We start from the raw sequence: 56,831 nt of genomic DNA, 5'->3' as shown, positions 1-56,831 counted from the left end.
AGCAATCTTCGGGTTAAGCCGTTCAGTCGCAATTGCATTCTCGATGTACTCGGCAACACCCTGGGAAGTCGGAACGACTGCCTGAACCTGAGTCGAGAAGACGTTCAGGCTGTAGTCCTTCGGGCTTAGCGAGACCGCAGAAACAGCGTGAGTACTGAGCTTGAGGGGAACAGTGCCCTCATTCACTGTCTGGACAATATCCGTGATGGTAGTCGTGCCTTCGATGAAAGGCTTGGCCGGAATCGCCTTAGGGACTCGGATGCGAATGGTGTCACCAAACCCACCCTCGAATTCCTTCTCAACATCACGAAATACAGTACGGCCGAGAACCAGAGAGGCCCCCAAGGAAGCGGCGGCAACAGATGCCACCTTGTCAGTCACTGCAAAGTTGTTAGCCATTTTCAATCTCCGTTCCTAGTGATCAAAGGTTCAGGCAGCGTTAGTGACGCGGGCCTGGGTAACGAGCTGGCGGATTACACCGTGTTCCGGCTGAGTGAAGCCACCGGGGCACAGAGCGGCAATCTCACGCTCGTTCTCACCCACATAGGCCAGAAGTACCGAGATAGGCATACGGACCGTCTGAGCCCACTTCACAAGGTGTTCGTGAGTAGGGGCGTGCTGGCCCGACTCCCACCGGCCAACCGTCTGGCGGTCAACACCCACCAGGTTGCCAACATCTTCCTGAGTCAGGCCGAGGTTCCGGCGCCGCCGCGCAAGGTCAAAGTTTGGAATCACTTGAATCACTTCACTTTCAGCTGATTGGGATGAATCAATCCCATCAATGGGCAATAAAAAGGGGTCCGTTGCTCCCAGGCGGACCAAGCCTGCTGTGACTCTTGCTTAGGGCCGGTGGTCACAGATACCGGCACCTCTCCGTATGCCAGTGAGAGGTAGGAATGAAAGGGGGTTGTTGCATCAGCTCATAAAGCGGCGGCCACATTCAAGACGCCGTGACCAAAGTCAAGACGTCCATCCCCCTCGCGAAGCTATGGGGTGGATGTTGAAGACTGGTCATCGGTGGATGGAATAAGAAGTCGCTGTCATCAGCACGCCCGAGCGTAAGGAATCCACCGTTAAGCACCGGAGTGCAGCGCAGGAGGTGTAGGTGGATTCATGTAGTGAGGTTGCTAAGGTGCTGATGTCCATATCGAGCACGGAGCCGTAGGCGGAGTGTCAAGGGTAGGTAGTGAAACAGGAGGACAGATCCGCCCGGAGATGAACGTCAGTGAATCTCAGGATCTAGTTCCGACTGGAGTGGTATGAGTGAAACCCAGATGGCCTCAAAGCCATCTGGGATCTAGATATCTACTTGTCCGCCCAAAGCGGACATTAGTGAAGCCCCTGGGTCATCTGCTCTCCCAGGGGCCTGTCTCTTCAACTCTTCTCAGTAAGTAACGTCCTTCAGGGTTATAGACCCTTCAGGGTTATAAAGACCTCAGGGTTATGGGAGAAGCGTACTTCCACCCAGGTGTCTACCCCCTCCGACGAGACTCGATCTCTTCCGACTTGTGCCACACGTCGTCGAAAGTGTGGGAGTGGTCGTGATCTGGAATCGTGAGCCAGTAGAGATCAGGGTTTCCCTCTCCTCGGTTTGTGGAGTACTGGAACAGCCAGCCGAGTTCGCACAGGTTCTTAAGGTCAGTGCTGAGTGCCCTTACGCTGCCCTTTTTGGCTGCGGCTGCATACACAGACTGCCGGTGCCCGTTGCTCTTCTTTCCAGGCTTGCCAGTAGTCCAGTCGTTGAGCCGGGCCACCGCAAACGCGGTCGGCAGGAGATGACTCTTCAGTTCGGGGTCCATGCAGAAGAGAATGGCGGTTTCCCACTCTGACTTCTGGGCGGCACGCGGAAGCTTGCGAGTCATCTTCTCCTGCATTTTCTCAGCCTTCTTGGGCTCGGGTTCCGGCGCATGCTTCACGGGCGGGGAGGCAGGCTTCTGAGGCCTTTCCTCGGTGAAGGCAAATGGGTCCACTGGGGTGAGGGTGGGGCGCACCCTGTTGACTGGCGCAGTCTGCCGGTTAGGGCAAGGGTTTTCGTTCGAGCACTGCACTCCGAACGGGTCAGCGAACCCACAGGGCCCCGTGTGCATGTAGGGATAGGTCTCGCTAATCCTCATATGTTTCTCCATTCGGGCATTAGAAAAGGGGCCCGGCTGATGAGCCAGACCCCTGGTGCGGGATAGTGGATATAGAAAGACCCGCCTCAATCAGGTGAGGCGGGTCTCTCGCTTGTTGTGGTGCCCGACTAATGTCAGGCAGTGAGTGCCTTGATGGCATCCGCCAGAGCATCCACGCGCTTCTTCAGCTCTGCGTTCTCACTCTCAAGGGCTTCTATCCGCTGCTCCAAGTCTTGATCGGAATAGATCGCATACTGCATAGCCTGCGCAATTTCGCTGGAAACTTGCCCGCGAGTGATGGGGCCGGTCGGGTCCGGGTCAGAGGAGTATCCGACATGTTTCACATGCTCGATATCACTGTCATCGCTGATCTTCTCGATAAAGTCATCGATCATGTAAAGTCCCCTCAGTTTTTAGGCAGGCTAAAGCGTCTCCGAATTGCGATTGGTGCCGGTCGGCCACTAGGCCCGACTCCCTGGTGAGACAGGGGGGTGCCGCAAAAGGTTGTACGAGATGGCAGTGACCTGAGTCACGGCCCACTAGTTGACTAGTCAGGGGGAGGGGGTAGCCCCCTGGCCATGCGGGCGCCACCAAGGATCTCCCGTTGCCAGCAAGACCCCTGGTTGTCGACTCACGTGCTCCGTTGGGGCATTCAGGCCTCTGGTGGGGTATCGGTAGCGGCCTCTGGTCGTTAGCCCCTTCGGGCTGTCCTCCGTTCGAGCCCTGAGAACCCTGGTCACCAGACCGTTAGGGCGCCTTTGGGGCCAATGAGAGCAGAGGCTCCCGTCCGCCAGCTTGGCATGAGCCGAGATAGCCGCTCAGGGCCTCTTAGAAGGGAAGTGCAGAGCTGATGAGAGTCGATGTCTACACAGTGCATAGCGACGGCACCAGGACCCTCGTTAAAGTTGTCAATTACGACGATGAGTCAGAAAAGGATCTGCGAGAGTCTCTCGACCCTAATTGCCGACTGTTCCACGATACATTCCATCGCAACAATGACGATTGCGCGAAGGCTGGCTGCGCATTTTGATCGCGTTGCGAAACGTCTGAGGGCGCGGAGGGGAGGGGGAGGGGGAGGGGCCCGCCCCGACGCGTTATTTTGATCGGGACGTCATAGCAAGCGGAAAGCAGTACGGGTCTCCGTGGAATTAAAAGCCACCAGAATGCAGCATTGATAGGTGTGTGACCATTATCACGTACCCTTGGGGTTGCTGGGTAAGAGGCACTTCAGAGCCCAATCAGATTGAATCCTGTCACCCTTATTTTCACTGCGGACATGAGGAAGCCCCCGCCAGAAGACAGGGGCTCCCCCATTCAATTCAATTGAAACTGAGCAGAGGGGGACGGCTTAGAGGCCGTCGTACTCCATGTGCTTCTCGTACTTCAGTTCCCGTTCCTGCTCAAGCATCTGGGAAAACTCTCCCAGGCTCTCCAGGAAGGCTTGATGAATGGTCGTCTCGTACTCTTCTCCATCGGCAGGCTCAACACCGTTCAGGACACCACTGGCCCGGTCCGTGAGGTCTTTCGGCGTCATCAGGACAAAAGATGAACCTCCCTTGGGAGTGCCGATCGGGTACAGCCGGAAACCTGACTTCCGGAGGAACGGCCCCTTCTCGCTCCAGTCCCTGAACCGTGCCCACCTCTGCCGGTAGGTCTGCCCCGTCCCCCTCTCCTCCCAATGCCCTGGCACGAATGGCTCCTCCTGGAGCTTGGCCAGGTTCTCCGAATGCCGGTCCAGCGTGTTGGTCAGAGCCGTGACAGCAGTGGCTGACGTTGCCTGTCCGATCGCCTGCGACAGGTTATCGATGGCTGCGGTCAACTCCGCGATCTGCTGCCGGTTGTCTCGTCCGGGAACATAGGAACGCTCCATAACTTCCTCGTCCCCCAGCTTGGACAGGAATGCACTCTCCGACTGCTCGTACAGGAATTGCTGAGTCCAGGACACAGAGAACGGGCACGCTGCCCCATTGCTCCACGATGAGCACCGGAAATACTCGTGCTTCCTAATTTCCCCAGTCTTGAGTTTCGTCGGGGAGCTGTTCTCATACATCTTGAGCCCGCAAGGGCAGATTAGAACTCCAGTCATTGGGGAGCTATTGGACTTGATTCCGGCCCTGTGTTTCCCCAAGTTCCTAACAGTGACCTGGAGCTTGTCATACTCCTGATCGGTCAGAATAGGATCTGCCCACCTTACGGGGAGTCCATCTCTCAGTAGTGGTTGCCCCTTATGCATGGCAACACCCTTCAGGATGGGCTTCTTCAGCATCTTTCCCAGGGTTGAGGTAGACCACTTGGTGCCCTTGATGTTGGTCTTTACCCCGGCCTTCTTTTCCTGAGCGTTGATACTTCGCTGATAATCCTGGGAAGTCAGGATTCCCCGCTGATTCCAGTCATCACAAACTCGACTCATGTTCCAGCCTTGCTCTGCGATCCGTTGGTATGCCTCACGAATAAGAGGGCCAGTAACAGGGTCAACGATGAGCTTGTAACGCTGCTTCCCCTTGTACTCAGCCAACACCGGACGGTATCCGAACGGCCAAGTACCACCACCCCAAAGGGACTCGTCACGGTAGTACTGGGTCTGATTCCGTCGCTTCCTTACGATGGCTTCCCGGTACTCCTGTGCCTGAGTTGCCTTGATGTAGGCAATCATTCGGCCGGTCGGAGTGTGGATATCTAGTCCGGGGTCATCAAGGCAGATGATTTCCTTGTTTCCCCCGTGGCAGCGTTCCGCGAATCGGTCCCAGTGGTGCTGGTCCCTGGTGATCCGGTCCAGGGACGTGACCATGATTGCGTCCCAGTCGTGCCAGTGAGGCTCCTTCATCCACCGGCCCAGCTTCGGCCGATCACCCAGGTTGACCGCACCGGAGACTGTGGAGTCCTCTACCTCACCGGCGACCGCGTACCGGCCCTCCGTGGCTGCTGCGTCCAGTTCCTCGCCCTGCCGGGCAAGAGCAGAGCTGTCCTCGGTGTCCCTACTGATGCGGCGTACCTTGAGCACTCGCATACCGGGCTGGAGTCGTGCACTGGACATGTGCCTACCTTCTTCCTCTGGGCCCTGGCAGCATATTGGGTGATCTTGTCTTCCCAGGGCTGGGAGGCGAACCACGCCGTGCTCGCGCGCCTCGCGGAACACCGGGTCGCCTGGCGGCAGCCGTGAGCACAGGGCCCACGGCCCCCTTGCGCGGCAAGGGAGAATGGAAGACGGCCCCACGGCCGGAAACCGTACGAGGAGGAGAACCATGGCGGAGCCCGAGCGGCCCCGGACCGAGCAGCGTCTGCGACCCGCGCCCCTGCTCTTCGAGCCCGCGGAAGCCGTCGCCGACCCGGAGCACTTCTTCGACCTGGAGTCGATGGAGGACCCTCGGGAGCTCCTGGCTCGCGCCACCGAGCTGACCCACGCCTTCCGTGCCGCGACGGACCGTTCGGTCGAGTTCCAGGCGATCGCCGCGGCCCAGCTCGCCGACCCCCGGCGCTTCGACCGCCTGACGCCCGCCGCGATCGCCGAGCGTGCGCAGTGGACCGAGGACTACGCGAAGAAGATGGTCGAGTTCGGCCGGGACCTCCTGCGCGGGACCGGCGGAGGTGGCGGCGGCCCCCAAGCGTGAGGGCTGAGAGCCGAGGGGGCTGAGAGCTGAGGAGCCTGAGGGCCCGGCGGCTCTCAAAAGATCACGGGCATATGCCAAGGAGGGCAAGGTACTCCCCCGCAGCAACCGCTGTCCCCATTTCTGACAACTCCAGGAAATGGAACGCTCACTACCGGTAGATGTCATTGCCATGAGCAGCACGCGTCTTCACCCGGATTCCGCCCCCGCCCGCGTCCAGGACATCTCCGACGTCACGACCGAGGGAGCCGCTTGGCTCGCCTCCGCGGAAACGTATCCGCGCAGCGCGCTCGCCCACTGGCGCAGCCGCCCCACCGCCCCCGCGGTCCTCCCCTGCGGCACCGTCTTCGACGTGGTGAGCGTCCCCGCGGTCTTCGGCCGCCGGATGCTGGACCGGTTATGGGACGAGGGCCCAGGCTCGGGCCCCGTCGCCGCGCACCGCGGCCGCATGCTGCTCTTCGCCGCCCCCGGGACCGCCCAGCGGCTGCCCTCGCTCCTGGAGTGGGAGGAGTGGGGCCGGGCCGTGCCCGGCATCCTCTGCCACGGCATGGGGGACGCCGTGACAGTGCCGCCGATCACACAGGAATCCCGGGCGGAGGCGCCTTCCGGTCGGCTCGAAGGGCACCTCGAATCGCGCTGGCTGGTGGCGCCCGACGCCCGCCACCCGTGGCTTCCCGGGCCCGAGGTCGTGCTCTGGGCCTGCGTCCGCGCGGCGCGTGCCGCGGCGGGCTCGGCGGTCCGTATATCGATTTTTCCTGGCGGCGATCAGGGTGCTAAGGTCTACGACGTCAGCAGGCGCCGCTAGCTCAGTTGGTTAGAGCAGCTGACTCTTAATCAGCGGGTCCGGGGTTCGAGTCCCTGGCGGCGCACAGACGGAAAGAAGCCCCTCGCGAAAGCGGGGGGCTTCTTTCATGCCCCTGCGCCGGCCCCCGTGAGGCCCCGTGCGGCCACCCCGTCAGCCCACCGACACGTTCACCGTCCACGCCCCGGACACCGTGCGCCCCTCCACCTCGACGCGCACATCCTCGTCCGGCACCGTGAAGCTCTCCCCCGCCCCCACCGGCGCGTCCGCGAGCGGCGGATACACCGAGTCGGTCCAGCACGCCTCCGACTCCGGGTGGGCGTCGAGCACCTCGACCGGACCGCCGCCGGACGGCGCCTCATTGCGTACGCGGTAGACGAGCACTCCCTCGCTGCAGGTGCCGCGGTCGTTGCCCGCCGCGTCGCGCGCCTCGAAGGCGATCACGCTGCCGCGGCCCGTGCGGACGACCGCCAGCTTGGTGCCGCCGATGCCCCCGCGCACGGGCCGCGTCGACAGCGACTCCAGGGTCAGCCGCCGCCCCCCGCCCTCGACACACGCCACCTGCCGCTGATCCAGCCAGCCGAGCTTCCACTTGTGCCAGCCGAAGAGGTCCGGTGAGAGCCCGAACTGGCTGCCCATGACGTCCCAGTCGCCGACGTGCGTGTCCCAGTCGCCTTCGCCGTCCGTCGGCCGGTGGTAGAGGTCGGGCAGGTCGAAGACGTGGCCGGTCTCGTGGGCGAGGACGTTGCGGTCCGGCGGATGCCGCTCGAAGACCGTGACGATGCGCCTGATGTCCGCGCCGTCGGCCCGCATCGGCCGGTCGAAGTTGACCACCTTCGTCGCGTCCGAGTCGACGCCGGGCGCGTCCGGGTCGGCGACGAAGTAGACGACGTCGTACCGGGAGAAGTCGACGCGCGGATCGGCCGCGGCGACCGCGTCCCGCAGATAGGCGCTGCGCCGGGAGGGACTCCAGTCGCGCTGTATGGCGTACGAGGTGGAGTCGTCCGGCATCTGGACCCACTCGCGCCGCGCGTGCGGACGCAGGGCGAACTTGCCGTAAGAGGCGCGGTCGAAGAACTGGCTGGTGGCGGGGAAGTAGTCGGCCGCCAGATCCTCGGGGGCGATCCGGGGCGGGGAGTCGGGGAAGGAGAGGAAGACCATGACCGCGTCGAGGGCCTGGTCGGGGCGCGTATAAGCGTCGTTCCAGGTGTCCAGGCCCTCCGAGTGATGCGCCGGTGTGCGCTGCAGCGCGCAGGGGGCCGCCGAGGGCTGGGCGGTCGCGGGGCCCGCCACGAGCCCGGTGGCGGCAAGTGCGGTCAGGGACGTAAGGGCGGCGGCCGTGCTGCGCAACCGGGGTCTCTCCCCTCCACGGGTGAGTCCCCAGGGGGGTAGCTGACGCGGCACGTCCACCTCCGGCTGCGGGTTACGGGGCATCCCACCCACCCTGTGCGGCTTTTCTCTGGTACGCCCTGTTTGTCTGAGCCAACCGGGTGACGCGCCGCTCCCGGGATGCTCACGGACCGTCACAAGTTGTCGCCGGGCTGCTGGAGGCGTAAAGGAAGCAGTACACGGGCGAGCAGAAACGATCTGTCACCGGGTGGGTGCCACATCCGCACCGGGCATGCACCTGTCCTATGCCTCGCGCGGCCGCCACGCGGCACCGCTCTGTGGCTGGATGCGCCCTCGGGCCAGCCCCTATGATCGGCACACTTTCCTGCGCGGGCCCGGCCTCGCCGAACAACTGCACTGCGGGAGCAAGTGGTGAACGGAACGTCTGAAGGCCAAGCGCCCACAGCGGTCACAGCACCCGACCTCGCCTGGGCACCCATTACGGAGCGTCACTATCCAGAGCAGCGGCCCGACCACCGAGCCGCTTTCGCCGCCGCTCCGCTCGCCCTCGGCGTCGTGGACGGCGACGGTCTCGTCGTCGATGCCAACGACGCGCTCGCCGAGCTGCTCGGCGCGGCCCCGGACGAGCTCGCGGGGCGTCTCGCCGCCGATCTGGTGGACCTGGCGTCGGACGCACGCACCTGGCACGCGTACCGCGAGGTGCTCCGCGGCCGCCAGGCGAAGCTGCGCTGTACCCGGCGACTGAAACACCCCGACGGGCACTCGCTGTGGGTCCAGGTCACGGTCTCGCCGATGCCCGGCGGGCGTACGGTGCTGCTCGCCGCCACGGACATCAGCGCGCGCCGTGAACTCCAGGCCCGGCTGCGGCATCTGCAGATGCACGACCCGGTGACCCGGCTGCCCAACCGCAGCCTGTTCTTCGAACGTCTCGCCGCCGCGCTCGAAGCGGGTGCGTACGACGACACGGGCACCGGCCGGATCGGGCTCTGCTACCTGGACCTCGACGGGTTCAAGGCGGTCAACGACACCCTCGGCCACCGGGTCGGCGACCGGCTGCTCGCGGCCGTCGCCGAGCGGCTCACGCGGTGCGCCGACGAGGCGGGCCACGGCAGGACGGCGGCGCCGCTGGTCGCGCGGCTCGGCGGCGACGAGTTCGCGCTGCTTGTGGAGGACTCGACGGGCACGGATCAGCTGGCCGACCTCGCCGAGACGGCGCTCAAGGCGCTGCAGGACCCCTTCGACCTGGCGGGCCAGCGGCTCTCCGTGTCCGCGTCGATCGGCGTCGTGGAGCGGCGTGCCGCGGGGACCACGACGACCTGCCTGATGCAGGCGGCCGACACGACGCTCTACTGGGCGAAGTCGGACGGCAAGGCCCGCTGGACGCTCTTCGACCCCGAGCGCAACGCCCACCGCATGACCCGCCAGACACTGTCGAGTTCACTGCGGCCGGCCGTGGAACGCGGTGAGTTCCTTCTCGACTACCAGCCGTTGGTGCGGCTTGAGGACGGCGGGCTGCGCGGGGTCGAGGCCCTGGTGCGATGGCAGCATCCGCGCTTCGGGCTCCTTACGCCGAATCGGTTCATCGGATTGGCGGAGGAGGACGGTTCGATCGTGCAGCTCGGCCGCTGGGTGCTGCGGACGGCGTGCCGCCAGGCCCGGCAGTGGCAGCTTGACCACCCGGGTCGGCCGCCGGTCTTCGTGAGCGTCAATGTCGCGGTGCGGCAGGTGTGGGACTCGGATCTGGTGGCCGATGTCGCGCAGATCCTCGCCGAGACCGGCCTTGACCCCGAGCTGCTCCAGTTGGAGCTCACCGAGTCGGCGGTGATGGGCTCGGCGGGCAGGCCGCTGCAGGCCCTGCAGTCGCTCAGTGACATGGGGGTGCGGATCGCCATCGACGACTTCGGCACGGGGTACTCGAACCTGGCGTACCTGAGCCGGCTGCCGGTGTCCGTCCTCAAACTGGACGGCTCCTTCGTACGCGGCTTCCAGTACGACGCCGAGGCGGGCGAGGCGCACATCAACCCCGCGGACGAGGTCATCGTCGAGGCCCTCGTACAACTCGCGCACCGGCTCGGCCTGACCGTCACCGCGGAGTGCGTGGAGACCACGTCCCAGGCGGCGCGGCTGCGGCGGATCGGGTGCGACACCGGGCAGGGGTGGCTGTACTCCCGCCCGGTGGCGCCGGATCGTATCTCCGCCTTGCTGGCCGCGGGTTGACCGCTCCTCGGCGGTTACGCGGCGGGCAGCCCGTAAGCGTCCGCGATCAGCTCGTAAGAGCGCAGACGCACCTCGCCGCTGTGGGCGTTGGCCGTGATCATCAGCTCGTCGGCTCCGGTGCGCTTGGCGAGGCCGTCGAGGCCGGTGCGGACCTCGTCGGCGGTGCCGTGGATGACGTTGGAGTTCCAGCTGTTGACGAAGTCCCGCTCCATCTCGTTGAACTCGTACGCCTCGGCCTCCTCGGGGGTCGGGACGAGCCCCGGCTTCCCGGTCCGCAGCCGGACCATGTTCAAAGCGGCGGCGAGGACCTGCCGACGGGCTTCCTTCTCGTCATCGGTCGCCAGCGCGGACACACCGATGAGGGCGTAAGGGGCGTCGAGAACGGCGGACGGCTTGAACGACTCCCGGTAGAGGTCGAGCGCCGGGATCGTGTTCTGCGCGGAGAAGTGGTGCGCGAAGGCGAAGGGCAGGCCGAGCACCCCCGCGAGGCGGGCGCTGAACCCGGAGGAACCGAGCAGCCACAGGGGCGGGCGGTGCGGGGACTGGACGCCGCCGGGTGAGGTGGCCTGGACGGGGCCGGGTACGGCGTGGATACGGCCGTACGGGTGCCCGTCGGGGAAGTCGTCGTCGAGGAAGCGGGTCAGCTCGGCGAGCTGCTGCGGGAAGTCGTCGGCGCCTTCGTTGAGGCGGTCAGTCCTGCGCAGGGCGGCGGCGGTCGCGCCGTCCGTGCCCGGGGCGCGGCCCAGGCCCAGGTCGATCCGGCCCGGGGCCATGGCCTCCAGGGTGCCGAACTGCTCCGCGATGACGAGGGGGGCGTGGTTGGGCAGCATGACGCCGCCCGAGCCCAGGCGGATTCGCTCGGTGTGGGCGGCGAGGTGGGCGAGGATGACCGCCGGGGAGGAGGAGGCCACTCCCGGCATGGAGTGGTGCTCGGCCACCCAGTAGCGGTGGTATCCGCGTCCCTCCGCCAGCTTGGCGATCTCCACGCTCTTGCGCAGGGCGTCGGTGGCGGTGCGGCCCGCCCCCACGGTCACCAGGTCCAGTACGGAGAGCGGGACCGGCGCGCTGCCGTGCCGCTCGCCGCGGATGTCGTCGCTCGGGTCCACTGTCACGGGGGTCCAGCCTCCTGCTGCGCGTGCTTGTGCGGTAAGTACTGCTCCCCGCTCCAACAGGAGGGTGGCTCCGCTTTATTCCCGTGGGGTGAGCGGGCTCCCCGGCGGCGTCCCCTGAACGAACAAGCTCTCCCACCCACCCACCCGCCCGTTTACCCCGCATCCGATCCTGGACGAACAAGCTCTCCCGCCCACCCGCCCGATTGCCCCGCAGTCGACCCTGGACGAACAAGCCTTCCCGGCCACCCGCCCGATTGCCCCGCAGTCGGCAACGAGACGCGAGGGGACGTGTCGGTTTGTCTGCCCGGAGCACGGTTCGCAGGACTCCCCCGCCGAAGTAGCCGCACGGCCACCGGACGATAGCGAGGACGGACATACCGGCGCGGCCCCGCCCACAGACGGACCAACCCCGCACCGGCACCGCAGGGCCCCGCCCCCTACCCGCGAACCTGCACCACCGGCTCCTTGGTGAACAACGCACCCAGCGACGGAGCGTTCACCCGACGAGAGGCCAGCCGCAGCGCCTCCCAGACCGTCACCTGGTTCGCCGTAAGGACCGGTTTGCCGAGCTCCTGCTCCAGGTCATGGACGTACGCCGCCGTATGCAGCGCCGTGTCGGGGAGGAGCAGCGCCTCAGCGTCCGGGTGGTCGCCCGCGCGCGCCATGGCCTTGACCTCCTCCCAGCCCCACGTGCCGACCTCCGCCGCCGTGATGATGCCGTTGCCCTGCGTCGACACGACCTCCACGCCGGACGCCTTCAGGAACGAGGCGAAGAGTGCCGCCACGTCCTCCGGATACGTCGCCGCGACAGCGACCCTCCCCGCCCCCACCTCACGTGCGGCGTGGGCGAACGCGAAGGACGTGCTGGACGCCGGCAGGCCCGCGGCGCGGGCCAGGGCGCGGACCTGGTCGTGCGCACCCTCCCAGCCGAAGACGAAGCTCGCGCTGGTGCACGCCCACACCACGGCCTCCGCGCCGGACAGGCGCAGCTCCTCGACACCGGCGGCGAGCCGTTTCGGCGAGCCCATCTCCAGGAGCGCGTCGACCCGGTGCGCGTCCTCGCCGATGTCGGTGTGGACGACCTGCAGCCGGACATCACTCCCCAGCATCTGCTCCATGCGGGGGTAGTCGTCCTCAGCCGAGTGACCCGGATAGAGGAAACCAAGTGCGGTCACTTCCAGCCTCCTTCAAGGCAGCGTTGGTGGTCCTTCGGGCAGACCCTGGGGCGGATCGAGCGGTACCACACCCGGCAGGTCGCCGGGCCCGGAGACCGGACCCGCGCCCGGCCTGACACTCGGATTGATCAGCGCCTGGTAGGGCCCTACCGCATGGGTACCCAGACGACGCAGGGCGGACCACATCGTCACCTGGTTCGCGGAGATCACCGGCATCCGCAGCTCGGCCTCCAGCTGCGGGATGACGTCGTACGTCGCGAGGTTGGTGCAGCTGATGAAGAGCGTGTCGGCCCCGCCGAGCACCGCCCGCCGCGCCATGTCCGCCACGTCCTTGTACGGCACTTTCCAGATGTGCCTGGTCAGGCCCAGATAGGCGCGGCCGGTGACGGACACGCCGGATTCCGCCAGATAGTGCTCCAGGGACTGCGTCACCGACCAGGTGTAGGGCGTGACGAGCGCGATGCGCCGCGCGCCCAGGTCCTCCAGCGCTTCGAGCAGCGCGCCCGAGGTGGTGACGGAGGAGACCGCGCCCTCGCGGGTCATGGCCTCGCACATCGCGCGCTCGCCGGCGATGCCGCCGACGAAGCTGCCCGAAGTGCAGGCGTACGCGAGGACTTCGGGTTCGGCGGCGCTCAGCGCCCGCACCGCCTCGCCGAGGGTTTCGTGCTCGCTGACGAGTCGCGCCAGGTCAAGGCTTACCTCGACAGGCACGTACGGAGTGCGGGTCAGATGGAGGGAGACCTCGTCCGGAACCCAGCGCCAGAGTTCCCGGTCGAGGGCGAAGTCGAAAGGGGCGACGACACCTACACCGCGCTGAGGGTGTGGTCCGCCGAGGAAGGAGACGTCCATGAGCAGGCCCCAAGTTCGTGCGTACGTGCAAATGGAGGGACCGGCCGGGGGCCGGGAGATGCGGAACCGGCGACGCGCCGGGACGTCGGGACGGGGCAGAAAGCGCGAAGGAAGCGCTACAGAGAGTGCTATGAACTCATACGGAGAGTACTCAGTCATGGGGTGCTTGTGATAGAGCACCTCTGTTGACGAAGGTAGTTTCAGGTGCGAGCGTGGTCAATCCGCGCATCTCAGACGGTCCTGGCCGACCCGTACTCGTCGGCTCTGACCGACGCATACTCAGGGAAGCGGAGTCTCATTGCGAAACGGTTTCTCCCCGATGTCCGAATCAACGTCAGAAGAAGCGTCTGATCCGATGTCCGACACAACCGTTCTGGTCCTTGACGCCCCGTCCCCCGCCCCGCCGCCCCGCCTCGGCAGCCTCACCGGACGCGCCCGGATCCTGCACGCGGACGCCGACACCCTGGCGGCCCAACTCCCCCGCGCCGACGTGCTCCTGGTGTGGGACTTCCTCTCGGACGCCGTACGGCTCGCCTGGCCGGGCGAGGGCCCGCGTCCGCGCTGGGTGCACACCGCGAGTGCCGGCGTCGACCGCCTCATGTGCCCGGAGCTCGTCGCGTCCGACACACTGGTCACCAACGCCCGCGGCGTCTTCGACCAGCCGATCGCCGAGTACGTGGCCGCGCTCGTCCTCGCCATGGCCAAGGATCTGCCGCGCACGCTTCAGCTCCAGGGCGAGCGGTCCTGGAAGCACCGCGAGACCCAGCGTGTCGCGCGTACGCGCGCGTGTGTCGTGGGTTCGGGGCCGATCGGACACGCCATCGTCCGCATGCTGAAAGGCCTTGGGATCATCACCGCCCTGGTGGGACGCAGCGCTCGCAACGGCGTGCACGGCCCCGACGAGCTCGACCGGCTGATGGCGCGCGCCGACTGGGTGGTGTGCGCGGCGCCGCTCACGGACGACACGCGCGGCATGTTCGACCAGCGGCGCTTCGGGATGATGCAGCCGTCGGCGCGCTTCATCAACATCGGGCGCGGCGCGCTCGTCGTGGAGGACGATCTCGCGGCCGCCCTGTCGAAGCGGTGGATCGCGGGCGCGGCGCTCGACGTCTTCGAGCACGAGCCGCTGCCCGCGGACAGCCCCCTGTGGACGGCGCCGGGGCTCCTCGTGTCCCCGCACATGAGCGGCGACACGGTGGGCTGGCGAGATGAACTGGGGGCGCAATTCGTTGAGTTGTACGAGGAGTGGGCGGCCGGGCGGCCTCTTGCCAACGTGGTCGACAAGAAACGTGGGTATGTACCCGGGAGTTGATCACGGGGGTTGATCACTCCCGAGCCACTCCCACCCCTTGAGGCGAGCCACTTCCCTCCCCCCTGAGGAGCGTGCATGACCGAGCTCACGGATCTCACCGCGGTACAACTCGTCGAGGCCTATCGCAAGGGCGAATTCAGTCCGGTCGACGCGACACGCGCGGCGCTGCGCCGGGCCGAGGAAGTGCAGCCCGCGGTGAACGCCTTCGTGCGCATGACTCCCGAAGAGGCCCTCGCGCAGGCCGAGTCGAGCGCCGGGCGGTGGCGGAGGGGTGAGCCGTGCGGCCTGCTGGACGGGGTGCCGGTCTCGGTCAAGGACATCCTGCTGCAGCGCGGCGGCCCGACGCTGCGGGGCTCGAAGACCGTTCGTACGGACAGGAGTTGGGACGAGGACGCGCCCTCGGTGGCGCGGCTTCGTGAGCACGGCGCGGTGTTCATCGGCAAGACGACGACGCCCGAGTTCGGCTGGAAGGGCGTCACGGACAGCCCGCAGAGCGGGATCACGCGCAACCCGTACGACACCTCGCGCACCGCGGGCGGCTCCAGCGGCGGCAGCGCGGCGGCCGTGGCGCTCGGCGCGGCCCCGGTGTCGCTGGGCACGGACGGCGGCGGCTCGGTGCGGATCCCGGGCGCCTTCTGCGGGATCTTCGCGCTGAAGCCGACGTACGGGCGGGTGCCGCTGTACCCCGCGTCCGCGTTCGGCACGCTGGCGCACGTCGGGCCCATGACGCGGGACGCGGCGGACGCGGCGCTCCTGATGGACGTCATCAGCGGCCCCGACGCGCGCGACTGGTCACAGCTCGGCCCGGTGGCGGGCAGCTTCCGCGCGGGTATCGAAGGCGGCGTACGCGGTCTGCGCATCGCGTACTCGCCCTCGCTCGGCGGTCAGGTCGCGGTGCGGCCCGCGGTCGCCGCCGCGGTGCGGCGGGCGGTGGAGTCCCTCGCGGCGCAGGGCGCGTACGTCGAGGAGACAGACCCCGACTTCACGGACCCGGTGGAGGCTTTCCACACCCTGTGGTTCAGCGGTGCCGCACGGGTGACCCAGCATCTGCCGTCCCGTCTGCGGGAGTTGCTCGATCCGGGGCTGCGCGAGATCTGTGCGCAGGGCGCCCGGTACAGCGCGCTCGACTACCTTGCCGCGGTTGACGTACGCATGGAGCTCGGCCGTCGCATGGGGCTCTTCCACCAGACGTACGACCTCCTGGTCACACCGACGTTGCCGATCACCGCGTTCGAGGCGGGGGCGGAGGTACCGAAAGGTTCCGGCCATCGCCGGTGGACCGGATGGACCCCGTTCACCTACCCCTTCAACATGACGCAGCAGCCGGCCGCGACCGTCCCCTGCGGGGTGGACGGGGAGGGGCTGCCCGTCGGGGTGCAGATCGTGGGGGCGCGGCATGCCGACGCGCTCGTCCTGCGGGCCGCGCACACGCTGTACGAAGCGGGCGGCGCGGGAATCGCGCCGCCCGCCACTGACTGAATCCGGGTCGGGCCCTGCCCTAGGCTCTGCGGAAATTCAGCGTCTCGCCCTGTGCGCCCGCGCGCCACAGGTCGTTGCAGGCCTCGGCCATCCGGTCGAGGCCGTCGACCACTTGGCCCCAGACGATGCCGGGGACCCAGCCGACGTCGCCGTTGAGCAGCAGGTTGTTGCGCTCGTAGAAGAGGGCGAGGTCCACGACCGTGGCGCCCGCCTTGACGTCCGCGGCCGGTTCGTACCCATAGGCCTGTGTGCCCAGTTGCGTCCCGTTGAAGGAGAAATAGCAGAGGTCGCCGGGGATGGGGGTGACTGTCGGGTTCTCCAGGGGCGGCTCGCGGTCCGCGAAAGCCGGGAAGAGGGCGTAGATCTCATTGCGGGCGTACTTCGCGTGATAGACGTCCTCGCTGAGCGGAAGCGCCTCCCACACCGCCGCGCAGGTCACCGGGGCCCGGTCGTCGAGCAGCTTTGCCGTGCACTGAACTCCCCGCTTGGCGAGGGAGACTTCGATGAATCGGTCTGCCATGTGTCCCATGCTCCTCCCTGGGTCAAGACCACAACGATTGCATCAGGGGCTGAAATTGGCCCGCATATTCCGCGTCGAGTCGGGTAGCCGCGCGCCCATGGCTCCACCACTTTGGAACGACCCAGAGAGCAATGAGACAGAGAGCGCCCGGGCCCACGGCACGGGACCGAGTGCGGTGCCCCGGAACTCCGGGGTCCGCCGACGATCACTCCTGTTCGGCGCGACCGCCATAGGCGCGGTGGGCGCGCTCGGCGCCGCGGGCTGCAGCAAGGTCCCCACGGGGGACACGCTGGCGCGCCTGAAGACGCAGGGGACCGTGCGGCTCGGGATCGCGGGTGAGGCGCCGTACGGGTACGTCGACGAGGACGGGGCCTTCACGGGCGAGGCGGTGGAGCTTGCGAAAGTGATCTTCAAGCGCCTGGGTGTCGACAGCGTGCAGCCCGTGGCGACCGAGTTCGGCTCGCTCATCCCTGGCCTGAACACGCAGCAGTTCGACGTGGTCTCGGCCGGGATGTACATCAACAAGGAACGCTGTCAGCAGGTCATCTTCTCGGACCCCGAGTACCAGATGCTGGACTCCTTCATCGTCCCCAAGGGCAACCCTAAGAAGATCCACAACTACCAGGACGCCTTCAAGATCAAGGCGAAGATGGGCACGGGTCCCGCCTACGCGGAGATCGACTACGGGATCGCCGCGGGCTACAAGCGGGGCGACATCTCCATCTTCCCGGACCCGGTCGCGGGCATGAACGCCGTCGAGGCCGGCCGCATCGACTTCTTCGCCGGTACCGCGCTGACCAGCCGTGGCGTGGTGCGCAAGAGCACGAAGGCGGAGGCGACCGAGGCCTTCGCGCCCGTCGTCGACGGAGAGAAGCAGATCGACGGCGGCGGCTTCACCTTCCGGCCCACCGACACGGAACTGCGCGACGCCTTCAACGTAGAGATCCACAAGATGAAGAAGAGCGGCGAGCTCTTCCGCATCCTGAAGCGGTTCGGCTTCACCAAGGACGAGATGACCACGCTGACCGCAGAGGAGCTGTGCAAATGACAGCGGGACTGTGGGAACACTGGGTTCTGCCCGGTATCTGGATCACCATCCAGCTGACGATCTACAGCGCGGCCCTCGCGGCCGTCGTCGCCTTCGGCATCGGCATGGCCCGTACCCACCGGCTGCGCACGGTGCGCTTCCTGGCCGGTCTCTACACCGAGATCTTCCGCGGCACCTCTTCCCTGGTGCTGATGTTCTGGATCTTCTTCGTCCTGCCGCAGCTGGTGGGCTGGGCGCTGGTCCCGATGTGGGCGGCCGTGCTGGCGCTCGGACTCTCCTACGGTGCGTACGGCGCCGAGATCGTGCGTGGCTCGCTCAACTCGGTGACACCGGCACAGCGCGAGGCGGGGGTCGCGTTGAGCTTCAGCCCGTGGCAGCGGATGCGGCTGATCCTGCTGCCGCAGGCCATCCCGGAGATGATCCCGCCGTTCTCGAACCTGCTGATCGAGCTGCTGAAGGGCACCGCCCTGGTCTCGCTGCTCGGCATCGGCGACGTGTCCTTCGCCGCGAACCTGGTGCGCCTGGCGACCACGGAGAGCGCGGAGATCTACACGATCACCTTGGTCATCTACTTCGTGATCGCGTTCCTGCTGACCCGCGGGATGCGCTCTCTGGAGCGTAAGACCAAGGCGGGGATCGGCCAGCGGCCCGAGCCGCGGGACGGCCTGATGAGCAAGCTCAACTTCCGCCAGCAGCTGGCGACTTCACAGATTCCGAAGAGCTCAGGGGGCGGTGGCGCGTGAACAACGGAACTGACAAGTGGGACTGGGGTGCGGTCTCCGACTTCATGCCGCACTTCTGGGACGGTGTCCTCACCACCCTTCAGGTCCTCGCACTCGGCTCGCTGATCTCGTTCTCGCTCGGCCTGGTGTGGGCGCTCCTGTTCCGCGCGCCCAGCCGCTTCGTGCGGTGGCCGGTCGGCATCGTCACCGAGTTCATCCGCAACACCCCGCTGCTCGTGCAGCTGTTCTTCTTCTTCTTCGTGCTGCCGGAGTGGGACATCCAGTTCTCCGCGCTGACGACCGGCACCATCGCGATCGGCCTGCACTACTCGACGTACACCGCGCAGGTCTACCGCGCGGGCATCGAGGCCGTACCCGTCGGGCAGTGGGAGGCGGCCAGGGCGCTGAGCCTGCCGTATCGCCACACGTGGACCGCGGTGATCCTGCCGCAGGCCATCCGCCGCGTGGTCCCGGCGCTCGGCAACTACGTCATCGCGATGCTGAAGGACACCCCGCTGCTGGCCAGCATCGGCGTGCTGGAACTGCTGCAGCGCTCGCGTCTGCAGGCCGCGGAGACCTTCCAGTACACCGAGGCCCTGACCGTCGTCGGTGTGGCCTTCATCGTCATCGCCTACCCGTCCTCCCTCCTCCTCCGAGCTCTGGAGCGTCGTCTTGTCGTCTGAAACCACCCCCAAGGAAACGGCCAACCCGGCGGTCGACGGCAGCGAGCTGATCCGCTTCGACAAGGTCACCAAGAGGTTCGGTTCGAACACCGTCCTGGACGAGCTCGACTTCTCGGTGGACTCGGGCAAGCACGTCACGCTGATCGGCCCCTCCGGATCGGGCAAGACCACGATCCTGCGGCTGCTCATGACCCTGATGAAGCCCGAGGAGGGCACCATCAAGGTCGGCGGGCGCTACCTCACGCACGAGGAGAAGAACGGCAAGCTGGTGCCGGCGGGCGAGAAGTACACCCGCGAGGTCCGCAAGAACATCGGGATGGTCTTCCAGCAGTTCAACCTCTTCCCGAACATGAAGGTCCTGCGGAACATCACCGAGGCGCCGGTCCAGGTGCTCGGCCTGTCCAAGGACGAGGCCGAGGAGCGTGCCCGCGGTCTGCTCGAACTGGTGGGGCTCACCGAGCACATCGACAAGTACCCGAACCAGCTCTCCGGCGGCCAGCAGCAGCGCGTGGCCATCGCGCGCGCCCTCGCGATGCGTCCGCAGGTGCTGCTCCTGGACGAGGTCACGTCCGCGCTCGACCCCGAGCTGGTGGCGGGCGTCCTCGACGTCCTGCGGGACATCGCGCACACCACGGACATCACGATGCTCTGCGTGACCCACGAGATGAACTTCGCCCGTGACATCTCGGACCAGGTCCTGATGTTCGACTCCGGCCGCGTCATCGAATCCGGGACGCCGGAGAAGATCTTCACCGAGCCCGAGCACCAGCGGACCCGGGAGTTCCTCAGCGCGGTCCTGTGACCGCGCTCCGTAATCACGCAGGCTATGGCCTTGGGTGGTGACGCTGGCATATGCCAGGGTGGCGCGTTCCTGCTGACAGAGCCGGAACGCGCCACCAATTCGGCAACTGCCGCTCCCTGACGCCCCTTTGGCGGCTATCGTGGGACGGAGCCCAGCTGTCCGGAACCGTTGCACGCAGGGGGAAGCCGTGGCGCTGAAGCACGAGCCGACCACGCCGCAGCACTCGGTGCAGAGCGCGCTGCGGGTGCTCGAGATCGTCGCCCGGCACAACGCCGGCGTCACCGACGCCGAACTCGCCCGGCAGACCAAGATCCCCACGCCCCAGCTCGCCGCCCTGCTGCGGATGCTGCGCCGTGAGGCATACGTCAAACAGGTGGCCGACGGTGCGTACGTCACCGGTGAATCCCTCGCCCGCCTCGGCTCGGCCCACCGCCGCGAGCAGGCCCTGCGGGAGAAGCTCAAGGTCACGCTCGACGAACTGCGCGACTCGATCGGCGCGGCCGTCTACATCAGCCGGTACGAGGACGGCGAAATCAAGATCACCGACTTCGCGGACGGTCCCCGCGCGCCCAAGGTCAACGAATGGGTGGACTTCCGCTCCTCCGCGCACGCCAGCGCGATCGGCAAGAGCCTGCTGACCCAGCTCGACCTGAACGGCCGCAGGGACCACCTCTCCCGTCACAAGATGGCCCGGCTCACCTCACGGACGATCACGAACGAGCGGGTTCTCCTCAGCCGCCTCGCCGCCCAGCCCGCCACGGTCCCGGTCCTCGACCTCCAGGAGTACGCGGTCGGCACGGTCTGCGCCGCGGTCCCGATCACCGCGGGCTCCGCGGTCGGCTGCCTGGCGCTCTCCCTCCCGGTGGAGCACGCGCACCGGCTCCGGGAAGCGGCTCGGACGCTCAACCGCGGGGCGGCGCCGGTGCTGCTCTCCCTGGCGATCCAAGGCCCGCCGGGGGTCGCGCGCGGGCGGTCCTGAGCACTCTCCAGGACCAGGTATTATTTTTGAGTCAGCAGGCGCCGCTAGCTCAGTTGGTTAGAGCAGCTGACTCTTAATCAGCGGGTCCGGGGTTCGAGTCCCTGGCGGCGCACAGACAGGGAGAAGCCCCTCGCGGAAGCGAGGGGCTTCTCGCGTTTCACGGGACACCCCGCGTATATCCCCCGCACCGGTGAGGACAGCGCCGCCGGGGCGCCGCGATACTGGCACGGCCTCCTGCCCCGAGGAGCCCGCGATGTCACATCCCTTCCTCGCACTGTCCCGGCTGCGCACCGCCCTCCCCTACGTCGTGGACACCGCGCTCGCCGCCCTGGTGCTCTTCGCCGTCTCGCTCCAGTTCCTCTTCCCGGACGAGGGCGGCGACCCGCTCAGCGCGGCCGGGTTCGCGCTCGGTGCGGGCACGGCGGTGCCGCTGATCTGGCGGCGCCGCGCGCCCATGGTCTGCGCGAGCGTGATCTCCTTCTTCACGCCCGCCATGGCGCTCTACCACCGGCCGCCGCCCGACGTCTGCGTCGGCGGCATGGTCGCCCTTTACACCGTGGCCGCCCTGAGCACACCGCTGCAACGGCGCGTCATGCTCGCCGGGTGGCTGACGGGGGCGGCCGTCACGATGACCTTCAAGGAACACGCCGAGCCCTACGAGTACCCCTTCCACCTGCTCACCCTCATCAGCGCGTACGCCCTCGGGTCCTTGGCCCGCGTCCAGCGCGCGTACGCCGTGGCCCTGGAGGAGCGTGCCCGGCGCCTGGAGCGGGAGCGCGCCACCGAGACGGCGCGGGCGGTCAGCCAGGAGCGGTCCCGGATCGCCCGCGACATGCACGACATCCTCGCCCACGCGGTGAGCCTGATGGTGGTCCAGGCCGAGGCGGGGCCCGTGGTGGTCCGCAGCGACCCGGACCGCGCGGTGGGAGCGTTCGACGCGATCGCGGGGGCGGGACGCGACGCGATGGTGCAGCTGCGGCGGATTTTGGGCGTGCTGAGAGAGACGTCGGCCCCGGCCGGCGGACGCGTCCCGCAGCCGACGCTCGCGGCGCTTCCGGCCTTGGCCGAGCTGGTCGAACGCACCGGTCTGCGCGTCTCGTTGGTGCGGAACGGACACCCTCGGCCACTGGCACCCGACGTCGAGGTGGCCGCGTACCGCATCGTCCAGGAGGCGCTGACCAACTGCGTGAAGCACGCCGGAGCGAGTGCCGTGGTCATTGAACTCACCTGGTCCGTGGATGAGTTGAGCCTGTGCGTTCAGGACGACGGAGCCGGGATGCCGGCCTCGCAAGGCGCGGGGCACGGCCTCGTCGGCATCCGGGAACGCGCCACCGCCTGCGGTGGCACGGCGGAGGCCGGGGACGGTCCCGATGGTGGTTTCCGTATCGCCGTACGGCTGCCCACGGCATCCTTGGGGGATGAGCATCCGGGTGGCGGTCGCCGACGATCAGGAGCTGGTACGCAGCGGCTTCACCATGATCCTTGAAGCGCAGCCCGACATCGAGGTGGTGGCGGAGGCGGGTGACGGCGCCGAGGCGGTGGCCGCGGTGCTCCGGCACACCCCTGACGTCATCCTCCTGGACATCCGCATGCCGGGGATGGACGGCATCGAGGCGGCCCGCCAGGTGTGCGCGCAGTCCAGCTGCCGGGTCGTCATGCTCACCACGTTCGACCTCGACGAGTACGTGTACGAGGCGCTTTACGCGGGAGCGAGCGGCTTCCTGCTCAAGGACGTCCGCAGGGACGACCTGGTGCACGCGGTGCGCGTCGTGGCGGCCGGGGACTCCCTGCTCGCGCCCTCGGTGACACGGCGCCTGGTGGCGGACGTGGTCCGGCGCCGCCGCACGGACGCCGACGCCCCCGCCATGTCGCCCTCCGAACGCCTCGCGGTGCTCACCGCCCGCGAGGAGGAGACGCTGCGGCTCCTCGCCCGGGGGCTCTCCAACGCGGAGATAGCGGCGTCGTTCGTGGTCAGCGAGCACACGGTGAAGACCCATGTCAGCAACGTCCTGTCGAAGCTGGCGCTGCGGGACCGGGTGCAGGCGGTGATCTGCGCGTACGAGACAGGTCTGGTGGTTCCGGGAAGCTAGGGCCCTGGCCCCGCCGCTGCACCGCCATCGACATCTCCCCCGCCCGGCGGATACCTACCCCGCGCGAGGGAGGCGGCAAGACCGCTCGGCACGGCGATCCGCCGCGCACCGCCGAGGGCGACTCTGAGGGGCACACCCGGACCCCTTCCTCGGAGGAGGCAGAGCCATGCTGGCCGCTCTCGCCCGCACCGCGACCCAACGCCCCCGCACCGTCGTCCTCGTCTGGCTTCTGCTTCTCGTCCTCGGTCTCGGCTTCGGCACCCGCGTCTTCGGCGACCTGACGTCGTCCGTGGAAGACGTACCGGGCAGCGAGGCGGTCGTCGCGGCGGAACGCCTGGCCGAACTCACCCCGGAGGGCGACGACTTCAACGCCGTCGTGTCCGGCCCCTCCGTCGACTCGCCGCAGATCCGCGCGCAGGTGGACGCCGCGGTGTCCGACGTACGGAAGCAGCCGGGAGTCGCCCAGGTGCCCGATCCGTACACCACGCGCGGCCTGGTCGCCCAGGACGGCAAGGCCCTGCTCATCCCCGTCACGCTCAAGGGCGGCCTCGACGACGACACCGAAGAGGAGACGGTCTCCGACGCGGCCGACCGTCTCCGTGAGATCACCGCCGGTGACGTGGCGGTGAGCGGCGGGCCGCTGCTCGGCGAGCAGATGGGCGGCAGGGCACAGGAGGACGTGGCTCAGGCCGAGTTGATCACCCTGCCGGCCGTACTGATCGTGCTTCTGCTCATCTTCGGCGGGCTGCGGGCCGCCGGGCTCCCCCTCCTGGTCACCGTGAGCGGTGTGGCGGGTGCCTTCCTGACGCTCTACGGCTTCAGTCAGTTCACCGAGATCTCCGTCTACGCCGTCCAGATCGTCACCATGCTGGGGCTCGGCCTCGCCGTGGACTACGCACTCCTGATGGTGATCCGCTTCCGTGAGGAGCGGGGCAGGACGCACGACGTGGCGGGGGCCGTGCACGCGACCGTCGCCCGCGCCGGACGCACCGTCCTGTTCTCCGGCCTGACGGTGGCCATCAGCCTGTCGGGGCTCGTCTGGTTCCCCAGCCCGTTCCTGCGCAGCATGGGCCTCGCGGCCGGCGCGGTGGTCGTGGTCGACATGCTGGCGGCGCTGACGCTGCTGCCCGCGCTGCTCGCCCTGTTCGGCGGGAAGATCGCACCTTCGGGCATGAAGTCCCGTACGTGGAAGGAACCTTGGCGGCGGACAAGTGGCGCGGGTGCCGCGCCCGAGCCCGGTGCCTTCTTCGCCCGCCTCGCCCTCTTCTCCGCCCGGCGTCCGGTGGCCGTGACCGCCACCGTCGTCGCCGTGCTCACCCTTCTCGCGTTGCCCGCCTTCGGGCTGCGGATCAACATCGGGGACGCCCGGCAGCTTCCGCACGACACCGAGGCGCGGCAGCTGTACGAGGCCGTGCGCGAGCATTATCCGGCGGGGGCGGACACCGACCCCGTCCAGGTGCTCATCGGGGCGGGCGCCGACCCTGACTGCGAGGACAGGATCCGGGCCCTTCCCGGGATCAGGGCGGCCGAACGCGAGCGGCTCTCCGACGGCACGGTCCTGCTCGAGCTGACCCCGGCCGGGTCGGTCGACGGCCCCACCGCCACCCGGCTCGTGGAGCAGGTGCGCGACCTCCGTGGCGACGAACCGATCCAGGTCACCGGCAACGCCGCGAGTCTCGTCGACTTCCGTTCGATGCTCGCCGAGCGCGCGCCCTGGGCCGTACTCACCGTGGTGGCCGCACTGTTCGGCCTGCTCTTCGCCTTCACCGGCTCGCTGCTTCTCCCGCTGCGTACGCTCGCCACCACCCTGCTCAGCCTGGGCGCCGCGCTCGGCGTCGTCGTGTGGGTCTTCCAGGACGGGCATTTGGCGGGGCTGCTCGGCGGGGAGGGGCTCGGGGCGCTGAGTCTGACCGCGCCGCCGCTGATCATCGCGATCGCGTTCGGGCTCGCGATGGACTACGAGCTGTTCATCCTGTCCCGCATGCGGGAGACGTGGCTGGAGACCGGTGACCATCGCGCCGCCACCGTCGAGGGTCTGCGCCGCTCGGGCCGCGTCGTCAGCTGTGCGGCGCTGCTGCTCGCGATCGTCTTCGGCGGCTTCATGACCGGTGGCTTCTCACCGATCCTGCAGATCGGGCTCGGTCTGACGCTCGCCGTGCTCATCGACGCGACGCTGGTGCGGATGTTCCTCGTGCCGGCGACGATGACGCTGCTCGGCCGCCGTGCCTGGTGGGCGCCGCGGCGGCTGCGGACGTTCCATCGGCGGTACGGGCTCCGCGAGGCGCCGCCGTCTCCTGACGGTGGCCTCGTCAGGCAAGCACCACCCAGTCCATGAGCAGCGCGGCCACCAGGCCGACGGCGAGGAGATAGCTGCCGAGCCGGGTCCGGCCGCGCCTGCTGAGTTCTATCACCAGACCACAGAGGACGAGCAGCAGCCCGTACACCCCCACGACCAGGACGGACGACCGGCTCGCCAGGCGTACGGCGAGCACTACGGCCGCCGCGGCCATCAGCACCGAGGCCGCGGCGATCCGTATGCGCCGGGCCTGGCGCGGCGTGAGGCCGGCCCGGCCTGCCTGGTCTGCCTGGGCTGCCCGGTCTGCCTCTGTCTGGTCTGACGTGCTCATGGTTGAGAATCGTAAGCGACGGGACCGGTGGCCTGTGCACGCTTTCCGGGAGCCTCCCGGGTGCTTTCCGGGCGCTTTCCGGGCGCTCAATGGGCCTCAGGACCTCAGATACGCCAGGACGGCGAGCACCCTGCGGTGGGTTCCGTCCCCGGGGGGCAGGTCCAGTTTGCCGAGGATGTTGCCGATGTGTTTGCCCACCGCGGCCTCGCTGACGACGAGTTCGGCGGCGATCGACGCGTTCGACCTGCCCTCGGCCACCAGACCGAGCACCTCGCGCTCGCGCGGGGTGAGCTGTTCGAGGGGATCGCGGCGACGCCTGATCAGCTGCCGTACGACCTCGGGGTCCACGACCGTGCCGCCCTCCGCGACCCGCGCCACCGCGTCGGCGAACTGCTCGACCTGGCCCACCCGGTCCTTGAGCAGGTAGCCGACGCCGGTGCCGTCGCCGGTGTCCAAAAGCTCGGCGGCGTACGAGCGTTGCACATACTGGCTGAGCACCAGAACCGGCAGCTTCGGCCGCCGTGCGCGCAGGGCGAGGGCGGCGCGCAGCCCCTCGTCCTGGAAGGTGGGCGGCATGCGTACGTCGGTGAGGACGAGGTCCGGTTCGTGCGCGTCGACGGCTGCGCCCAGCCCTTCGGCGTCACCGAGCGCGACCGGGACCTCGTGGCCGAAGCGGGCGAGCAGACCGATGAGCCCCTCACGGAGCAGCACGCTGTCCTCGGCGACGACGATCTTCAGTCTGCGAGGGCTTGGGGGTACTGGGCTCGGCACGGGATCTCCACGGACAGTACGGTCGGGCCGCCCGGCGGGCTGGTGACCGTCAGTGTGCCATCGAGCACCGCGATCCGGTCCGCCAGGCCGGTCAGGCCGGTGCCCCGGGTGGGGTCCGCGCCGCCGTCGCCCTCGTCGCGGACGTCGATGCGCAGGACTTCGCGCCGTTCATGGCGGGCCCTGATGTGCGCGCGGTGCGCGTTGCTGTGGCGGGCGATGTTGGTGAGGGCCTCGCGGGTGGCGAAGTACCCGGCGGACTCCACGGGTTCGGGAAGCCGGGGCAGGTCCAGGTCGGTGTCCACGGGGATCGTCGAGCGGTCGGCTGCGTCCTCGATGGCGGCGGCGAGGCCGTAGTCGGCGAGGACCTGGGGGTGGATGCCTCGGATGAGTTCGCGCAGTTCGGTGAGTACGTTGCCCGCCTCGTCGTGCGCCGTGGCGAGCTGGGAGGCGAGGGGGCTGCCGGGGGCGGCGTCGAGCCTGGCGAGGCCGAGGGTCATGGTCAGCGCGACGAGCCGCTGCTGGGCGCCGTCGTGCAAGTCCCGCTCGATGCGCCGCCGTTCGGCCTCGAAGGCGTCGACCAGGCGGGCCCTGGACCGGGTCACTTCGTCCAGCTGGGTGGCCAGCTCGGCTTCGCGGGGCGCGAGGAGGAGGCGGGCGAGGGCGGCTCGGGCAGAGGCGTAGGCGCCGAGGGGGTAGAGCAGCGGGGCGAGGAGGACAAGACCGAGGAGGGCCATGGCGAAGGCGTGCGGGTAATCACTGATCATCCAGAGCTTGGCGGCGCGTATCTCGCCGCCGTCCAGAGCCAGTTGGGCGGGAGCGCCGATGAGGAGGGCGGGGGCGCCGAGGGTGCAGGCGAGCATGAGGAGGTCGAGGGGCCACAGGACAAGGGCGAGCAGCACGGCGTAGGCGAGCTCACGCCAGGTGGCCTGCTCCTTGACGCGCAGCTTGAACCAGGCGGGGATGCCGGGGGCTTCGGGGGTGCGGTGGGGGGTGGGGGCACGGGGCGCGGGGTCGACGATGCGGAGGCGGTGGCGTTCCAGGGCGGCGATGGGTATGCCGGTGAGGGCCAGGAGGGGGAGGAGGGGGAGCCCTACGAGGACGAGGGTGAGGGCCAGCCCGAGGGTGAGGCCGAGAACACCGCCGACCAGGACCAGGACCCCCAGCAGCACGCCCCCGACGAGGTACACCACGCCCCTCCAGGGCGCACTGCTCCCGAGATACGCCCTCCCCCGCATCCCCACCCACACGCTTTCCCTGACCATGGGGCCACGGTATGCGCCTCCGCGACACGACCGGGCCGGGATCACTTCTCGGGACGCTGCGGACCCAAAGCACGTCCGGGACGAGGCCACCCGCCGGGGCGCTTCGGGCCCAAAGCCGCGACACGACGCCACCCACCGCACCGCAACGGAACCACAACCCGCCCGCGGCAAAGCCACCCACCGGAGCACCGCAGGCCCTAAGCCGCGACACGACGCCACCCACCGCACCGCAACGGAACCACAACCCGCCCGGGACAAGGCCCCCCACCGGAACACCGCAAGCCCAAAGCCGCGACACGACGCCGCCCACCCCGCCCCTCCTCCTCACCCCTGCCTGAACGCTCCCGCCCTCCCCCTGTCACCCCGGGGCAATCGGGCGGGTGGGCGGGAGAGCCCCCCCGGCGAGGGAAAGCAGGGCTCACCCAGGCAACAACCCCTCGCGCCCCTGCCCCCGGAACTGGGCCACCAGTACAGCCTCGTCACCGGACGTGAACCGCCGATAGACCCCCGCCCCAGGATCGGGGCGCCACCACACAGACCCCCCACAGCGAAACCCCTCCCCCCGCAAGGAAGAGCGGGCCACCTTATTGGTGGCCGTAACCGGCATCCGCCGAACCACCCGCACAAAACGAGGCGCCATCTTCGTCCCCAAGTCCGGCTGAGCCAGCAGAAACTCGGCGAAGGCGAGGGGATCGAACTCCACCCCCTCCCGGGGACAGACCGCGGCCATCACCTGATCCCCCGCCACCGGGTCGGGAACCGCGTACACCGCGACCGCCGCCACCCCCTCCCACCGCGCGAGGATGTTCTCGATCATCGCCGCCGCCAGGTTCTCGCTGTCCACGCGGAGCCTGTCGTCCGTACGTCCCGCGAAGTAGAGGAACCCCTCCGCGTCCCGGTAGAAGAGATCCCCCGTCCAGTACCATCCGTCCCGCAGCCGCGCCGCGTCCGCCTCGGAGTTTCGCCAGTACCCCTCGAAGGGCGTGCGCCCCTTGTTCACCAACTCCCCTATCGCCGCCTCCCCGTTCAGGAGCCGCCCGTCCGCCGCGAAGACAGCGGGCGGGCACTCCTCCCGCGTACCGGGATCCACCACCGCCAACTCGTCCCCCGGCGCCGCCCGCCCGATCGCCCCGGACGGAGTCCCCGGCGTCCGCTGAATCGCCGCCCCGCCCTCCGAAGAGCCGTAGCCCTCCACCAGCCGCACGCCGAACCGCTTCTCGAACCGCCCCGCGTCCACCGCACCGGCCTCCGTGCCGAAGCCCATCAGGAGGGGGTTCTCCGCGTCGTCGGGGCGATCGGGCGTGGCCAGGATGTACTGCACCGCCCGGCCCACGTACGTGAAGTACGTCGCCCCATGAGCCCGTACGTCGTCCAGGAACGCCGAAGCCGAGAAGCGCCGCCGCAGCGCCACCCCCGCCCCCGCCGCCAGCGCGGGCGCCCAGTCCGCGATCACCGCGTTGCCGTGGAACATGGGCATGCAGATGTAGTGGACCCCGTCCGGACCGAGCCGGAAGTGGCCGGCCAGGGACTGGCCCGCCGCCGCGAGACGGCCCTGACTGCAGATCGCAGCCTTGGGCGCCCCGGTCGAGCCGGAGGTGAAGTAGAGCAGTATCCGGCTGGACGGGCTCGCCGCCCGCCATGCCTCCGGGCACGCGTCCGCGTAAGGGGCCAGCAGCTCCCCGTACGCCTCCGTGTCCGTCACCAGCACGCGTACGCCGGGTAGTCGGAGGCCGTCAAGGAGTGCGAGGTGCGCCCGCTCCGTGACCAGGACCCGGCAGTCGGTGTGCACGATGTCGCGGGCCAGTTCCGCGCCCCTGCGCGTGGGGTTGATGCCCGCCACCGCCGCACCCGCAAGCGCCGCCGCGCTCAGCCACAGGGGGTACTCGGGAGTGTTGTCGAGCAGGACACCGACGTGCGGCTCGGCCCCTCTCGGCAGCAGGTCGGCAAGGAGCGCGGCCCTCGCCGCCGCACCCGCCGCGACCTGGTGATGAGTCATCTCCTGGTGCTCGAACCGCAGCCCGGGGCGGTGGTCGCCCCAGCGCGCCTGTACGAGTTCCGCGACGGTGCTCCCGGTGGACTTCATGGCCGCGCACCATAATTGATGGACCGTCAGATGGGGAGGGTCACGGCCTTGAGGAAGGACTAGGGAAGGTCCGGCTCATAGCCGTCGCCCGAGTCCTAGCCATCGTCCGAGGCGGACACGTCGCCAGAGCCTTACATGTCGGCCAAATCAAACATGTCATGCGCCGTCGCCATGAAGGCGACGCAGAAGGCGAGCATGACGCCGAGAAAGCAGAGCATGCCGATCATGGCCGCCGCACCCTTGGCGGGGCTCGGCGAGTGGGCCGTCGCCTTCTCGGGGCGATCCGCCGCGTAGTGCACGGTGACGAAGTCGCCCTCGATGATCGTCGCTGGGCCGTCCTCCTCCGCGAACCGGACGGGACGGCCCGCAGGCGGAGTGAACTCATAGACGTGGTGCAGCGTGGTCCTGAAGCGGTCGTTGTCGCTGTGGCGGCTCGTCGTGGTGTACGTGCGCAGGCAGCGCGCCTCCGCCGTTAGACCGCTCGACCACGCCTGCCGCAACTGCACGTAGTGCTTGATCACCTTGACCGCCATCGCGATCACCCCGGCGCACGTCAACGTCGGCACGGCATAGAGCATGAACTCCACTGCGTCCCCCGGTGATTGTCGCCGGTACTGCCCCGCGCACGCCGCCCTGGTCCGGGACGGCGTACGCGGAACCTACCCGCGGGGAGTTCCGTGGAGCCTCAAGCCATGCTCAGAACTTGACGTCGGAGCAGGCGTAGAACGCGTTCGTCGTGTCGTGGACCGTCCACACCGCGACGATCACGTGGTGTCCGCTCCTGCCGCCGGGAATCTTCCCGGAGTGCGAGAGCGTGGCGGGCGGCTGCTGGCCGTTGTAGGGGACGTTGAGGAACGGGGTCGTTTCGAGGGCGGCCCGGGTCACCGGCTTGCTCTCGTCCCAACCCTGCTTGGTTATGTAGTACTTGAAGTCGGTGGTGCGGTGGCGTGCCGTGAACTGCCAGCGGAAGCTGTAGTTCTGACCGGCGCTGACGCTGGTCGTGGGCCAGGCTCCGCCACCCGGCGCCTTCGGCTGGTTGAGCGCGTCGAAGCCGCTGACGCCTGCCGAACAGATCTTGCCGTCGGCGGGACCGGACGCCGGGAAGCCCTTGGGGCCCTCGACGCTCTGGGGTTCGTACTGGATGGAACCGCAGCCGCTCACCGTGCCGTTGGCACAGTTGATCTGGCGGCTGGCAGGCAGGTCGGTGTAGCCGTGACCGCTCGCGCCACCGGATGAGAGCGCGAGGGCCCCGACCGTGGTGGCACCGAGCATGGCCGCGTACATCTTCTTGTTTCGCATGCTGCCGCTCCAGGGGACGTGGGGGTTCCATGAGCCGTGCGCGCGCTGCGGCACTGCGGGTGCAGTGGGATGCAGTGAGTACTGCGGTCTAGACCAAGCCCAGATTATGGGCGGTAGTTGAACATGTCCATACCAATAGTGGAGACGATCCGATCGCACCGGTGGCGCGACTCCTCGACGAGATCACCGTTCGGGTTGTCGTTGGCCGCCACCCACTCGGCCGCCCCTTCGGCCGTCCGGCCGCCCGCCAACTGGCGATCGAGCAACCGCTGTTGGCGTACCTCCGCAGGTGCCCCCACGTACCAGCACTCCCCCATCAGCTCCCGCGCGTCGCGCCAGCCGGGCAGATCGCAGGCCAGGTAGTTCCCCTCGGTGACCACGAGCCGGGCGGCCGGCGGGACGCGGTGCCGGGCGGCGACCGGCTCGTGGAGCACGCGGTCGTAATCGGGTACGTAGATGTCGTGGCCGGTGTCATCGAGGACCCGGGCCAGGAGTGCGACGTACCCCCGGACGTCGAAGCTCGGCTCCGATCCCTTGCGGGAGGTGAGGGAGAGGCGCTCCAACTGGACGTTCGAGAGGTGGAACCCGTCGAGCGGAAGATACGCGGCCCCCTCGCCGATCTCCTCCACAAGCGCCCGCGCGAACGTCGACTTGCCCGCGCCGGGCGGCCCCGCGACCCCGAGGAGGGTGCGGGGCCGGTCGGCGGTCAGTTTCCAGGCGTCCTCGGCCAGGGCCGGGAGAGTGGGGGCGAGGGCGGTGGCGGTGGCGGTGTCATCGGTCTCCATGCCCCGTATAGAACGCCACGGTCAAGTCCTTGACCAAGGCCTTGCGCTCGTAGTCGTCGAGTTCGACCAGGCCACGGGTGGTCAGCCGCGTCACCGTGTCCTCGACGGAGTCCACCACCGAGGTGAGCACGCTGTCGCGGTGCCGCGCGTCCAGGGCGGCGACCCGGCGCAGGCGCATGGTGTCGGCGATCTCGGGGGCGTACTCGATGCGGGTCGGCTGGGCCGAGAAGATCTCGATGCCGACCGGTTCGGTCTCCGCCACGAGCATCCGGGTCAGCGCGTCGCCGACCGCGTCCGCGTCGCGCAGGGTCGCGGTGTCGTCATGGAAGGCGTCGGCGGGCAGCCGCGACAGGACGCGGGCGGTCGCCGCCTCGACACACTCGCGCAGATACTCCTGGTGGTCGGCGACGCCGAGCGTCGCCCGCGCCGCGTCCTTGACCCGCCACACCACGAGGACGACGACCCGCAGCGCGACCCCGCCCCGGTCCACCGCGGGCATCGGCTCGCTGCGCCAGTGCCGCAGGCGTACGTCGACGCGGCGGCGCAGGAGCAGCGGGTTGACCCACATCAGGCCGGTGCGGCGGACGCTGCCGCGGTACCGCCCGAAGAGGGTGAGCACCCACGCCGTACCGACCCGGCCCCTGGCAAGACCCCCGAACCCGAACAGCGCGAGCGCGCCCGATCCGGCGAGCGAGGCCCACTGCGCGAGGCCGAGCCCGGTGTACGCGTCGTAGCCGGCGGGCACGTCCGCCCCCAGCAGCGCCGCCGCCCGCGCCACCGGTTCGGGCAGCACCCCCGCCCACCAGAGCGCGGCGGCACACCCGGCGGCTCCCGCCATTCCGCCGAGCACCCCGACGGCACCGGGCAGCACGCGCGCGGACCGCTCGCCGAGGTCGGGGTCGACCACGGGCAGGGGCCGCGCCACCGATGCCGCGGGCCGCCGGGGGGTACGCGGCTGCTCCCCTGTCCCTTGGCGGCGCCGCACCACGGCGGGTGACAGGGACACCCCGGGGCCGGCGGGGTCGTCGCGGAAGAGCATATGGACGGGGATCTCGGTGGTGGCCTCGCTGTGGATCAGGCGCGGGGAGCGGGCGGTTGTGTCCGGGGCGCCGGCGGTCTGCGGGTCCTCGGGCTGGGGGGTCTGTGACCGTGATGCCGCTGTCGCACTCATCCTTGCCTCCGACTCATCCTTGCCTCCGCCTCATGCGTGCCTCGATCTCATGCGTGCCTGGATTTCATGCGTGCCTCGATCTCGCACATGCCTTGCTCTCGTACGTGACTCGATCTCGTACGTGCCTCTGTGACATACGTAACCCGGTCACATCCGCGCCCCTGGCCCGACTCGTGCCCCGGTCACACCCGCAACCCGGTCAGCTTTCTGTCCGCGTCCCGGGCGGGCGGCCCCGCTCCTGCGGCTGACGCGACTCCTGCGGCTCACGCGAACAACCGCCGCCAGGTCTCGGGGCCCGGGTAGCCGTCGGCCGCCGCGCCCCGCCAGCCCTGCGCCCGCTGGAACGCCTCCACGTTGCGGCGATCGTTCTCGCTCCACCGCGGGCCCGGCCCACGCTCGTAGTGCTTGCCGAAGCCCTTCTTCACCAGCCGCCTGCCGAGCTGTTCGATCGACGGGCTCGACCCGCCGGGGCGGAACACTCCCCTGCCGGGATACGCGGGCACCCTGCCCTGGGTGGCGCCCGACTCGGCGCGTGGAATGTCGCGGCCCTTGCCCGTCATCAGGTACGACCAGGTCACCGGGCCCGGCAGGCCGTCCGCCTCGGAGCCGGTCCAGCCCTGCGCCCGCTGGAACGCCTGCGTGGCCGCGCGGTCCGCGCCGGTCCAGAGCGGTCCCGGCCCCGCCTTGTAGAAGCGGGCGCCGCCCCGGCCGACCAGCGCCTTGCCCAGCTGGGTGACGTACTTGTTGTCGGCGCCCGGACCGAACGACCCGGCACCGGGGTAAGGCGTTGCCGTGCCCGGACCCGAGCCGCCGGGGGTGCCGCTCTCCACCTCTTTGTAGCGGTACGGAAGATAGCGGCTCCCATTGCTCCAATAGGCATAGGGAGTCGTCTTCACACGGGTGTGCGGCCGGGTCTGTTCGTACGCCACGTATTGCGTCTGCGCCGCGTTCGCCCAGCCCCCGAAAATCGTCACGTGCGACCCCTTCTCGGGGTTCGCGGGATTATGGAAGAGAAGGATGTCGCCGGGTTGCAGCTGGCTCTTCGTGATACGGACCGCGAAGGACGAGAGGCTCCCCGTCCATTGGTTGCTGCCGAGATTCCAGGCCATGGAGACATAGCCCGAGCAGTCCTGCCGGTAACCGTCGGACCAGTACGCGCCCATGTCGTACGGCACCTTCGCCGCGACCCACTTCTTGGCGCGGGTAAGGATCTCGGTCCGCGTGATCGGCGCCGCCGACGCCGCGGGGCCCGGCGAACCCGACCCGCTCGGCGCCCCGTACAGCGGGCCGGTGTCGCCCTGCGGGGTGCCGGGGGCGGGCCCGGTTTCCGGGTCCTCGCCCGTCGGGGGCGCCGGCACCGTGCCCGGTGGCCCTACCGGGTGATGGCCGGCATGGGGGGCCGCCGCCACCGGAAGGACCTGGCCGCCGCCGAGCACGGTGCCCGCCGCCGCGGCGACCACGAGGGCGCGGCGCGCGCCGTGCGCCGCCGGGTGGCCGCCTTGCCGTACGGGGAGCGCGTGGGTCATGGCTCGTCGCCGTTGGATACATCCGGGGCAATCGCAGTCGCTCTCGGGCTCGAATTCCTCGAATACCGGAGCACCCTCCATGCGATTCCCCTCACACTCAGGGAAAGAATGCCTGCGTCGCATCTGCACAGTCGTCAGCTTCTCAACTGTCCGGTGATATCGCATGTTGACGGTCCGAATGATGGAGTCGCCCCGCATTCACGTCCCCGCCCGGCCCGCATTCACGTCCCCGCCCGGCCCGCATTCACGTCCCCGCCCGGCCGTCGGCCCCGCCCCGGGCAATGCCCGGCGGCGCCTGGGCGGCACCTCGGGTGGTCCGGAGCACCCTTCGGCATCCGGTAGAGTTCTCCAGGTCAGCAGGCGCCGCTAGCTCAGTTGGTTAGAGCAGCTGACTCTTAATCAGCGGGTCCGGGGTTCGAGTCCCTGGCGGCGCACAGACAGCGAAAGCCCTCCGTTCACGCGGGGGGCTTTCGTCATGCCGTCACCGGCGCGTTTACCGCTACCGTTGCGCCATGGCGCGCGACATACAGGAGCGGATCAAGAAGCTCATCATCGACCAGCGGCTGCCCTCCGGGGCCTCGCTGCCCACCGAGCCCGAGCTGATGGAACGCCTCGGCGTCAGCCGGAACTCTGTGCGAGAAGCCCTCAAGGCGCTGCAGGCGATGGGCATCGTGGAAATCCGGCACGGTTTCGGCACTTATGTCGGACCTATGTCGATGGCTCCCATGATCGAGGGCCTCACCTTCCGCACGGTGGCCGGCCACTACCGCGGCGAGGACAGCCTGCTCCAGCTCCTGGAGTTGCGGGAGGCCGTGGAGACCGGGCTCATCGCGCGCCTCGCGGGCCGCATCCCGGCCGTGGACCTGGCCGAACTCGACGCCCTCGTGGACCGCATGGACACCGAGGCGGCTCAGAACGACGACCGGAGCGGTCAGTCAGGTGCGGTGCACACCGAAACCGACCGAGCATTTCACGCCACTCTCTACCGCTGTCTGCGCAATCCGCTGCTCGGCGAGGTCCTGGAGGCGTTCTGGGACGCCTTCCACAACGTACGCACCGATCTGGTCGACGTCCCGCACGATCCCAAGGTCACCTGCCGCCAGCACCGGGAGATCCTCGACGCGGTCCGGTCCGGCGATGTTCTCCGAGCCGAGCGGGCGATACGGGAACACTTCGGTAATATTCGAACGCGATTGAGCGCTCCTGTCCCAACAGGCACCTCGAATCGCTCGTATGACCGGTAAACACCTTGTTTCGCTCTTGCGATCATGGCTAGGGGCGTAGAACCTTGTGCTGGATCCATTGGCTCCCATGGGGCAGGCGGTGCGGGGCAGTTGGGGGGCCCGACCGGCCGGAGCCACGGGGTGAGGGGCGGGGGCCCCTTTCACGATTGGATGTCGAGGGGGGCATCATGCAACCGGAAGGTGACTGTTCCATGTCTAAGGGGACGGTGGCCTGCCACTGATGCGTCCGTGAAGGTCGGGGGACCTGGCCGGACGGAAGGACCAACGAACACGCGGGCGACCGCGTGCGGGGGGATGACTCATGACGTCGACGCCGACGGGCGCCCGGCCGAACGACCCGTCAGAGACGACCCAGCTGCGGGTGCCATCGCACCGGACAGGCGGGTTCCGGCGTATCAAGAAGGCTCTGCCGCGATACGACTACGAGCACTACAGCCGTCTCGCGGGGCCGCTCACGCAGCCGGATCCGGCCAAGCCGTACAAGGTGCAGTACCGCTCCCTGCTCTCGCAGGAGCCGCACCGGATCAGAGCCGCGCTGATGCTGGGAGCGGCGCCGCTGCTCTCGCTCGTGCTGCTCGCCTGGCTGCTGCAGCCGACGCACTGGACGAAGCGTGACTACGTCGCGAACGACTGGCTGCCGACGCTCGACATCGTCATGCTCATATCCATCGGCCTGATCGAGTTCTTCCGCTGCATGAACGTGCTGTCGAACGCGCACGCCACGCTCGTAGCCCGTGACCCGATACCCGTGGTGCCCGAGACCGGCACCCGCGTCGCCTTCCTCACCTCCTTCGTGCCCGGCAAGGAACCCCTTGAGATGGTGACGAAGACGCTGGAGGCGGCCGTCAAGATCCGCCACCGCGGCCTCATGCACGTCTGGCTCCTCGACGAGGGCGACGACCCCGCCGTCAAGGAGGTCTGCCAGCGGCTCGGCGTGCACCACTTCTCCCGCAAGGGCGTGGCGAAGTGGAACATGAGCAAGGGCCCGCACCGCGCCAAGACCAAGCACGGCAACTACAACGCCTGGCTGGACGCGCACGGCGACGACTACGACTACTTCGCATCGGTCGACACCGACCACGTCCCGATGCCCAACTACCTCGAGCGGATGCTCGGCTTCTTCCGCGACGAGAACGTCGGCTTCGTCATCGGCCCGCAGGTCTACGGCAACTACGACAACTTCATCACCAAGGCCGCCGAGTCCCAGCAGTTCCTCTTCCACGCGCTGATCCAGCGCGCGGGCAACGCATACGGCTCCCCCATGTTCGTCGGCACGAGCAACGCCGTACGCATCAGCGCCCTGAAGCAGATCGGTGGTCTGTACGACTCGATCACCGAGGACATGGCGACCGGCTTCGAGATCCACCGCGCCACGAACCCGAAGACCGGCAAGAAGTGGAAGTCGGTCTACACCCCGGACGTGCTCGCGGTCGGTGAGGGCCCCAACGCCTGGACGGACTTCTTCACGCAGCAGCTTCGCTGGTCGCGCGGAACGTACGAGACCATCCTCAAGCAGTTCTGGAAGGCGCCGTTCTCGCTGCCGCCCGGCCGCTTCTTCAACTACACGATGATGGTCATCTTCTACCCGATGTCCGCCATGAACTGGATCCTGGCCGCGCTCTCCTGCGCGCTGTTCCTCGGCATGGGCGCATCGGGCGTGAACATCGACCCGACGATCTGGCTGATGCTGTACGGCAACGCCTCCGCGCTGCAGATCGGCCTCTACATCTGGAACCGCCGCCACAACGTCTCGCCGCACGAGCCCGAGGGCTCCGGCGGTATCGCGGGCATGGTGATGTCGGCCCTCTCCGCGCCGGTCTACGCACGCTCCCTGCTCGACGCCGTGCTGCGCCGCAAGAGCAAGTTCGTGGTGACTCCCAAGGGCGATTCGGCGAGCCCGGACACACTGTTCGGCACGTTCCGCATCCACCTGTTCTTCATCCTGGTCTTCGCCGGCTCGATGGCCGCCGCGTTCGTGTACGACCACGTCCACCCGGCGATGATCATCTGGGCCACGTTCGCCCTGCTGATCACGGCGGCGCCGATCTTCGCCTGGCGCTGGGGCATGCGACAGGACAAGAAGAAGCGCAAGTCCCAGCGGGGACCCGGAGCTTCGGGGCCGCCTTCCGGCGGCGGGGACCCGACAGTGCCGCAGCAGCGTGACGCCACGGCGGAACTGCCACAGGCGCACCAGCCGCCGCACGCGCCGCAGCAGAAGCCCAGCTGGGCAGCGAACGACCAGACCATGCAGATCGCCCTTGGGGGACGTAAGAAATGAAAGACCGTTCCAGCCGCCGCCGCGCCCGCCGCATCGCGATAGGCGCGGCGGTGGTCATAGCGCTGGCCGGGATGAACGGCCCGTGGCTGTGGCGCGTGGGGTCGGAGAAGTACCACGACTACAAGATCAACAAGCCGGAGTACAAGGCCGACAACGGCCACTGGCAGGTCGTGAACTTCCCCGAGGAGTACCGCCAGAACACGATCCACGCGGCGCTCCTGCACACCGGCAAGATCCTCCTGGTCGCGGGCTCCGGCAACAACCAGAAGAACTTCGACGCCAAGAAGTTCGACACCCGCCTGTGGGACCCGGTCAAGAACACCATCAAGAAGATCAAGACGCCCGTCGACCTCTTCTGCACCGGCCACACCCAGCTCGCCAACGGCAATCTGCTGATCGCGGGCGGCACGCAGCGCTACGAGAAGCTCAAGGGCGACATCACCAAGGCCGGCGGCCTGATGGTGGTGCACAACGAAGACCCGGACAAGCCGATCACGCTGCCCGCGGGCACGAAGTTCACCGGCAAGAAGAACGGCAAGACGTTCGTCTCCAAGGACCCGGTCGTCGTCGAGCGCGCCAAGAAGGTCTTCGACAAGCAGACCGGCGCGTTCGTACGCAACGATCCGGGCCTGGGCCGGGTGTACGTGGAGGCGCAGAAGAGCGGCACGAAGTACGAGACCGGCACGCAGGACAACTACCGCGTGCAGGGCCTCAAGGGCGCCGCCACCCGCAACACGTACGGCATCGCGCAGAAGCTCGCCCTGGACAAGAAGGACTTCCAGGGGATCAAGGACGCCTTCGAGTTCGACCCGGTCGCCGAGAAGTACATCAAGGTCGACCCGATGAACGAGGCGCGCTGGTACCCCACGCTGACCACGCTCTCGGACGGCAAGGTGCTCAGCCTCTCCGGCCTCGACGAGATCGGCCAGCTGGTCCCGGGCAAGAACGAGATCTACGACCCCAAGACCAAGAAGTGGACCTACACCAAGCAGGTCCGCCAGTTCCCCACGTACCCCGCCGTCTTCCAGCTGGAGAGCGGCAGGCTCTTCTACTCGGGGTCGAACGCGGGCTACGGCCCCGATGACGTCGGCCGCAAGCCCGGCACCTGGGACCTGGAGAAGAAGGGCAGCTGGAAGGGGATCCCGGGGATGAGCGACCCGAACCTCCTCGAGACCTCCAACACGGTCGAACTGCCGCCCGCGCAGGACCAGAAGTACATGGTCATCGGCGGCGGCGGTGTCGGCGAGTCCAAGAAGTCCAGCAAGAAGACCCGCATCGTCGACCTCCTGGACGACGACCCGAAGTTCGTCGACGGTCCCGAGCTGGAGAAGGGCACCCGCTACCCGCAGGCCTCGACCCTGCCCGACGACACGGTGCTCATATCCGGCGGCTCCGAGGACTACCGCGGTCGCAGTGACTCGAACATCAAGCAGGCGCGGATCTACGACGCCAAGACCGGCAACATGCGGCGGGTCGCGGACCCGGAGGTCGGCCGCAACTACCACTCGGGCTCGATCCTGCTGCCCGACGGCCGTGTGATGTTCTTCGGATCCGACTCGCTCTACTCCGACAAGGCCAACACCAAGCCCGGCGAGTTCGAGCAGCGCATCGAGATCTACACCCCGCCGTATCTGTACCAGGGCTCGCAGCCCACGCTCACCGGTGGCCCCGAGGAGATCAAGCGCGGCGGGTCGGGCACCTTCAAGACCCAGCACGCCTCATCGATCAAGACGGCCCGTCTGATCAGGCCGAGCGCGTCGACGCACGTCACCGACATCGACCAGACGTCCGTCGCCCTCGACCTGAAGAAGTCCGCGGGGGGCGTCACGGTGACGATCCCGAAGGAGAAGAGCCTGGTCGAGTCCGGCTGGTACATGCTGTTCGTGACGGACGACCAGGGCACGCCGAGCAAGGCCCAGTGGGTGCACGTTCCGTAGCTTTGCCGGGCGCTGAGCAGACGAAAAGCCGCAGCCGCATCTGCCGAGACATCTGGCAGATGCGGCTGCGGCTTTTCCGTGGTTGCTCGCGCAGTTCCCCGCGCCCCTGACGGGGCGCTGCTACTTGGCCGCCTCCGCCAGCTTCAAGGCGTACTCGGGCCACCACTCCCCCGCCTTGGGGCCACCCCGGCAAGTCCCGTCCGACTCACCGGGACGCTTGATCCAGAGGTACGCGTCGACGAGCGGGTCGCCCGTCTTGGTGGTGGGCGCCTCGCCGAGCGCGCGGCCCGGCGGATTGCACCAGGTGTCCTTGCCCTTGGTGTACGGGCCGTTGCCGTTGCGCGCGGTGTCGATGACGAACGGCTTGTTGCCGATCTTCGCCGAGAGCTTCTTGCCGAACTCCGTGCTGGCCTCGGTGGTCTGGAAGTTCGAGACGTTGACGGAGAAGCCGTCGGCCTGCTCGACGCCCGACCACTTCAGGGGCTCCCAGAGCGAGTCCGGGTTCTTCCAGCCCGCGTTGCCCGCGTCCAGGTACACCTTCGTGTTCTTCAGGGACTTGAGCTTCTCGATGGCGCCTTTGAGCAGGTCGTAACGCTCTTCGTGGAACTCCTCCGGCGTGCAGTTGTCGACCATGTGGAGCACGGCGTCCGGCTCCAGGATGACTGTCGTCCTGCGGTCGCCGATGCCCTTGGCGACCTGGTCGATGAACTTTCGGTATTCGTTGCCGTCGGCCGCGCCGCCGCCCGAGTACTGGCCGCAGTCGCGGTGCGGAATGTTGTAGAGGACCAACAGGGCGTCCCTGTCGGCCTTCTCGGCGGCCTCGGTGAAGCCGCGCGTCTGGTCCTCCGCGTTCTCGGGGATGATCCATTCCGCGACCGGCTGTTCGGCGATCTTCCGGATGAGTCCGGCGTCGTCCTTCTTGCCGTCCTTCTCGTACGAGGCGACCTGCTTGGCCGCGTTGCCCTCCGGGTTGACCCAGTACGGGTCGGAGCCCTTGGGCTGCTGCTTGACCGGCTGCCCCGAAGACTCCTCCTCGCCCGAGCCGTCACCGGAGGAGCACCCCGACAACAGCAGCGCAGCCCCCGCAAACGCCGCCGCAGCCTTCACCCCCCGGGCCGCGATCCGATGACCGCGGCCGGTGCCTTTGTGGTACATCCACTCCCCCTAGGGTGCACTGTCCGATTCTCAATCCTGACATACGCACTCCCGGCTCACGAGGCCCGCCCGTCGGCTGCGGACACCTGTTGGAGAGCTGTTACAGCTCGGCGGCCGGGGGTAGGCGCACTGAGCGGGGCGGAGCTCATGGGGAGGAGACCATGCGGGATCGCACCCCTGAACTACGGCTGGCCCGAGTCCTGGTGGAGACCACAAACACCCTGGACGACAACTTCGACCCGGAGCGCTATCTGAGCCGGGTGGCGGGACACTGCGTGGAGCTGCTCGACGCGTCCGCCGTCGGCGTCATCTTCGGCGGCGCGGACTCACCCGCGTTCGCCGCCGGCGGGCACCCCCGCGACCTCGCGCTCGGCCTCCTCGGGGCGCAGCAGGGCGGTGGGCCCTGCGTGGAAAGCCTCGGTACGGGGCGTCCGGTGCCGCCGGCGTGCCTCGCGGCGGACGAACGCAAGGAACGCTGGCCGGAGTTCACCGCGTTGGCGCGACGCCACGGGATCGGGACGACATACGCGGTTCCGCTGCGGCAGCGCCAGACCCTGCTCGGGGCGCTCAACGTCTTCGTGCCCGAGACCTCCCCGGGTCCGTGCGCCGACAGCGAGATGCCACTCGCGCAGGCGATCGCCGACGCCACCGCGGTGGGCCTGTACAACCACCGTGCCTACACCGAGTACCGAACCCTCGCCGCACAGCTCCAGACCGCTCTGACCAGCCGCATCCGCATCGAACAGGCCAAGGGCATCCTTGCCGAGCGCTGGCACACCGGATTGGACGAGGCCTTCGACGCGCTGCGGCGGTACGCGCGTAGAGAACGCCTGGTCATGGACCTGGTCGCGACCGAGGTGATCAAGGGATCGCTCGACGACGCCTCGCTGCGCGGGGGTTGGTCCGAACCTTCCTGAAGGTCATCCCGAGAGCCACCGTCACCTGCGGGGATCACGGAGAGGAAGCGGTTCACGACTTGGCGTCAATCCACCCCTAGGCTCCGGCGCTCATCCGTTCTAGAGTCGTCATTACGGCCCAAGCCCCCGGCCTGATCGCCCATCCCGCACAGCGGGGTTGGCCTTCGAACCTCCCGCGCCGGCGCCGGGTTACTCCCGCAACCCGTGCGCGCGCGGTCGAGGACCAGCCCGGTCGACGGCTCCGGGGGGAGCGGGCCGCCGACCGGGCCAGGTTGTCCCGACCCGTAGTCAGGCTGGTGCCACCACGGCGCGAGCGCGGCGGGAGTGTGCTCGCGCCGCGGCGCGCGCCCCTCCCACGGCGCCCCCCCCTTCCACTGCGTCCCCCTACGGCCCCACCCCGGTGAGGTAGGCGGACACCACCACGTTCGCCGAGTACGTCCTGGTCTCCCGGTCGAAGGTGCCGCCGCACGTGATCAGCCGGAGTTCGGCGCGGCCCTCCACGTGCGGGCCGTACGCCTTCTTCGCGTCGAAGCGGTCCCTGCCGATGACCTGGACGTCGTCCACCGTGAACTCGGCGACCGAGCCGTCGTCCCGGGTGACCTGGATCTTCTCGCCCGGACGCACCGCGCTGAGGTCGTAGAAGACCGCGGGGCGTGTCTCGGTGTCGACGTGGCCCACGAACAGGGACGTGCCCGCCGCTCCGGGGCGCGTCCCGCCGCCGTACCAGCCGACGGAGTCCGCCTGTTCGAAGGGCGGCGGATCGATGGCGCCGTCCCGGTCGAGCCCCCGGGTGATCACGGGCGCCCGTACCCTCAGCGAGGGAACGTCGACACGCTGCGGTCTCGCGGCGTCCAAGGGCTCGTGCGCGTCCGGGAGTTCGACGGCGAACGGTCGGCCCACCGCCGCCACGTCTCCGTTCGTGGGCTCCGAGACGCCACCGCGTACGTCGGTGTTCTCGCTGCCCCACAGCCAGAGCCCGACAAGCACCAGCGCCCAGGCGACACCGGTCAGGAACCGCCCGTGCCCCGTCGACCCCTCATGGTCCGACATGTCGGTCGTCGCCCGTCACTCGGAGCGGCGTCGGCGGACGCTGCGGATCGCCACGGCCACGGCCGCCACGCCCGCGAGCACCAGGCCGATCACCGCGTGCCGGGTGCCGGGGCCCGCCTCCTCGGCGTGCGCGGCCAGCCGTGCGGTGCCGCCGCCGCCCGCGCGGACCGGCGAGACGGGCTCGGAGCGGTGCTGGACGACCTCCACGGTGCCCACGGCCTGGTGGGGGTGGCCGTCGCAGATGACCGTCACGTCGTACGTGCCGCTGACGCCGCCGCGCAGCGTGGCGGAGCCGTTCAACGAGTTCTTGCCGCCGTCCCTGCCGGTGAGCTTCGCGTCGCCGGAGAACGCCCCGGAGCCCGCGGACCCGGTCGTCCCCTCACAGCCCGCGACGCTGATCTCCACCCTGGCCCCGGACGCGGCGCTGGCCGGCGTGACGGTGGCGCGCACCCTGCCCTCGTCGTGGGCGTGTGCGGGAGCCGTGGCGGCAAGGGGGAACGCGGCGAGGACAGCGGCCCCGGCTATACCACGCACGGTGAGTGATCCTCTACGCATCGTGAACCTCCTGTTCCGAGGTTCACGCGCGTTCGCGGCTCACGCCTGCCGTGTGCGGCAAACGGGTGACGTCACACGCGTTCGACCAGGTCAGCGATGGAGTCCACGATGTTGGACGGCCGGAAGGGGTGCTGGTCGATGTCCTTCCGGGACGTCAGGCCCGTGAGGACGAGGAACGTCTCCATCCCGGCCTCGAGACCGGCGAGGATGTCCGTGTCCATGCGGTCGCCGATCATGGCGCTGGTCTCGGAGTGCGCGCCGATGGCGTTCAGGCCGGTCCGCATCATCAGCGGGTTCGGCTTGCCCGCGAAGTACGGGTTCTTGCCGGTCGCCTTGGTGATCAGTGCCGCGACGGCCCCGGTGGCGGGCAGCGGTCCCTCCATGGAGGGTCCGGTCTCGTCGGGGTTGGTGCAGATGAAGCGGGCTCCGCCGTTGATGAGACGCACGGCCTTGGTCATGGCCTCGAAGGAGTACGTACGGGTCTCGCCGAGCACCACGTAGTCGGGGTCGTGGTCGGTGAGGACGTACCCGATGTCGTGCAGGGCGGTGGTGAGGCCCGCCTCGCCGATGACGTACGCCGTGCCGCCGGGGCGCTGGTCGTCGAGGAACTTCGCGGTGGCGAGCGCCGAGGTCCAGATGTTCTCGACGGGTACTTCGAGGCCCATGCGGTTCAGCCGGGCCTGGAGGTCGCGCGCGGTGTAGATCGAGTTGTTCGTCAGGACCAGGAAGGGCTTGCCGGAGTCACGGAGCCTCTTGATGAAGGAGTCCGCGCCGGGGATCGGAACGCCCTCGTGGATGAGCACGCCGTCCATGTCGGTGAGCCACGATTCGATGGGCTTGCGCTCTGCCATGGGGTGCACTCCTGCGGTGTACGGGTTGGCTGGGGCGCCGGGACAGCGCTGTGCCGACGCCCCCACCCTAGTGACGTTCCTCCCTACGGCTATGGCCGAGGGATTCCAACCTCGACGTCGAGGTTGCTCATGGCTGGGTTACCCCAGCTGTCGGTTGGCGCTTCACGGACCGGGCATCCCCGAGGTCTCCACGCCCTGTGACCCATATGTCCACGGGCCAATGTGTTCTCCGCCCCCACCAGGTCGGCGTGCTCCCGGTATCCGCAGGAGGTGCACGCAAACCGTGCCACCCCTTGTCGAGGATGGCACGGTTCAGGCCGGCCTTCTGCTTCACGTTCGTACCGGGTGCGGCCGCTACTCCCGCAGCAGAGGCAGTCATGTTCACGGTGTTCAGCGCTTCGAGAACCACCAAGGCGTTGCCGTCCACGATCCGGTGTGCTGTCTTGGCATGAAAGTCCCGGCGGCGATTGCGTACTCGGCGCATGATGACGCCGAGCTTGGCCGCGCGTGCTTTACGGCGTATCGACCCTTTACGCGTTCGGGCGAGCTGCTGCATCAGCCGGCGGCATCGTTCTGCTTCACCAGGCCTGATGAACGCCCGGTCGAAGAAGCGGCCATCGGATGTGACGGCGAGAGCGGCCACCCCGCGGTCCACACCCACACGGCCTCGCTCCAACGACACGGTGCGCTCAGGCTCGCCCGTCTCGACGAGGAACGAGATGTACCAGTGCCCACCGTCCCTGCTGACGGTTGCCGACCTGACCGCGCCGTCCAACGGACGGGTCCACCGAAACTTCACCCAACCGATTTTCGGTAGCTTTGCCCGGGCCCATTTGCGGTTCACACGTTCCACAGCGATCTGCCGCGGATCGGGAAATCGGAACGACGGGCGCCACCGGCTCTTGACCCTCCACCGCACGTTGAACGTCCCGTGATCCTGACACGCCTTGTCGAGGTCGCGGAGCGTCTGCTGGAGAACGTGCGAGGGCGCGACGGCAAGCCACGGGTGCGCGAGCTTGGCCTCGGCCAGCTCAGCCGCCTGCGGCGAATAATTCATCCACGCGCCTCGCCGCCGGTACTCACGGCGCTGCTCAAGTGCCGTGTTCCATACCGCCCGGCAGAGCACTCCATTCGAACTAACGAACCGCAGCCGGATGGGTTACGCGACGCCATGGCGGGTGTACGGCGACAGCGAGGAAGCCCACCGCGACGGCGGCGGTGGAGACGAGGAGCGAGCGGCGGGATATGCCGCGCGACGACACGTGATCCTCCGAGGTTCGCAGGGGGTCGGCGTTCGTGAGGGGCGGGCGCACGCCAACGCCCCTGGAGGACCAGGGACGTTGGGTCCATACCCGTTATCTTTTCGCTACCGAACACCTCGGGCCAAGGGTGCGGCGGTGAACTTCAGCTACCGGTCGCCGACTTCCAGTCCTCGACGTACGCCTGGAGGTTCTCGGAGATGTCGGCCCAGTCGGGCTCGAAGACCTCGACCCCGTCGACGATCTTGTCGAGCGCGACCGCGTCGGGGTCGGTGGCCTTGATGTCCTTGCGCGCCGCGAAGCCGCCGCCGATCTCGCTGACCTGCTGCTGGGCCTTCTGGCTGAGCAGGTAGTCCAGGAACTTCTTGGCGTTGGCGTTGTGCGGGGCCTTGTTGACCAGGCCGGCGGCGTAGGGCAGCGCGAACGTGGTGGGCTTGCCCCCCTCCTTCGCCGGGAACCAGATGCCGAGGTTCGGCATGTCCTTGGACTGGGCGTAGTTCATCTGGACGTCACCGTTGGCGGCGAGGAGTTCGCCCTTGTCGACCTTGGGGGCGAGCTTGCCGGTGGAGGCGGAAGGGCCGACGTTGTTCGTCTGGAGCTTCTTCAGGTAATCCATGGCGGGCTTCTTGCCGCCGAAGTCGTGCATCGCCTTGATGAGCACGGCGGTGCCGTCACCCGCGACACCGGGCGTGGAGTACTGCACCTTGTCCTTGTACGAGGGGTCGGTGAGGTCCTCCCAGGTCTTGGGGGCCTTGGAGCCGCCGAGCTCCTTCTTGTTGTAGATGAAGCCGAAGTAGTTGTTCACGACGGAGGTCCACTTGCCGTCGGCTGCCTTGTCGGCGCCGTCGACCTGTTCGGAGCCCTTGGGCTTGTAGGCCTGGAGCAGGCCCTTGTCGTCGGCCTGCTGGATGAACGGCGGCAGGGTGATGATGACGTCGGCCTGCGTGTTGGACTTCTCGCGGACGGCGCGCTGCACCATCTCGCCGGAGCCGCCCTCCACGTAGTTCACCTTGATGCCGGTCTTCTTCTCGAAGTCCTTGAAGACCTGGTCGTACCAGCCGTCGCCGTTCTCGCCCTTGAGGCCGTCGGCGCTGTAGACGGTGACCTCCTTGGCGTCGGACGCGGAGGATTCGCCGCCGCACGCGGTGAGGGAGCCTGCGAGGACGAGGCTGCCGGAGACGGCGGCGAGCGTGCGGGTGCGGGTACGGGTGGTGTGACGCGACATGACGTTTCGTACTCCTTCGGGGAGGGTTCGGGCTCAGCGGTAAGAGGCGCGGGTGCGGATGCGGGAGACCCCGAAGAGGACGAGCAGCGTGGCCGCCATCAGGACCACCGCGACGGCGGCACCGGTGAAGAGGGAGCCTCGGTCCGTGGCCGCGTAGATCCGCACGGGCAGCGGCATCCAGTCCGGCGGGTAGAGCATCATCGTGGCGCTCAACTCGCCCATGGAGAGCGCGAAGCAGAGGCCCGCTGCCGCGTTGAGCGACGGCAGCAGGAGCGGCAGCCTCACCTTCCACAGGACGTACGAGGGCCGGGCGCCGAGCGATGCGGCGGCCTGTTCGTACGCCGGGTCGAGCCGGACGATGGCAGCCGAAACCGACTGGTAGGCGAACGCCGTGACAAGAATGGTGTGCGCGAGGATCACGATCCAGCGCGTGCCGTTGAGGATCATCGGCGGCTTGCTGAACGCCACGAGGACCGCGAGCCCGACGACGACGGAGGGCACGGCGACCGGCAGCATGAAGAGGGTGTCGAGCAGGCGCTTGCCCCTCTTCTTCAGCGAGGCGGCGGCGAGCGCGGCCCAGGACCCGACGGTCAGCGCGAGCAGGCTCGCACCGACGGCGGTGACCAGACTGGTGGTGAGCGCCTTGAGCGATTCCCCGCGGGTGGCGGACTCGTAGTGCCCCGTGGTGAATCCGGAGGGGAACGCGCCGGACCAGTGCGAGGAGAACGAGGCCGCCAGGATCACGAGAAGGGGAAGCGCGAAGAGCGGCAGGAAGAAGACGAGGAAGAGAACCCAGGTGGCCCATTTCCCCTTGCGGCTATGCACCAACACGACGGCTCACCACCCGGTAGAGGCTGTAAAGACCCACGGAGATCGCGATGTTGACCACGGCGACGACACAGGCCGCCGGGTAGTCGGATTCGAGGATGGCCTTGCTGTACACGAGCATGGGGAGCGTCGTGACCCCCTTGGCACCGGTGAAGAGCACGATCCCGAATTCGTTCAGACACATGACGAGTACGAGGCTGCCGCCCGCGGCGAGGGCGGGCAGCGCCTCGGGCAGGATGACCCGCCGGATGACGCGGCCGGGCTTCGCGCCGAGGCTCGACGCCACTTCCAGCTGCGCGGTGTCGATCTGCGAGAACGCGGCGAGCAGGGGGCGCATCACGAAGGGCGTGAAGTACGTGATCTCCGCGAGGAGCACGCCCCACGGAGTGGTCAGGAACTGGAACGGCCCTTCGGCGGCGCCGGTCGCGTCCGTCCACATTCCGTTGGCCATGCCCTTGGTGCCGTAGAGGAACAACAGGGCGAGGGTGATGAGGAAGGACGGAAAGGAGAGAAAGACGTCGATGAACCTGGCGACGGCTTTTCCTCCCGGGAACGGCACAAAGGCGATGACCAGCGCGAGCGCGAACCCGAGCACGAGACACCCGACGGTGGACCCGACAGCCAGCCACACGGTGGTCCCGAGCGCCTCCCGGAACGCTTCGGAGGCGAAGACGTCGGAGTACGGCTGGAGGGAGGTCCCTCCGGTATCGGGCTGAACGGACTGCTGGACGACGAGGGCGAGGGGGTAGAGGAAGAAGAGGGCGAGCAGAGCGATGGGGGGCAGGGCCCACACCCACCGCGGCACCTTCAGGGGCCGCTTGTCCTTCCGCGCGTGGGGCGCGGTCAGCGTGGCGCTAACCATCGGTCACCCCACCGGACAGCAGCACCGCGTCTTCCGGCGCGAAATGCAGCGTGACCTCTTCACCGATACCGGGCGGAGTCCGAAGCTCCCGGAGGTCCGCCTTCACCCGCTGCCCACCGACATCCACGTACAGCCGATGGGTGGCCCCCCGCCACTGCACCTCGGCGACACGGCCCGTCAGGGCGTTGGGGCCATCCCCCAGACCGACCAGATGCGGTCGCACGCACAACGTGGCAGTCGCACCAGCAGCCGCCTCGCCGGTGTCGATCTTGAGCGACGTCCCGGCGAAAGTGACGCCCTCGTCGGCGACAGCCACCGGCAGCAAATTCGCGTTCCCTACAAAAGAGGCCGTGAATTCGGTCCGAGGCGCCCGGTAAAGCTCCTGCGGAGTCCCGCAGTCCCGCAACCGCGCCTTGTCCATGACGGCGATCCGATCCGCCAGGGTCAAAGCCTCCACCTGGTCATGGGTGACGTACAGGATCGAGACGTCCGGCAACTCCCGGTGCAGCCGGGCCAGTTCGCCCAGCATCCCCGATCGCAACTGCGCGTCGAGCGCGGAAAGCGGCTCGTCCAGCAGGAGCACCCCCGGCCGGATGGCCAACGCCCGCGCGATAGCAACCCGTTGCTGCTGACCGCCGGAGAGCTCACGGGGAAACCGCTTGGCGTACGAGGCCATCCCCGTCATCTCGAGCGCATCGGCGACGCGCCCCGGAATCTCGGACTTGGCGACCTTCTGCGCCTTCATGCCGAAGGCGACGTTCTCCTCGACCCGCATGTGCGGGAAGAGGGCGTACTGCTGGACGACCATCCCGATGCCCCGCTGGTGCGGCGGAAGACCGGTGACGTCGCGATCCCCGATGAACACCCGCCCGGAAGCGGGCCGCACGAACCCGGCGACGGCCCGCAGCGCGGTCGTCTTGCCGGAGCCGGACGGGCCGAGCAGCGCCATGACCTCGCCGGGCTCGACGGTCAGGTCGAACGAGTCGAGGACCGTGTTCTTGCCGTAGGCGACCGATACGCGATCGAAGCGGATGCCACTGCTCATCCCTCGACGCCCCTGAGCACAGCGGGCAGTTCGGCGACCGACCCGAGTACGTGCGTGGCTCCGGCAGCCCGCAGCGCCTCCCCGTCGTGCGCCCCGGTCAGCACCCCGGCGACGACCGAGGCGCCGGAACGTACTCCGCTGAGCATGTCGTACGCCGTGTCGCCCGCGACGGCGATGTCCCGCACCCCGTCCACGGCCCCCGTCCGCAGGAAGGCGCTCAGCACCATGTCGGGGTAGGGCCGCCCGCGGCCCCCCGCGTCGGCGGGGCACAGCGTCAGCTCGACCAGGTCACGCCAGCCAAGGGCGTCCAGGATGGCGTCCTGCGTGACCCGGGCGAACCCGGTGGTGAGCACCACGGTCCGCCCCTCGCCCCGCAGCTCCTCGATGGCCTCACGGGCCCCGGCGATCGGCGCGATCCTGCCCCCGTCGACCAGCTCCCCGTACGCCTTCTCGAAGGCGACGTTGGCCCGCTGGGCGAGCGCCTCCTCGCCGAACAGGTACCGGAATACGGAGATCTTGGATTCGCCCATGGTGGCGCGTACGTAGGCCAGCTTCTCGGCGTGATCGGCCGAGCCCGGCTCGACGCCGAGTTCCCGCGCGGCGGCGGCGAAGGCCTGCTCGACGAGGCCTCCGTCCGCGACGGTGGTACCGGCCATGTCGAGGACGACAAGCCCACAGCGCGTGTCCGATGTGTTCGTCATGTTCAACTCCCTCACCATCCCAGCTCGTCGGCGGTCTGCTCCGCGATCGCGGGCGAACACGTCATGCCGCGCCCGCCGGGCCCGGTGACCAGCCAGACGCCCTCGCGGACCTGCTGGCGGTGCACGACGCGGGACGTGTCGACGCACTGCGCGTACACCCCGGCCCAGCGCCGCCTGATCTTCGGCAACGGGCGGCCGAGGAAGCCCTCGACGACTTCGGTCAGGTGGTCGTAGGGGTCTTCGAGAGTGTCGAAGGCGAAGGGGTGCTCGTACTCGTGGGTGTCGCCGATGGTCAGGCCGCCGTCCTTGCGCTGCACCATCAGGAGCTGCATCTTGTGCTCGGCGGCGGTCGGCGTCTGCGCCTGCCCGGCGTTGAGCGCGTCGAGGGCGTCCGACTTGTACGCGGGGTAGTAGCGGAAGCTGTCCGCGTCGGCGACGGAGGTGGTGAGCGCCTCACCGAGGTCTTCCGTCTGCATCATCTGGAGCCGGACACGGCGCACGGGCAGGTCGGGCCCCGCCAGTTCGCGGACGAGGCCACCGAGCCAGGCGCCAGTGGCGAGCACGACGACATCACCGGTGTGTACGTCACCGTGGTCGTCCCGCACCGCGTTCTCGCCGACGACTTCGCGGACCTCGCGGCCGGGCAGGAAGGTGTAGCGGGGCGAGGCCAGAAGTGCTTCCCGCAGCCGGAGTTGAGCGGTCCGGGGCTCCACGGCCGCGTCCCGCTCGCACCACAGTCCCGCGATGAAGTCGCCCCGCAGCGCCGGATTGAGGGCGCGGGCCTCACCGGCGTCGAGCAGCTTGTAGCCGCGGGCCGCCGCGTCGGCGCGGGTGAGGGCGGCCTCGGCGACGGCGCGCTCCCGTTCGTTGCGCACGAGGGTGAGGGAGCCGTTGGCCCGGAAGCCGATGCCCTCCACCCGCGCGCCTATCTCCTCCCACAGCTCACGGGCCCGAAGGGCGGTGTCCAGCTCCTCGCCCCCGGCGCGACCGCTCACCCATATCTGCCCGAAGTTGCGCAGCGAGGCCCCGCGGGCCTCGCTCTCGCGCTCGATCTGTACGACCTCGTGGCCGCGTTCCACTGCGTGCCAGGCGTGCATGGTTCCCACCACGCCGGCTCCTACGACGATGACTCTCACGGCGGCAACGCTCCTGGGGACGAGTGACCCACCGCGGTCCTGGCGGCAACGGGATGGTGAACGGGCACCCAAACTTGGCCTAGACCCGTTACCTTCTCGTTACCGATCTCCTCGGTGAAGGGCCGGTCGGTGGGTCAGCCGCCGTTGCCCAGGTGCGTGGTGAACGAGAACCGGTCGCCGCGGTAGAGGGTGCGGACCCGCTCCAAGGGGTGCCCGGAGGTGTCCCGCGAGACGCGGTGGATCAGCAGCATGGGCAGCGCGGGAGGGGTGCCGATCAGGAGGGCCTCGCGGGGGGTCGCGAGGACGGTCTCGATGCGTTCGTCGGCGTCACCGAAGGAGATGCCGAGCTGGTCGCGGAGGTAGGCGTAGAACGAGGAGTCGGGCTCGAACTCCCGGTCGAGGGCGGGCACGCGGGCAACGGCGACGTACGTACTTTCGAGCCCCACGCGCTCGTCGTCCGCGAGCAGCACGCGCTCCATGTGCCAGACGGGCTCCCCTTGCTCGACCCCGATCTCGGCGGCGAGGGCTTCGGGGGCGGGGAACCGGTCGAGGGAGATGAGATTTCGCCCGGGGGTACGCCCCTGCCGCCGTACGCCCTCCGTATAGCTCGCGAGGGACAGCGGCTGCTCCAGTTTGGGGCCCGCGACGACGGTGCCGCGCCCTTGCCTGCGCAACCGGCCTTCCAGCAACAACTCACGCAACGCCTGCCGCACGGTCTCCCGCGCGACCTCGAACCGCAGGGCGAGGTCGCGCTCGGTCGGCAGCGGCTGCCCGTCCCCCAACTCCTCTATCAGGGAGGCGATCCTGGCCTTCACCGCGTAGTACTTCGGGATGCGGCCGTGCTCGGGGATGCCGGAGCGGATGGGGGCGCCGGGGGCCTGGTCGAGCAGGTGGGCGGGAGGCTGCGGGGAGTTCGGGTTGTCCACTCGGGGATGTTCGCAGACGTACGTGAACTGGAAGGTGAACGGAGGGTGCGGCGGGGGAGCTCGGGGCGCGGGGGCTCAGCGCCTACGGACGGCCCGCAGCCGCCGGGTCCCTACGACGAGGGCCCAGCCCCCGGCGAACAGCGAACCGGCGATGGCACCGGCGCCGAGCAGGGTCCCGGGTCCTGTGGCGGCGAGTTCATGGGCTTCGTCCGCGTACGAGGACCCTCCGGCGTCGGAGCGCTCACGGCCGCCGTCACGGCCGCCGTCGCCCGCGCCGGTTTCGCCGCTGTCGGCACCGGCGCCGTCACTGTCGCCGGCACCGTCACCCTCGCCGTCATCGATGCCGAACGGATAGTCCTCGGACTCGCCCACCCAGTCACCGTCGTCGGCGCGGCGCTGGACGACGGCGGCCGAGATGACGGCGTGCTCGGAACGGGCGTCGGAGGTGAAGGAGAGCCGCACCTTGACGGTGAGGGTCCGTCCCGCCTTGACCGTGAACCCGGGGAATCCGTGGTCGAAGACGCCGACGTTCTCGTCCCGGTCGGTCCGCTCGAACCCGACGGGCCGCCAGCGCGTGCCGTCGTGGAACTCCAACTGGACCTGGCGGGGGCGCAACTCGCGCTCCTTGTCGACGATGACGACGACCGGGTGGATGTTGCCGCAGGTGCCGCGGGTGGTGTTGGCCAGCTCGACGGACCAGCGCCGGTAGCCACCCCCGGCCTCGTAGGAGGCGGGCCCTCCACGAATCCGCGTCCCGATGGGAAAGTCCTCGCCGTCGGAGTCGGAGCAGGTGGGCGGCCGGGCCGCGGCGGGCGGCCGCCGTCCGGGGGCGGCAGCGAGGGGAAGTTGAGCGGGGGGGAGTTGAGCTGCGGGGGGCGGGGCTGCGGGAGGTTGAGCTGCGGGAGGTTGAGCCGCAGGAGGCGGAGCTGCAGGAGCTTGAGCCGGTACCGCCCGCTGTCCGGAACGGGCAACCACCGCGTCACTCGGCATAAGCCCTTCGGCGGCAGTCACCGTGTCACTCGGCATGAACCCTTCGGCGGCAGCCACCGGAACCGCCCCGGAGGCGAGGGCGGCGGCGATGACAGCGGTGATGCCGGGGGCGAGAGAGCGGCGGAGTCGCATGCGGGGCCTTTGCTGAGCGCGGATGGGCGAGAGCGGGGGCGGAGGCGTGAGCGGCGGCCGTATGACGGGGATCATGGCCCGCGAGATTGCCACGCCTCCCCGCCTTCCTCGGCCACGCCACAACCCCGTACGCCCGACTGGACCCCGCAAGTCCGCCCTATCAGCCGACTTTCGGTTAATCGGGGTTTCCGGGGAGGAGAGCCGCAGCTTCAGCCACTCGGGAATCGCAGGTTCAGCCCCAGATGCGGCCCCAGATCCAGACCCTCCGGCGTTTGAGGGGCCCCGCCCCCCTAACCCCGCCCCACCGGAAACGCCACGCTCGCCCTGCCGAAGAGAGGGGCGAGCACCAGTTGGGCCGCGCCCTCCGCGACGCCCCTGTCGCCGCCGGGAGCCACCACTACCGGCACCTGCGTCCCGCCGCCCCGCCTCACGCGTTCGGTGACGACCGCGCCGACCCCTCGTACGAAGCGTTCCTCGTCGGCAAGGACCGCTCGGCCGCCGAGCAGTACGAGGTCGATGTCGAGCAGGCTGACCAGATTCCCCGCCGCCACCCCCAGGACCCGTGCCGCTTCGTCCAGATCGCCCCGCGCCACCGCCGCCAGGCACAGCGCCTCGACGCAGCCCCGTTCGCCGCACCCGCACCGCGGGCCGTCAAGGCGGATGACCTGGTGGCCGAACTCGCCCGCCCCGGTCCGCGCCCCTCGGTAGATCCCTCCGCCCAGCACGAGTCCCGCGCCCAGGCCCGTCCCGAGGTGCAGATACGCGAAGGACTCCGCCGCCCCGCCCAGCGCGAGGCCCAGCGCCGCGGCGTTCGTGTCCTTGTCCACGACCACCGGCAGTCCGAGCCGCCCGGCGAACGCGTCCCGCAGCGGGAATCCGTCCCACGCGGGAAACCCCGTCACGCGGTGCAGTACCCCGGCAAAGTGGTCGAGCGGGCCGGGCAGCGCGACCCCGACGCCGAGCAGGCCGGCGGCGACGGCCGAGGCGCTTACACCGGCCTCTGCCCCTCGGGCCGGCTCCCGCACCACCTTCCGCACCACCTCCACCGCCGCGTCCACCACCGCCTCCGCGCCGGTGGCGAAATCCAGGGGCGCCCGGCGCTCGGCGACCACGTGACCCGTCAGGTCGGCGAGGACCACCGTCAGCTCGTCGCGGTCCAGGTGGAGGCCGATCGCGTGGCCCGCGTCCGGCACGAGACGCAGCAGCGTGCGCGGCTTGCCCCCGGTGGACGCGCGGCGGCCCGCCTCCGCCGCGAGCCCCTCCGTACGCAACCGCGCGGTGATCTTGCTGACGGCCTGCGGTGTGAGCCCCGTACGCTCGGCCAGTTCGAGACGGCTTATGCCCGCATCGCCCGCCGTGCGCAGCAGGTCGAGCACAAGGGCGGCATTGTGGCCGCGCAGCGCAGGCAGGTTCACTCCGGCGCCCGGCCTGCCGCCGTTCGGGCCGCGGCCGTGCGCGCCGCCACCGTTCGCCCTGCCGCCATTGCCGCCCTCAGTCCTCGTGTCAGTGCTGTTCACACCTCCCATTGTCGTACGCGCTTGCGCTTTGGCAACACCGTTGCTTAAGTGGAATGCATGACTGGCACACGCTCCCCAGGCTCCACGGGCTCCACAGGCTCCCCTCTACGCGTAGCCCTCATCGGATACGGCCTCGCGGGCTCCGTCTTCCACGCCCCGCTGATCGCCGCCACCGAGGGCCTCGTCCTCGACACGGTCGTCACGTCGAACCCCGAGCGGCAGGCCCAGGCCCGCGCCGAGTTCGGTGACGGACTGAACTTCGCCGCTTCGGCCGACGACCTCTGGGCCCGCGCGGACGAGCTCGACCTGGTGGTGATCGCGTCCCCGAACAAGACGCACGTCGCGCTCGCGACCGCCGCCCTCAAGGCGGGCCTCCCGGTCGTCGTGGACAAGCCGATCGCGGGCACGGCCGCCGAGGCCCGCGAGCTCGCGGCACTCGCCGACGACCGCGGCCTGCTCCTCTCCGTCTTCCAGAACCGCCGCTGGGACAACGACTTCCGCACTCTCCAGAAGCTCATCGCCGACGGCGAGCTCGGCGACGTATGGCGCTTCGAGTCCCGCTTCGAGCGGTGGCGTCCGCGCCCCAAGGGCGGCTGGCGCGAGTCCGGGAACCCCGAAGAGATCGGAGGTCTGCTGTACGACCTCGGGTCCCACGTGGTCGACCAAGCGCTCGTCCTGTTCGGCCCCGCCAAGTCGGTGTACGCCGAGTCCGACGTCCGCCGCCCCGGCGCCGAGGCCGACGACGACACGTTCATCGCGATCACGCACGAGAGCGGCGTCCGCTCGCACCTGTACGTGAGCGCCACCACCGCCCAGCTCGGCCCGCGCTTCCGCGCCCTCGGCTCGGCGGCGGGCTATGTGAAGTACGGCCTCGACCCGCAGGAAGCCGCACTGCGCGACGGCAAGCGCCCTACGGGCGGCGGTGGTTGGGGCGAGGAGCCCGAGTCCTTGTGGGGCCGTGTCGGCTCCGGCGAGTCCCCGCTGACCGGCGGCGGCAACCCGGTCAGGACGCTGCCGGGCGACTATCCGGCGTACTACGCGGCCGTGACGTCGGCCCTGCGTGGCACCGGCCCGAACCCGGTCTCCGCGCATGATGCCGCCTCCGCCCTCGACGTCCTCGAGGCGGCGCGCCGCTCGGCCCGCGACGGTGTGACGGTGGTCGTATGACCACGCCCAGCGCACCGACGGTGGACGAGCTGGAGTCCCAGGAACTCCGCCTGGTTCTGCCCCACTTCACGTACGACGACGCCTGGGCGCTCGGCAGCCTCCTGGTCGAGCTGGCCCGGGAGCGCCAGGCGCCGGTGGCCATCGACATCACCCGCGGCGGCCAGCAGCTCTTCCACGCGGCGCTGCCCGGTTCCACCCCGGACAACGATGCCTGGATCGCCCGCAAGCGCCGGGTCGTCGAGCGCTACGGCTGCTCGTCGTTCCTGGTCGGCACGCGTTTCCGCGCCAAGGGGACGACCTTCGAGGAGTCCTCGCGCCTGGACCCCGACGTGTACGCGGCACACGGCGGCGCGTTCCCGATCGCGGTGCGGGGCGCGGGCGTGATCGGCACGGTGGTGGTGTCGGGCCTCCCCCAGGCGGCGGACCACGCGCTGGTGGTGGAGGCGCTGGAGCAGGCCCTGGAGCGCTTCTACTAGCCCCTCCGGTGGGGGTGCCTCACAGAACGAAGGCGCCCCCACCCCAAGGAGTCACGCGTCCTTGAACTCCTGCCGCTGCCTGCCGAGCCCCTCGATCTCCAGCTCCACCACGTCACCGGCCCGCAGGTACGGCTTCGGCTCCGGCTGCCCCATGGCCACACCCGCCGGCGTACCGGTGTTGATGACGTCGCCGGGGT

The 56,831-nt window shown here is 68.9% G+C and carries 53 protein-coding genes and 3 tRNA genes (2 of these 56 running past the window's edge); 22 read left to right on the top strand and 34 right to left on the bottom strand.

Annotated features, from left to right (window positions below; all coding sequences use genetic code 11):
* The 5 genes from AB0I94_RS12320 to AB0I94_RS12300 form a co-directional block, all read right to left on the bottom strand.
* On the bottom strand, positions 1-399 hold the start of the coding sequence (locus AB0I94_RS12320) for a hypothetical protein (protein ID WP_363309438.1). The gene continues 534 nt to the left of window position 1, outside the view; only the first 399 of its 933 coding nucleotides appear in the window; it begins with the start codon at positions 397-399; its stop codon lies beyond the left edge, outside the window.
* A 30-nt stretch (positions 400-429) separates the two neighbouring features.
* The gene (locus AB0I94_RS12315; protein WP_363309591.1) at positions 430-663 is read right to left on the bottom strand and encodes a helix-turn-helix transcriptional regulator; all 234 of its coding nucleotides are present in this window, start codon (positions 661-663) and stop codon (positions 430-432) included.
* 809 nt (positions 664-1,472) lie between these two features.
* Positions 1,473-1,970: a hypothetical protein gene (locus tag AB0I94_RS12310; RefSeq protein WP_363309437.1), complete on the bottom strand. Its 498-nt coding sequence runs from the start codon at positions 1,968-1,970 to the stop codon at positions 1,473-1,475.
* Positions 1,971-2,248: 278 nt separating this feature from the next.
* Positions 2,249-2,509, bottom strand: a complete 261-nt coding sequence (locus tag AB0I94_RS12305) for a hypothetical protein (RefSeq protein WP_363309436.1) — start codon at positions 2,507-2,509, stop codon at positions 2,249-2,251.
* 953 nt (positions 2,510-3,462) lie between these two features.
* Positions 3,463-5,148, bottom strand: a complete 1,686-nt coding sequence (locus AB0I94_RS12300) for a recombinase family protein (protein ID WP_363309435.1) — start codon at positions 5,146-5,148, stop codon at positions 3,463-3,465.
* Positions 5,149-5,356: 208 nt separating this feature from the next.
* On the opposite strand from AB0I94_RS12300, the gene AB0I94_RS12295 reads away from it, so the two are divergent.
* The 3 genes from AB0I94_RS12295 to AB0I94_RS12285 all read left to right on the top strand — a co-directional run bounded on the left by AB0I94_RS12295 (position 5,357) and on the right by AB0I94_RS12285 (position 6,588).
* Complete coding sequence (locus tag AB0I94_RS12295) at positions 5,357-5,722, top strand: hypothetical protein (protein ID WP_363309434.1); 366 nt, start codon at positions 5,357-5,359, stop codon at positions 5,720-5,722.
* Between the two features lie 169 nt (positions 5,723-5,891).
* A complete protein-coding gene (locus AB0I94_RS12290) occupies positions 5,892-6,524 on the top strand; it encodes a bifunctional DNA primase/polymerase (RefSeq protein ID WP_363309433.1) in 633 nt (210 codons plus the stop codon).
* A tRNA-Lys gene (locus tag AB0I94_RS12285) sits at positions 6,515-6,588 on the top strand. The genes AB0I94_RS12290 and AB0I94_RS12285 overlap by 10 nt, the downstream gene beginning before the upstream one ends.
* A gap of 86 nt (positions 6,589-6,674) precedes the next feature.
* Here AB0I94_RS12285 and AB0I94_RS12280 read toward each other — a convergent pair.
* The gene (locus AB0I94_RS12280; protein WP_363309431.1) at positions 6,675-7,955 is read right to left on the bottom strand and encodes a M6 family metalloprotease domain-containing protein; all 1,281 of its coding nucleotides are present in this window, start codon (positions 7,953-7,955) and stop codon (positions 6,675-6,677) included.
* 327 nt (positions 7,956-8,282) lie between these two features.
* Here AB0I94_RS12280 and AB0I94_RS12275 point away from each other — a divergent pair, with 327 nt between their 5' ends.
* Entirely contained in the window at positions 8,283-10,088 is a 1,806-nt protein-coding gene (locus AB0I94_RS12275; RefSeq protein WP_363309430.1) for an EAL domain-containing protein, read from the top strand.
* A 14-nt stretch (positions 10,089-10,102) separates the two neighbouring features.
* Here the strand turns inward: AB0I94_RS12275 and AB0I94_RS12270 are convergent, their stop codons facing one another.
* From AB0I94_RS12270 to AB0I94_RS12260, 3 genes are all read right to left on the bottom strand, one after another.
* Complete coding sequence (locus AB0I94_RS12270) at positions 10,103-11,200, bottom strand: LLM class flavin-dependent oxidoreductase (RefSeq protein WP_363309429.1); 1,098 nt, start codon at positions 11,198-11,200, stop codon at positions 10,103-10,105.
* Between the two features lie 437 nt (positions 11,201-11,637).
* A complete protein-coding gene (locus AB0I94_RS12265; protein WP_363309428.1) occupies positions 11,638-12,375 on the bottom strand; it encodes a decarboxylase in 738 nt (245 codons plus the stop codon).
* Positions 12,376-12,387: 12 nt separating this feature from the next.
* A complete protein-coding gene (locus AB0I94_RS12260; protein ID WP_363309427.1) occupies positions 12,388-13,224 on the bottom strand; it encodes a decarboxylase in 837 nt (278 codons plus the stop codon).
* A gap of 355 nt (positions 13,225-13,579) precedes the next feature.
* Between AB0I94_RS12260 and AB0I94_RS12255 the strand changes: the two genes are divergently transcribed.
* Both AB0I94_RS12255 and AB0I94_RS12250 read left to right on the top strand, forming a co-directional pair.
* Positions 13,580-14,536, top strand: a complete 957-nt coding sequence (locus tag AB0I94_RS12255) for a D-2-hydroxyacid dehydrogenase (RefSeq protein WP_363309426.1) — start codon at positions 13,580-13,582, stop codon at positions 14,534-14,536.
* A gap of 75 nt (positions 14,537-14,611) precedes the next feature.
* Positions 14,612-16,015, top strand: coding sequence for an amidase (locus AB0I94_RS12250; protein WP_363309425.1), 1,404 nt, complete (start codon positions 14,612-14,614; stop codon positions 16,013-16,015).
* A 19-nt stretch (positions 16,016-16,034) separates the two neighbouring features.
* On the opposite strand, the gene AB0I94_RS12245 is transcribed toward AB0I94_RS12250, so the two are convergent.
* Complete coding sequence (locus AB0I94_RS12245; protein ID WP_363309424.1) at positions 16,035-16,535, bottom strand: DUF3830 family protein; 501 nt, start codon at positions 16,533-16,535, stop codon at positions 16,035-16,037.
* Between the two features lie 175 nt (positions 16,536-16,710).
* Here AB0I94_RS12245 and ehuB point away from each other — a divergent pair, with 175 nt between their 5' ends.
* From ehuB to AB0I94_RS12200, 9 genes are all read left to right on the top strand, one after another.
* On the top strand, positions 16,711-17,583 hold the full coding sequence (gene ehuB / locus AB0I94_RS12240) for an ectoine/hydroxyectoine ABC transporter substrate-binding protein EhuB (RefSeq protein WP_363309423.1): 873 nt from the start codon (positions 16,711-16,713) through the stop codon (positions 17,581-17,583).
* The gene (ehuC, locus tag AB0I94_RS12235) at positions 17,580-18,326 is read left to right on the top strand and encodes an ectoine/hydroxyectoine ABC transporter permease subunit EhuC (RefSeq protein WP_363309422.1); all 747 of its coding nucleotides are present in this window, start codon (positions 17,580-17,582) and stop codon (positions 18,324-18,326) included. Before ehuB ends, ehuC begins: the two co-directional genes overlap by 4 nt.
* A gap of 44 nt (positions 18,327-18,370) precedes the next feature.
* Positions 18,371-18,988, top strand: a complete 618-nt coding sequence (gene ehuD / locus AB0I94_RS12230) for an ectoine/hydroxyectoine ABC transporter permease subunit EhuD (RefSeq protein WP_363309590.1) — start codon at positions 18,371-18,373, stop codon at positions 18,986-18,988.
* Positions 18,978-19,790 (top strand): ectoine/hydroxyectoine ABC transporter ATP-binding protein EhuA, encoded by an 813-nt coding sequence (gene ehuA / locus AB0I94_RS12225; protein ID WP_363309421.1) that lies wholly within the window; start codon positions 18,978-18,980, stop codon positions 19,788-19,790. The genes ehuD and ehuA overlap by 11 nt, the downstream gene beginning before the upstream one ends.
* 187 nt (positions 19,791-19,977) lie before the next feature.
* Complete coding sequence (locus AB0I94_RS12220; protein ID WP_363309420.1) at positions 19,978-20,769, top strand: IclR family transcriptional regulator C-terminal domain-containing protein; 792 nt, start codon at positions 19,978-19,980, stop codon at positions 20,767-20,769.
* A 38-nt stretch (positions 20,770-20,807) separates the two neighbouring features.
* Positions 20,808-20,881 (top strand) — tRNA-Lys (locus tag AB0I94_RS12215).
* Positions 20,882-21,022: 141 nt separating this feature from the next.
* Positions 21,023-22,255: a sensor histidine kinase gene (locus tag AB0I94_RS12210; RefSeq protein WP_363309419.1), complete on the top strand. Its 1,233-nt coding sequence runs from the start codon at positions 21,023-21,025 to the stop codon at positions 22,253-22,255.
* A complete protein-coding gene (locus AB0I94_RS12205) occupies positions 22,188-22,859 on the top strand; it encodes a response regulator transcription factor (protein WP_363309418.1) in 672 nt (223 codons plus the stop codon). Before AB0I94_RS12210 ends, AB0I94_RS12205 begins: the two co-directional genes overlap by 68 nt.
* A gap of 166 nt (positions 22,860-23,025) precedes the next feature.
* Positions 23,026-25,194 carry an MMPL family transporter gene (locus tag AB0I94_RS12200; protein ID WP_363309417.1) on the top strand — a complete coding sequence of 723 codons (2,169 nt, stop codon included), beginning with the start codon at positions 23,026-23,028 and terminating at the stop codon, positions 25,192-25,194.
* Here the strand turns inward: AB0I94_RS12200 and AB0I94_RS12195 are convergent.
* The 9 genes from AB0I94_RS12195 to AB0I94_RS12155 all read right to left on the bottom strand — a co-directional run bounded on the left by AB0I94_RS12195 (position 25,169) and on the right by AB0I94_RS12155 (position 34,464).
* On the bottom strand, positions 25,169-25,486 hold the full coding sequence (locus tag AB0I94_RS12195; protein WP_363309416.1) for a hypothetical protein: 318 nt from the start codon (positions 25,484-25,486) through the stop codon (positions 25,169-25,171). The genes AB0I94_RS12200 and AB0I94_RS12195 overlap by 26 nt on opposite strands.
* A gap of 96 nt (positions 25,487-25,582) precedes the next feature.
* Positions 25,583-26,257: a response regulator transcription factor gene (locus AB0I94_RS12190; protein WP_363309415.1), complete on the bottom strand. Its 675-nt coding sequence runs from the start codon at positions 26,255-26,257 to the stop codon at positions 25,583-25,585.
* Entirely contained in the window at positions 26,221-27,519 is a 1,299-nt protein-coding gene (locus AB0I94_RS12185) for a sensor domain-containing protein (protein ID WP_363309414.1), read from the bottom strand. Before AB0I94_RS12185 ends, AB0I94_RS12190 begins: the two co-directional genes overlap by 37 nt.
* A gap of 418 nt (positions 27,520-27,937) precedes the next feature.
* A complete protein-coding gene (locus AB0I94_RS12180) occupies positions 27,938-29,602 on the bottom strand; it encodes an AMP-binding protein (RefSeq protein ID WP_363309413.1) in 1,665 nt (554 codons plus the stop codon).
* A gap of 131 nt (positions 29,603-29,733) precedes the next feature.
* Entirely contained in the window at positions 29,734-30,168 is a 435-nt protein-coding gene (locus tag AB0I94_RS12175; protein ID WP_363309412.1) for a DUF3592 domain-containing protein, read from the bottom strand.
* 130 nt (positions 30,169-30,298) lie between these two features.
* On the bottom strand, positions 30,299-30,901 hold the full coding sequence (locus tag AB0I94_RS12170; RefSeq protein WP_363309411.1) for a lytic polysaccharide monooxygenase: 603 nt from the start codon (positions 30,899-30,901) through the stop codon (positions 30,299-30,301).
* Positions 30,902-31,005: 104 nt separating this feature from the next.
* Positions 31,006-31,686, bottom strand: a complete 681-nt coding sequence (locus AB0I94_RS12165; RefSeq protein WP_363309410.1) for a nucleoside/nucleotide kinase family protein — start codon at positions 31,684-31,686, stop codon at positions 31,006-31,008.
* Positions 31,673-32,857 (bottom strand): SPFH domain-containing protein, encoded by a 1,185-nt coding sequence (locus AB0I94_RS12160; RefSeq protein WP_363309409.1) that lies wholly within the window; start codon positions 32,855-32,857, stop codon positions 31,673-31,675. Before AB0I94_RS12160 ends, AB0I94_RS12165 begins: the two co-directional genes overlap by 14 nt.
* Before the next feature lie 263 nt (positions 32,858-33,120).
* Positions 33,121-34,464, bottom strand: a complete 1,344-nt coding sequence (locus tag AB0I94_RS12155; protein ID WP_363309408.1) for a peptidoglycan-binding protein — start codon at positions 34,462-34,464, stop codon at positions 33,121-33,123.
* A 279-nt stretch (positions 34,465-34,743) separates the two neighbouring features.
* Between AB0I94_RS12155 and AB0I94_RS12150 the strand changes: the two genes are divergently transcribed.
* From AB0I94_RS12150 to AB0I94_RS12135, 4 genes are all read left to right on the top strand, one after another.
* A tRNA-Lys gene (locus tag AB0I94_RS12150) sits at positions 34,744-34,817 on the top strand.
* A gap of 78 nt (positions 34,818-34,895) precedes the next feature.
* Positions 34,896-35,627 (top strand): FadR/GntR family transcriptional regulator, encoded by a 732-nt coding sequence (locus tag AB0I94_RS12145; RefSeq protein ID WP_363309407.1) that lies wholly within the window; start codon positions 34,896-34,898, stop codon positions 35,625-35,627.
* A 301-nt stretch (positions 35,628-35,928) separates the two neighbouring features.
* Complete coding sequence (locus tag AB0I94_RS12140) at positions 35,929-37,905, top strand: glycosyltransferase family 2 protein (protein WP_363309406.1); 1,977 nt, start codon at positions 35,929-35,931, stop codon at positions 37,903-37,905.
* Positions 37,902-39,842 carry a kelch motif-containing protein gene (locus AB0I94_RS12135; protein ID WP_363309405.1) on the top strand — a complete coding sequence of 647 codons (1,941 nt, stop codon included), beginning with the start codon at positions 37,902-37,904 and terminating at the stop codon, positions 39,840-39,842. The genes AB0I94_RS12140 and AB0I94_RS12135 overlap by 4 nt, the downstream gene beginning before the upstream one ends.
* 120 nt (positions 39,843-39,962) lie before the next feature.
* Here AB0I94_RS12135 and AB0I94_RS12130 read toward each other — a convergent pair whose 3' ends face one another.
* The gene (locus AB0I94_RS12130) at positions 39,963-40,997 is read right to left on the bottom strand and encodes a glycoside hydrolase family 6 protein (RefSeq protein ID WP_363309404.1); all 1,035 of its coding nucleotides are present in this window, start codon (positions 40,995-40,997) and stop codon (positions 39,963-39,965) included.
* A gap of 161 nt (positions 40,998-41,158) precedes the next feature.
* Here AB0I94_RS12130 and AB0I94_RS12125 point away from each other — a divergent pair, with 161 nt between their 5' ends.
* Entirely contained in the window at positions 41,159-41,914 is a 756-nt protein-coding gene (locus tag AB0I94_RS12125) for a GAF and ANTAR domain-containing protein (protein WP_363309403.1), read from the top strand.
* A gap of 384 nt (positions 41,915-42,298) precedes the next feature.
* Here AB0I94_RS12125 and AB0I94_RS12120 read toward each other — a convergent pair whose 3' ends face one another.
* The 13 genes from AB0I94_RS12120 to AB0I94_RS12060 all read right to left on the bottom strand — a co-directional run bounded on the left by AB0I94_RS12120 (position 42,299) and on the right by AB0I94_RS12060 (position 54,889).
* Complete coding sequence (locus tag AB0I94_RS12120; protein ID WP_363309402.1) at positions 42,299-42,964, bottom strand: class F sortase; 666 nt, start codon at positions 42,962-42,964, stop codon at positions 42,299-42,301.
* Between the two features lie 15 nt (positions 42,965-42,979).
* Complete coding sequence (locus AB0I94_RS12115; RefSeq protein WP_363309401.1) at positions 42,980-43,498, bottom strand: hypothetical protein; 519 nt, start codon at positions 43,496-43,498, stop codon at positions 42,980-42,982.
* 92 nt (positions 43,499-43,590) lie between these two features.
* A complete protein-coding gene (locus tag AB0I94_RS12110; RefSeq protein ID WP_363309400.1) occupies positions 43,591-44,370 on the bottom strand; it encodes an HAD-IIA family hydrolase in 780 nt (259 codons plus the stop codon).
* Positions 44,371-44,497: 127 nt separating this feature from the next.
* A complete protein-coding gene (locus tag AB0I94_RS12105) occupies positions 44,498-45,496 on the bottom strand; it encodes a transposase (protein ID WP_363309399.1) in 999 nt (332 codons plus the stop codon).
* A gap of 278 nt (positions 45,497-45,774) precedes the next feature.
* Positions 45,775-46,854 (bottom strand): 2-aminoethylphosphonate ABC transporter substrate-binding protein, encoded by a 1,080-nt coding sequence (locus AB0I94_RS12100; RefSeq protein ID WP_363309398.1) that lies wholly within the window; start codon positions 46,852-46,854, stop codon positions 45,775-45,777.
* A 33-nt stretch (positions 46,855-46,887) separates the two neighbouring features.
* Positions 46,888-47,685: an ABC transporter permease subunit gene (locus AB0I94_RS12095; protein ID WP_363309396.1), complete on the bottom strand. Its 798-nt coding sequence runs from the start codon at positions 47,683-47,685 to the stop codon at positions 46,888-46,890.
* On the bottom strand, positions 47,672-48,544 hold the full coding sequence (locus tag AB0I94_RS12090) for a 2-aminoethylphosphonate ABC transporter permease subunit (protein ID WP_363309395.1): 873 nt from the start codon (positions 48,542-48,544) through the stop codon (positions 47,672-47,674). The genes AB0I94_RS12095 and AB0I94_RS12090 overlap by 14 nt, the downstream gene beginning before the upstream one ends.
* On the bottom strand, positions 48,537-49,589 hold the full coding sequence (locus tag AB0I94_RS12085; RefSeq protein ID WP_363309394.1) for an ABC transporter ATP-binding protein: 1,053 nt from the start codon (positions 49,587-49,589) through the stop codon (positions 48,537-48,539). Before AB0I94_RS12085 ends, AB0I94_RS12090 begins: the two co-directional genes overlap by 8 nt.
* Positions 49,586-50,290 carry a phosphonatase-like hydrolase gene (locus AB0I94_RS12080; protein ID WP_363309393.1) on the bottom strand — a complete coding sequence of 235 codons (705 nt, stop codon included), beginning with the start codon at positions 50,288-50,290 and terminating at the stop codon, positions 49,586-49,588. Before AB0I94_RS12080 ends, AB0I94_RS12085 begins: the two co-directional genes overlap by 4 nt.
* A gap of 11 nt (positions 50,291-50,301) precedes the next feature.
* Positions 50,302-51,426: a TIGR03364 family FAD-dependent oxidoreductase gene (locus AB0I94_RS12075; RefSeq protein ID WP_363309392.1), complete on the bottom strand. Its 1,125-nt coding sequence runs from the start codon at positions 51,424-51,426 to the stop codon at positions 50,302-50,304.
* Between the two features lie 134 nt (positions 51,427-51,560).
* Complete coding sequence (locus AB0I94_RS12070) at positions 51,561-52,352, bottom strand: GntR family transcriptional regulator (RefSeq protein WP_363309391.1); 792 nt, start codon at positions 52,350-52,352, stop codon at positions 51,561-51,563.
* Between the two features lie 75 nt (positions 52,353-52,427).
* Positions 52,428-53,474 (bottom strand): hypothetical protein, encoded by a 1,047-nt coding sequence (locus AB0I94_RS12065; RefSeq protein WP_363309390.1) that lies wholly within the window; start codon positions 53,472-53,474, stop codon positions 52,428-52,430.
* Positions 53,475-53,764: 290 nt separating this feature from the next.
* A complete protein-coding gene (locus tag AB0I94_RS12060; protein ID WP_363309589.1) occupies positions 53,765-54,889 on the bottom strand; it encodes an ROK family transcriptional regulator in 1,125 nt (374 codons plus the stop codon).
* Between the two features lie 159 nt (positions 54,890-55,048).
* Between AB0I94_RS12060 and AB0I94_RS12055 the strand changes: the two genes are divergently transcribed.
* Entirely contained in the window at positions 55,049-56,158 is a 1,110-nt protein-coding gene (locus AB0I94_RS12055) for a Gfo/Idh/MocA family oxidoreductase (RefSeq protein WP_363309388.1), read from the top strand.
* Positions 56,155-56,634 (top strand): heme-degrading domain-containing protein, encoded by a 480-nt coding sequence (locus AB0I94_RS12050; protein WP_363309386.1) that lies wholly within the window; start codon positions 56,155-56,157, stop codon positions 56,632-56,634. The genes AB0I94_RS12055 and AB0I94_RS12050 overlap by 4 nt, the downstream gene beginning before the upstream one ends.
* A gap of 51 nt (positions 56,635-56,685) precedes the next feature.
* Here the strand turns inward: AB0I94_RS12050 and AB0I94_RS12045 are convergent, their stop codons facing one another.
* On the bottom strand, positions 56,686-56,831 hold the 3' end of the coding sequence (locus tag AB0I94_RS12045; protein WP_363309385.1) for a fumarylacetoacetate hydrolase family protein. The gene runs 712 nt beyond the window's last position; the window shows 146 of its 858 coding nt (coding positions 713-858); its start codon lies beyond the right edge, outside the window; it ends in the stop codon at positions 56,686-56,688.

The organism is Streptomyces sp. NPDC050147 (assembly GCF_040660195.1).
Taxonomy (GTDB): Bacteria; Actinomycetota; Actinomycetes; order Streptomycetales; family Streptomycetaceae; genus Streptomyces.
Note: the sequence above shows the minus strand (reverse complement) of the source record. Positions and strands in the feature narration are given on the sequence as shown.

Coding starts and splice junctions, on each gene's coding strand:
- AB0I94_RS12185 (WP_363309414.1), bottom strand. CDS start 27,519: ATGGTCAGGGAAAGCGTGTGGGTGGGGATGCGGGGGAGGGCGTATCTC.
- AB0I94_RS12290 (WP_363309433.1), top strand. CDS start 5,892: ATGAGCAGCACGCGTCTTCACCCGGATTCCGCCCCCGCCCGCGTCCAG.
- AB0I94_RS12155 (WP_363309408.1), bottom strand. CDS start 34,464: ATGGAGGGTGCTCCGGTATTCGAGGAATTCGAGCCCGAGAGCGACTGC.
- AB0I94_RS12200 (WP_363309417.1), top strand. CDS start 23,026: ATGCTGGCCGCTCTCGCCCGCACCGCGACCCAACGCCCCCGCACCGTC.
- AB0I94_RS12090 (WP_363309395.1), bottom strand. CDS start 48,544: ATGGTTAGCGCCACGCTGACCGCGCCCCACGCGCGGAAGGACAAGCGG.
- AB0I94_RS12300 (WP_363309435.1), bottom strand. CDS start 5,148: ATGTCCAGTGCACGACTCCAGCCCGGTATGCGAGTGCTCAAGGTACGC.
- AB0I94_RS12205 (WP_363309418.1), top strand. CDS start 22,188: ATGAGCATCCGGGTGGCGGTCGCCGACGATCAGGAGCTGGTACGCAGC.
- AB0I94_RS12140 (WP_363309406.1), top strand. CDS start 35,929: ATGACGTCGACGCCGACGGGCGCCCGGCCGAACGACCCGTCAGAGACG.
- AB0I94_RS12065 (WP_363309390.1), bottom strand. CDS start 53,474: ATGCGACTCCGCCGCTCTCTCGCCCCCGGCATCACCGCTGTCATCGCC.
- AB0I94_RS12125 (WP_363309403.1), top strand. CDS start 41,159: ATGCGGGATCGCACCCCTGAACTACGGCTGGCCCGAGTCCTGGTGGAG.
- AB0I94_RS12180 (WP_363309413.1), bottom strand. CDS start 29,602: ATGAAGTCCACCGGGAGCACCGTCGCGGAACTCGTACAGGCGCGCTGG.
- AB0I94_RS12110 (WP_363309400.1), bottom strand. CDS start 44,370: ATGGCAGAGCGCAAGCCCATCGAATCGTGGCTCACCGACATGGACGGC.
- AB0I94_RS12210 (WP_363309419.1), top strand. CDS start 21,023: ATGTCACATCCCTTCCTCGCACTGTCCCGGCTGCGCACCGCCCTCCCC.
- AB0I94_RS12165 (WP_363309410.1), bottom strand. CDS start 31,686: ATGGAGACCGATGACACCGCCACCGCCACCGCCCTCGCCCCCACTCTC.
- AB0I94_RS12135 (WP_363309405.1), top strand. CDS start 37,902: ATGAAAGACCGTTCCAGCCGCCGCCGCGCCCGCCGCATCGCGATAGGC.
- AB0I94_RS12145 (WP_363309407.1), top strand. CDS start 34,896: ATGGCGCGCGACATACAGGAGCGGATCAAGAAGCTCATCATCGACCAG.
- ehuD (WP_363309590.1), top strand. CDS start 18,371: ATGCCGCACTTCTGGGACGGTGTCCTCACCACCCTTCAGGTCCTCGCA.
- AB0I94_RS12295 (WP_363309434.1), top strand. CDS start 5,357: ATGGCGGAGCCCGAGCGGCCCCGGACCGAGCAGCGTCTGCGACCCGCG.
- AB0I94_RS12170 (WP_363309411.1), bottom strand. CDS start 30,901: ATGCGAAACAAGAAGATGTACGCGGCCATGCTCGGTGCCACCACGGTC.
- AB0I94_RS12080 (WP_363309393.1), bottom strand. CDS start 50,290: ATGACGAACACATCGGACACGCGCTGTGGGCTTGTCGTCCTCGACATG.
- AB0I94_RS12195 (WP_363309416.1), bottom strand. CDS start 25,486: ATGAGCACGTCAGACCAGACAGAGGCAGACCGGGCAGCCCAGGCAGAC.
- AB0I94_RS12305 (WP_363309436.1), bottom strand. CDS start 2,509: ATGATCGATGACTTTATCGAGAAGATCAGCGATGACAGTGATATCGAG.
- AB0I94_RS12085 (WP_363309394.1), bottom strand. CDS start 49,589: ATGAGCAGTGGCATCCGCTTCGATCGCGTATCGGTCGCCTACGGCAAG.
- AB0I94_RS12280 (WP_363309431.1), bottom strand. CDS start 7,955: ATGCCCCGTAACCCGCAGCCGGAGGTGGACGTGCCGCGTCAGCTACCC.
- AB0I94_RS12050 (WP_363309386.1), top strand. CDS start 56,155: ATGACCACGCCCAGCGCACCGACGGTGGACGAGCTGGAGTCCCAGGAA.
- AB0I94_RS12260 (WP_363309427.1), bottom strand. CDS start 13,224: ATGGACGTCTCCTTCCTCGGCGGACCACACCCTCAGCGCGGTGTAGGT.
- AB0I94_RS12055 (WP_363309388.1), top strand. CDS start 55,049: ATGACTGGCACACGCTCCCCAGGCTCCACGGGCTCCACAGGCTCCCCT.
- AB0I94_RS12120 (WP_363309402.1), bottom strand. CDS start 42,964: ATGTCGGACCATGAGGGGTCGACGGGGCACGGGCGGTTCCTGACCGGT.
- AB0I94_RS12245 (WP_363309424.1), bottom strand. CDS start 16,535: ATGGCAGACCGATTCATCGAAGTCTCCCTCGCCAAGCGGGGAGTTCAG.
- AB0I94_RS12130 (WP_363309404.1), bottom strand. CDS start 40,997: ATGTACCACAAAGGCACCGGCCGCGGTCATCGGATCGCGGCCCGGGGG.
- AB0I94_RS12100 (WP_363309398.1), bottom strand. CDS start 46,854: ATGTCGCGTCACACCACCCGTACCCGCACCCGCACGCTCGCCGCCGTC.
- ehuC (WP_363309422.1), top strand. CDS start 17,580: ATGACAGCGGGACTGTGGGAACACTGGGTTCTGCCCGGTATCTGGATC.
- AB0I94_RS12160 (WP_363309409.1), bottom strand. CDS start 32,857: ATGAGTGCGACAGCGGCATCACGGTCACAGACCCCCCAGCCCGAGGAC.
- AB0I94_RS12250 (WP_363309425.1), top strand. CDS start 14,612: ATGACCGAGCTCACGGATCTCACCGCGGTACAACTCGTCGAGGCCTAT.
- AB0I94_RS12255 (WP_363309426.1), top strand. CDS start 13,580: ATGTCCGACACAACCGTTCTGGTCCTTGACGCCCCGTCCCCCGCCCCG.